Origin of the sequence: Pseudoflavonifractor sp. 60 (genome assembly GCF_009911645.1) — a bacterium.
In the GTDB taxonomy this organism is placed as follows: Bacteria; Bacillota; Clostridia; order Oscillospirales; family Oscillospiraceae; genus Lawsonibacter.
This window is the reverse complement of sequence record NZ_QWKI01000074.1, coordinates 1-43,272: the sequence shown is the minus strand read 5'-3', so window position 1 is coordinate 43,272 and position 43,272 is coordinate 1. Positions and strand designations below refer to the sequence as shown.

38 protein-coding genes, 4 tRNA genes and 1 riboswitch are annotated in these 43,272 nt (G+C 58.4%); of the genes, 22 read left to right on the top strand and 20 right to left on the bottom strand.

Annotated features, from left to right (window positions below; genetic code table 11):
* Positions 1-119 precede the first annotated feature (119 nt).
* Both D1646_RS08450 and D1646_RS08445 read right to left on the bottom strand, forming a co-directional pair.
* Positions 120-1,046 (bottom strand): SH3 domain-containing C40 family peptidase, encoded by a 927-nt coding sequence (locus D1646_RS08450; RefSeq protein WP_160636037.1) that lies wholly within the window; start codon positions 1,044-1,046, stop codon positions 120-122.
* 61 nt (positions 1,047-1,107) lie between these two features.
* Positions 1,108-1,398 (bottom strand): hypothetical protein, encoded by a 291-nt coding sequence (locus tag D1646_RS08445; protein WP_160636036.1) that lies wholly within the window; start codon positions 1,396-1,398, stop codon positions 1,108-1,110.
* Positions 1,399-2,120: 722 nt separating this feature from the next.
* Between D1646_RS08445 and rpoB the strand changes: the two genes are divergently transcribed.
* Together rpoB and rpoC are read left to right on the top strand one after the other, a co-directional pair.
* A complete protein-coding gene (rpoB, locus tag D1646_RS08440; RefSeq protein ID WP_160636035.1) occupies positions 2,121-6,095 on the top strand; it encodes a DNA-directed RNA polymerase subunit beta in 3,975 nt (1,324 codons plus the stop codon).
* A 20-nt stretch (positions 6,096-6,115) separates the two neighbouring features.
* Positions 6,116-9,823: a DNA-directed RNA polymerase subunit beta' gene (gene rpoC / locus D1646_RS08435; RefSeq protein ID WP_160636034.1), complete on the top strand. Its 3,708-nt coding sequence runs from the start codon at positions 6,116-6,118 to the stop codon at positions 9,821-9,823.
* Between the two features lie 90 nt (positions 9,824-9,913).
* Here the strand turns inward: rpoC and D1646_RS08430 are convergent, their stop codons facing one another.
* Complete coding sequence (locus tag D1646_RS08430; protein WP_160636033.1) at positions 9,914-11,041, bottom strand: DUF4317 domain-containing protein; 1,128 nt, start codon at positions 11,039-11,041, stop codon at positions 9,914-9,916.
* A gap of 265 nt (positions 11,042-11,306) precedes the next feature.
* Between D1646_RS08430 and D1646_RS08425 the strand changes: the two genes are divergently transcribed.
* From D1646_RS08425 to D1646_RS08410, 4 genes are all read left to right on the top strand, one after another.
* Complete coding sequence (locus D1646_RS08425; protein WP_160636032.1) at positions 11,307-12,584, top strand: extracellular solute-binding protein; 1,278 nt, start codon at positions 11,307-11,309, stop codon at positions 12,582-12,584.
* A 181-nt stretch (positions 12,585-12,765) separates the two neighbouring features.
* On the top strand, positions 12,766-13,782 hold the full coding sequence (locus tag D1646_RS08420; protein ID WP_160636031.1) for an ABC transporter ATP-binding protein: 1,017 nt from the start codon (positions 12,766-12,768) through the stop codon (positions 13,780-13,782).
* A gap of 13 nt (positions 13,783-13,795) precedes the next feature.
* The gene (locus D1646_RS08415) at positions 13,796-15,700 is read left to right on the top strand and encodes an iron ABC transporter permease (RefSeq protein ID WP_160636030.1); all 1,905 of its coding nucleotides are present in this window, start codon (positions 13,796-13,798) and stop codon (positions 15,698-15,700) included.
* Positions 15,697-16,350: an HAD-IA family hydrolase gene (locus tag D1646_RS08410; protein WP_160636029.1), complete on the top strand. Its 654-nt coding sequence runs from the start codon at positions 15,697-15,699 to the stop codon at positions 16,348-16,350. The genes D1646_RS08415 and D1646_RS08410 overlap by 4 nt, the downstream gene beginning before the upstream one ends.
* Before the next feature lie 44 nt (positions 16,351-16,394).
* On the opposite strand, the gene D1646_RS08405 is transcribed toward D1646_RS08410, so the two are convergent.
* Together D1646_RS08405 and D1646_RS08400 are read right to left on the bottom strand one after the other, a co-directional pair.
* Positions 16,395-16,847 carry a threonine/serine exporter family protein gene (locus D1646_RS08405; protein ID WP_160636028.1) on the bottom strand — a complete coding sequence of 151 codons (453 nt, stop codon included), beginning with the start codon at positions 16,845-16,847 and terminating at the stop codon, positions 16,395-16,397.
* Positions 16,848-16,859: 12 nt separating this feature from the next.
* Positions 16,860-17,624, bottom strand: coding sequence for a threonine/serine exporter family protein (locus D1646_RS08400; protein WP_160636027.1), 765 nt, complete (start codon positions 17,622-17,624; stop codon positions 16,860-16,862).
* A gap of 296 nt (positions 17,625-17,920) precedes the next feature.
* On the opposite strand from D1646_RS08400, the gene D1646_RS08395 reads away from it, so the two are divergent.
* The 14 genes from D1646_RS08395 (at position 17,921) to D1646_RS08330 (ending at position 27,769) form a co-directional block, all read left to right on the top strand.
* Entirely contained in the window at positions 17,921-18,700 is a 780-nt protein-coding gene (locus tag D1646_RS08395; RefSeq protein WP_160636026.1) for an alpha/beta hydrolase-fold protein, read from the top strand.
* A gap of 3 nt (positions 18,701-18,703) precedes the next feature.
* A complete protein-coding gene (locus tag D1646_RS08390) occupies positions 18,704-19,453 on the top strand; it encodes an alpha/beta hydrolase-fold protein (protein ID WP_160636025.1) in 750 nt (249 codons plus the stop codon).
* 166 nt (positions 19,454-19,619) lie between these two features.
* Complete coding sequence (locus tag D1646_RS08385) at positions 19,620-20,825, top strand: carbamoylphosphate synthase large subunit (RefSeq protein WP_160636024.1); 1,206 nt, start codon at positions 19,620-19,622, stop codon at positions 20,823-20,825.
* Between the two features lie 115 nt (positions 20,826-20,940).
* Positions 20,941-21,888, top strand: a complete 948-nt coding sequence (locus D1646_RS08380; RefSeq protein WP_160636023.1) for an L-lactate dehydrogenase — start codon at positions 20,941-20,943, stop codon at positions 21,886-21,888.
* 187 nt (positions 21,889-22,075) lie between these two features.
* A tRNA-Ala gene (locus D1646_RS08375) sits at positions 22,076-22,151 on the top strand.
* A 22-nt stretch (positions 22,152-22,173) separates the two neighbouring features.
* Positions 22,174-22,249 (top strand) — tRNA-Ala (locus D1646_RS08370).
* A gap of 22 nt (positions 22,250-22,271) precedes the next feature.
* Positions 22,272-22,347 (top strand) — tRNA-Ala (locus tag D1646_RS08365).
* 22 nt (positions 22,348-22,369) lie between these two features.
* Positions 22,370-22,445, top strand: a tRNA-Ala gene (locus D1646_RS08360).
* A gap of 483 nt (positions 22,446-22,928) precedes the next feature.
* Positions 22,929-23,270: a FliG C-terminal domain-containing protein gene (locus D1646_RS08355; RefSeq protein ID WP_160636022.1), complete on the top strand. Its 342-nt coding sequence runs from the start codon at positions 22,929-22,931 to the stop codon at positions 23,268-23,270.
* A gap of 31 nt (positions 23,271-23,301) precedes the next feature.
* The gene (locus tag D1646_RS08350) at positions 23,302-23,730 is read left to right on the top strand and encodes a hypothetical protein (RefSeq protein ID WP_160636021.1); all 429 of its coding nucleotides are present in this window, start codon (positions 23,302-23,304) and stop codon (positions 23,728-23,730) included.
* 28 nt (positions 23,731-23,758) lie between these two features.
* Positions 23,759-24,451: a metallophosphoesterase gene (locus D1646_RS08345; protein ID WP_160636020.1), complete on the top strand. Its 693-nt coding sequence runs from the start codon at positions 23,759-23,761 to the stop codon at positions 24,449-24,451.
* Positions 24,452-24,530: 79 nt separating this feature from the next.
* Positions 24,531-24,770: a hypothetical protein gene (locus D1646_RS08340; protein WP_160636019.1), complete on the top strand. Its 240-nt coding sequence runs from the start codon at positions 24,531-24,533 to the stop codon at positions 24,768-24,770.
* Positions 24,771-24,779: 9 nt separating this feature from the next.
* Positions 24,780-25,394: a hypothetical protein gene (locus D1646_RS08335; protein ID WP_160636018.1), complete on the top strand. Its 615-nt coding sequence runs from the start codon at positions 24,780-24,782 to the stop codon at positions 25,392-25,394.
* A gap of 704 nt (positions 25,395-26,098) precedes the next feature.
* Positions 26,099-27,769 carry a methyl-accepting chemotaxis protein gene (locus D1646_RS08330; RefSeq protein ID WP_160636017.1) on the top strand — a complete coding sequence of 557 codons (1,671 nt, stop codon included), beginning with the start codon at positions 26,099-26,101 and terminating at the stop codon, positions 27,767-27,769.
* 608 nt (positions 27,770-28,377) lie between these two features.
* Here the strand turns inward: D1646_RS08330 and D1646_RS08325 are convergent.
* The 10 genes from D1646_RS08325 to D1646_RS08280 all read right to left on the bottom strand — a co-directional run bounded on the left by D1646_RS08325 (position 28,378) and on the right by D1646_RS08280 (position 37,624).
* The gene (locus tag D1646_RS08325) at positions 28,378-32,592 is read right to left on the bottom strand and encodes a PolC-type DNA polymerase III (protein ID WP_160636016.1); all 4,215 of its coding nucleotides are present in this window, start codon (positions 32,590-32,592) and stop codon (positions 28,378-28,380) included.
* Positions 32,593-32,850 carry a hypothetical protein gene (locus tag D1646_RS08320; protein ID WP_160636015.1) on the bottom strand — a complete coding sequence of 86 codons (258 nt, stop codon included), beginning with the start codon at positions 32,848-32,850 and terminating at the stop codon, positions 32,593-32,595. It abuts the gene before it with no gap.
* 20 nt (positions 32,851-32,870) lie between these two features.
* Positions 32,871-33,161, bottom strand: a complete 291-nt coding sequence (locus D1646_RS08315; protein WP_201754602.1) for a hypothetical protein — start codon at positions 33,159-33,161, stop codon at positions 32,871-32,873.
* Positions 33,158-33,574, bottom strand: coding sequence for a hypothetical protein (locus D1646_RS08310; RefSeq protein ID WP_160636014.1), 417 nt, complete (start codon positions 33,572-33,574; stop codon positions 33,158-33,160). The genes D1646_RS08315 and D1646_RS08310 overlap by 4 nt, the downstream gene beginning before the upstream one ends.
* Positions 33,575-33,662: 88 nt before the next feature.
* Complete coding sequence (ispG, locus tag D1646_RS08305) at positions 33,663-34,700, bottom strand: flavodoxin-dependent (E)-4-hydroxy-3-methylbut-2-enyl-diphosphate synthase (protein WP_160636013.1); 1,038 nt, start codon at positions 34,698-34,700, stop codon at positions 33,663-33,665.
* Between the two features lie 2 nt (positions 34,701-34,702).
* On the bottom strand, positions 34,703-35,767 hold the full coding sequence (locus D1646_RS08300) for a site-2 protease family protein (protein ID WP_160636012.1): 1,065 nt from the start codon (positions 35,765-35,767) through the stop codon (positions 34,703-34,705).
* 41 nt (positions 35,768-35,808) lie between these two features.
* Positions 35,809-36,951, bottom strand: a complete 1,143-nt coding sequence (locus tag D1646_RS08295; RefSeq protein ID WP_160636011.1) for a 1-deoxy-D-xylulose-5-phosphate reductoisomerase — start codon at positions 36,949-36,951, stop codon at positions 35,809-35,811.
* Positions 36,952-36,967: 16 nt separating this feature from the next.
* Positions 36,968-37,180: a helix-turn-helix transcriptional regulator gene (locus D1646_RS08290; RefSeq protein WP_160636010.1), complete on the bottom strand. Its 213-nt coding sequence runs from the start codon at positions 37,178-37,180 to the stop codon at positions 36,968-36,970.
* 9 nt (positions 37,181-37,189) lie between these two features.
* Positions 37,190-37,402: a helix-turn-helix transcriptional regulator gene (locus tag D1646_RS08285; RefSeq protein ID WP_160636009.1), complete on the bottom strand. Its 213-nt coding sequence runs from the start codon at positions 37,400-37,402 to the stop codon at positions 37,190-37,192.
* Between the two features lie 9 nt (positions 37,403-37,411).
* Positions 37,412-37,624 carry a helix-turn-helix transcriptional regulator gene (locus D1646_RS08280; RefSeq protein WP_160636008.1) on the bottom strand — a complete coding sequence of 71 codons (213 nt, stop codon included), beginning with the start codon at positions 37,622-37,624 and terminating at the stop codon, positions 37,412-37,414.
* A gap of 83 nt (positions 37,625-37,707) precedes the next feature.
* Here D1646_RS08280 and D1646_RS08275 point away from each other — a divergent pair, with 83 nt between their 5' ends.
* A complete protein-coding gene (locus D1646_RS08275; RefSeq protein WP_160636007.1) occupies positions 37,708-37,977 on the top strand; it encodes a hypothetical protein in 270 nt (89 codons plus the stop codon).
* A 416-nt stretch (positions 37,978-38,393) separates the two neighbouring features.
* Here the strand turns inward: D1646_RS08275 and D1646_RS08270 are convergent, their stop codons facing one another.
* The 4 genes from D1646_RS08270 to pyrH all read right to left on the bottom strand — a co-directional run bounded on the left by D1646_RS08270 (position 38,394) and on the right by pyrH (position 41,320).
* Complete coding sequence (locus tag D1646_RS08270) at positions 38,394-39,212, bottom strand: phosphatidate cytidylyltransferase (protein WP_160636006.1); 819 nt, start codon at positions 39,210-39,212, stop codon at positions 38,394-38,396.
* Between the two features lies 1 nt (position 39,213).
* Positions 39,214-39,960 (bottom strand): isoprenyl transferase, encoded by a 747-nt coding sequence (locus D1646_RS08265; protein WP_160636005.1) that lies wholly within the window; start codon positions 39,958-39,960, stop codon positions 39,214-39,216.
* 72 nt (positions 39,961-40,032) lie between these two features.
* Complete coding sequence (gene frr, locus D1646_RS08260; RefSeq protein ID WP_160636004.1) at positions 40,033-40,587, bottom strand: ribosome recycling factor; 555 nt, start codon at positions 40,585-40,587, stop codon at positions 40,033-40,035.
* Between the two features lie 16 nt (positions 40,588-40,603).
* Positions 40,604-41,320, bottom strand: coding sequence for a UMP kinase (gene pyrH / locus D1646_RS08255; RefSeq protein WP_160636003.1), 717 nt, complete (start codon positions 41,318-41,320; stop codon positions 40,604-40,606).
* A gap of 167 nt (positions 41,321-41,487) precedes the next feature.
* Positions 41,488-41,612: riboswitch (FMN riboswitch) on the top strand.
* Positions 41,613-41,722: 110 nt separating this feature from the next.
* On the opposite strand from pyrH, the gene D1646_RS08250 reads away from it, so the two are divergent.
* On the top strand, positions 41,723-42,430 hold the full coding sequence (locus D1646_RS08250; protein WP_201754601.1) for an ECF transporter S component: 708 nt from the start codon (positions 41,723-41,725) through the stop codon (positions 42,428-42,430).
* A 118-nt stretch (positions 42,431-42,548) separates the two neighbouring features.
* Here the strand turns inward: D1646_RS08250 and D1646_RS08245 are convergent, their stop codons facing one another.
* Complete coding sequence (locus tag D1646_RS08245; RefSeq protein WP_160636002.1) at positions 42,549-42,968, bottom strand: YjdF family protein; 420 nt, start codon at positions 42,966-42,968, stop codon at positions 42,549-42,551.
* Positions 42,969-43,272 lie beyond the last annotated feature (304 nt).

The window sequence follows — 43,272 nt, the reverse complement described above, 5'->3', positions numbered from 1 at the left end:
TTTTCTTGTCTACATCATCGCCATAAGGCTTTTTTTGAACCACTCGCCTAGCGAGTGGTTTTCTTTATACAAAAAATTGGCGTCCCACAGCGGGACGCCAACTTTTCATTATGTATGAATCAGATAATGCGCCGACCGCCCACAAAGCCCTTGGTGTAGTAGGAATCGGACAGCTTGCTGATGATGACGCCCACCTTGGAAGTGGAGGCGTGGACAAACTGGTTGTTGCCGATGTACAGTCCCACATGGGTGGCCCGCTTGCTGGTGGTGCCCTTCTTGAAGATGACCAGATCTCCGGGCTGGAGCTCGCTCATGGAGACGGGGGTGCCGTTGTCCAGCTGGTTGGAGGCGGAGCGGTTCAGGCTGTAGCCGAAGTACTTGTACACATAGCTGGTAAAGCCGGAGCAGTCAAAGCCCTTGGGACTGCTGCCGCCGTACACATAGGGGTAGCCCACAAACTGGAGGGCGTAGTCCACAATTTCCTGGGCCTTGCCGGACGCCGCCGCCTCGGAGGGATCGGCCTGGGCCACATAGTCGGCGCAGATGTAGCCGCCCTCGATCTGATACCAGTCCTCCTCCTGGCTCAGCACCTCAACGATCCTGCCGGTGGCCAGCTGGCTCGCCTTGTCATAGTCGGTGCCGGGGCCAGTGCGGATGTTCAGGGGGCCGTTGACGACCCGCACATAGACGGGCTCCGTCTCGGTGTCGGATGTGGCGGCGGGAGTCTCGCTCAAGGGGACGACGGCCTCCTCCGGGGAGACGGACTCCTCTTCACTGGAATTCAGGGTGATATAATCGCCGGACACATAACCGGTCAGACCGCTGCAGGAGATGTGATACCAGCCCTCCAGGGTGTCCAGAATCTCCACCTGGGTTCCGTCAGCCAGCTTTTTTAGGACCGTACTGCCGGTATTGGCCTCCTCGCGCATCCGCAGAACGCTGTTATCTGTCGTTACAGTGCCGGTAAGGGCAAAGGTGGGAACAATCATAGAGCTGACCAGCAGCGCAGCGGCAGTCAGACGGACTGCGGTACCTTTAAAATTCATAGTTGCGTCCTCCTAATATCTATCACAGACGTTTTATCTCACGTGACGGTTTTGCCGGCGTTTATTTGCCCGCCAGCGCCCGCTCCAGCCACACGGCGGCCACATCCATGGCGGCATAGAGGCTGTCCTTCTCACTCTTTTTGACGACCCGGTCCCGGCTCTTCAAGTCGGGGTCGGTGAGCTGAAGCTGGACGGATACCTTATCCGCCACCGGCAGCCCGCCCTGGTTTTTAGACGAGAGGATCTGGAGCATGATGATGTATTTCTCCGCCATGGTTCCGTAGTAGATCAGGTTATCTTTCCGACGCAGGGGATGTCCCTTATAGGAAAGAGGCAGATTTTCATTTGCCATAGTGTGCCTCCTTTGAACAGCAAACGGTGTTGTTGAAGTTGTAACCGAATTGTAACACATTTGTTACCACTTGTCAAATCTTTTCCGTAAAAAAATCTTGGCGAATTTCAGTTAGGAAAAATTCAGGCGGTTCAGGTACGAAAAATGGCTTCAAATTCGTAAAGCGGACAAAATTTGCAGGGCGGCCAAGGCCATCCCGCTCTGCCTCACCGCAAAACGTCAGCTCCCTTGGGCGAAGCGGCGGGGATTGTCTGGCAGGCACTGCTTCGACTTGAAATCTGAAATAGAAGATAGTCTACCTAATAACAATCCCCCGCCCTTTGCCAAAGGGGGCAAGCGGCTTCGCCGCTTGTACGCTCCTGTGGCATTACAAGGTGGAACAACCCTGACCTGCTCTACAAATTTTCTCTACTTTACGAAATGAAAGAAAAAAATGGGATAGGTCTTGACAGCCTATCCCATATATGGTAGAATAAAATGCTTTTGTGTCCTCAGCGAACAGCAAGACACTTTCCTAATTTCACAATTGCAGTGTACCACACCCCCAGGCGAATGGCAAGAGCGGGCGGCGAAAACAAGCCCACGCGTCCAGGTGTTCGTATCCGCCCCTCCGTTTGAAAATTGTGCATACTGACGGCAATTTTTCCCTGTTTCCCCTGAAATCCCCCTCCAAAAGTGACATCCAACCGTGAATTCTGAAGAAAGCGAGTTGATTTTTTAGCATGGTCGTCAAGGACGTAATGTACGGCAAGACCCCACGAAAGAGCTTCGCCCAGTACGAGGAGATCCTGGAGATGCCCAATCTGCTGGAGGTACAAAAAACCTCCTACCAGTGGTTTTTGGACGTGGGCCTGCGCGAGGTGTTCCGGGACGTGGGCTCCATCGTGGACTACGGCGGCAACCTGGAGCTGTCCTTCGTGGACTTCTCCATGGACGAAAAGCCCAAGTACGACGTGGAGGAGTGCAAGGCCCGGGACGCCACCTATGCCGCCCCTATTAAGGTAAAGGTCCAGCTGCGCAACACCAACGCCAACAATAACCAGATCACCGAGCAGGAGATCTTCATGGGGGACTTCCCCATCATGACCAACTCGGGCACCTTTGTCATTAACGGCGCCGAGCGGGTCATTGTCTCCCAGATCGTCCGCTCCCCCGGCATGTATTACACCCGGACGGCGGACAAAGCGGAAAACCTCACCTTCACCACCACCGTTATCCCCGGGCGGGGCGCCTGGCTGGAGTATGAGACCGATCTGAGCGACATCTTCTACGTCCGCATCGACAAGAACCGTAAGTTGCCCGTCACTTGCCTCATCCGCGCCCTGGGCCCCCGCACCGACGCGGAGATCCTCGAACTCTTCGGCGAGGACGAGCGCATCAAGGCAACCCTGGAGAAGGACGCCTGCAAGACCTATGAAGAGGCCATGCTGGAGATCTACCGCAAGCTGCGCCCTGGCGAGCCCCCCACGCTGGACTCCGCCGAGACCCTTATCAACGCCACCTTCTTCGACCACCGGCGCTACGACCTGTCCACCGTGGGCCGCTACAAGTTCAACAAGAAAATGGCCCTGTGGACCCGCCTGTCCGGCCAGCGCCTGGCTCTGCCTGTGGCCGACCCCCGCACCGGCGAGATCCTGGCCGAGGCCGGTCAGTTCCTGACCCGGGAGCAGGCCCAGGAGCTGGACCGCAAAGGCGTCAACGAGGCCGTGGTGGACGTGGACGGCAAGCAGGTGAAGGTCTTTTCAAATAACATGGTCCGTCTGGAGGACTTTGTGGACTTTGACCCCGCCGAGGTGGGCATTGACGAGATGGTCTTCTTCCCTGTGCTGTGCCAGCTGCTGGACCAGTATCAGGGCGACGAGCTGAAGCAGGCCATCCGCCGCTCCAAGGAGGAGCTGATCCCCAACCACATCACTGTGGAGGACATTATGGCCTCCATCAACTACCTCAACTGCCTGGCCCACAATGTGGGTACCAAGGACGACATCGACCATCTGGGCAACCGCCGCCTGCGCTGCGTGGGTGAGCTGATCCAGAACCAGTTCCGCATCGGCTTCTCCCGCATGGAGCGGGTGATCCGCGAGCGGATGACAACCCAGGACATGGACGTGGTAACCCCTCAGAGCCTGATTAACATCCGGCCTGTCACCGCCGCCATCAAGGAATTTTTCGGGTCCAGCCCCCTGTCCCAGTTCATGGATCAGACCAATCCCCTGGCCGAGCTGACCCATAAGCGCCGTCTGTCCGCCCTGGGCCCCGGCGGCCTGAGCCGTGACCGGGCCTCCTTCGACGTGCGCGACGTCCACTACTCCCACTATGGCCGTCTGTGCCCCATCGAGACCCCCGAAGGTCCCAACATCGGCCTGATCTCCTACCTGGCCTCCTACGCCCGCATCAACAAGTACGGCTTTATTGAGGCCCCCTACCGCAAGGTGGACAAGGAGACCGGTCGCCTCACCGACGAGATCACCTATATGACCGCCGACATGGAGGACGAGTACGTCATCGCCCAGGCCACCGAGCCGCTGGATGAGGAGGGCCGCTTCCTCCATGAGCGGGTCCCCTGCCGCAAGCGCAGCGAGATCGTCTCGGTGGACCGGCACCAGGTGGACTACGTGGACGTGTCCCCCAAGATGATGGTGTCGGTGGCCACCGCCATGATCCCCTTCCTCCAGAACGATGACGCCAACCGCGCTCTGATGGGCGCCAACATGCAGCGCCAGGCCGTGCCTCTGCTCCGCCCCGAGGCCCCCGTGGTGGCCACCGGCCAGGAGCACAAGAACTGTATGGACTCCGAGGTGGCCATCCTGGCCGAGGGCCCGGGTACCGTCACCAAGGTGGACGCCCGGCGGGTCACTGTGGCCTATGACAACGGCCAGACTAAGGAGTACAAACTGACCAAATACCTGCGCTCCAACCACACCACCTGTATCAACCAGCGGCCCATTGTAGAGGTCCGCCAGCGGGTCAACTACCACGACGTGCTGGCCGACGGCCCCTCCACCGACAAGGGAGAGATCGCCTTGGGCCGGAACATCCTCATGGGCTTTATGACCTGGGAGGGCTACAACTACGAGGACGCTATCCTCCTCAACGAGCGCATTGTTCGAGACGATGTGTTCACCTCCATCCACATCGAGGAGTACGAGACCGAGGCCCGGGACACCAAGCTGGGCCCCGAGACCATCACCCGGGACATCCCCAACGTGGGCGAGGACGCCCTGAAGGACCTGGATGAGCACGGCATCATCCGGGTAGGCGCGGAGATCCGGGCCGGCGACTACCTGGTGGGTAAGGTGACTCCCAAGGGCGAGGCCGAGGCCACCGCCGAGGAGAAGCTGCTCCGGGCCATTTTCGGCGAGAAAGCCCGTGAGGTCCGCGACACCTCCCTGAAAGTTCCCCACGGCGAGGCCGGCATTGTGGTGGATGTGAAGGTCTTTACCCGGGAGGGGGGCGATGAGCTGGGCCCCGGCGTCAACCAGACCGTCCGGGTCTACATCGCCCAGAAGCGCAAAATCTCTGTGGGCGACAAGATGGCCGGCCGCCACGGCAACAAGGGTGTGGTCTCCCGCATCCTGCCTCAGGAGGATATGCCCTTCCTCCCCGACGGAACCCCCCTGGATATTGTGCTGAACCCCCTGGGCGTACCCTCCCGCATGAACATCGGTCAGGTGCTGGAGGTCCATCTGGGCTACGCCGCCCGTACTCTGGGCTGGAAGGTGGCAACCCCCATCTTCAACGGCGCCACTGAGGAGTCCATCCAGGACTGCCTGAAGCTGGCCGGTCTGGCCCGGGAGGTGGGTGCCGACGAACCCCTCATCGGCAAGCCCCTGTTCCTGACCCAGGAGGAGACCCAGCGCCGCCCCCTGTCCCAGGAGGAGGCAGAAGGCCTGTTCCAGGAGCGTGCTGACGGGCAGGTCTCCCAGATGCTGAAGGCAGGCAACGTGCGCTATTTTGACGGTCAGCCCTGGTTTGTAGACGATATCCGCCCCCTGACCCCGGAGGAGATGGCCGACGGCCAGCAGGTGGCCCAGTGGCAGAGCGAGGGCCGGCTGCGTATCTTCGACGGCAAGAACTGGCTCTATGACGGCCGCACCGGCCGGCGCTTTGACAACCCGGTGACGGTGGGCTACGTCTACTTCCTCAAGCTCCACCATCTGGTGGACGACAAGATCCACGCCCGGGCCACCGGCCCCTACTCCCTGGTCACCCAGCAGCCCCTGGGCGGCAAGGCCCAGTTCGGCGGCCAGCGCTTCGGCGAGATGGAGGTGTGGGCCCTGGAGGCCTACGGCGCCGCCTACACCCTTCAGGAGATTCTGACGGTGAAGTCCGACGATGTGACGGGCCGTGTCAAGACCTACGAGGCCATTGTCAAGGGCCTGAATGTGCCCAAGCCCGGCGTGCCCGAGTCCTTCAAGGTGCTGATTAAGGAGCTGCAGTCCCTGTGTCTGGACATGAAGGTATTGGACAAGGACGGCAACGAGATCGAGCTGAAGGACGACGATGACGACGGCTACCAGCCCGTCCGGGACGACTACTACGAGCGGGAGGACGACTTCGGCTATCAGAGCGATGCCGACTTCGCCTCTGCCGGCGGCTTCACCTTCAAGGGTGACAGCGACGACGACGATCTGGCCGTGGAAGCGGAGACGGAGGACACCGAAGACGCCCTCTTCTCCGAGGAAGACTATAACTGAAAACGGGAGGAGATCAAAACATGAGTTACGCTGAGTTTGACGCGATCCGCATCGGGATCGCCTCCCCTGAGCAGATCCGCGAGTGGTCCTTCGGCGAGGTGAAGCGCCCGGAGACCATCAACTACCGCACCCTCAAGCCTGAAAAGGACGGATTGTTCTGCGAGAAGATCTTTGGTCCCACCAAGGACTGGGAGTGCAACTGCGGTAAATACAAGAAGATCCGCTACAAGGGCAAGGTGTGCGACCGCTGCGGTGTGGAGATCACCAAGGCCAAGGTCCGCCGGGAGCGGATGGGCCACATTGAGCTGGCCGCCCCCGTCTCCCACATCTGGTATTTTAAAGGTATCCCCTCCCGTATGGGCCTGCTGCTGGATATCAGCCCCCGAATCCTGGAAAAGGTCCTCTACTTTGCCGCCTATATTGTCATTGACCCCGGCTTCTCCCCTCTGTCCAGGAACCAGATCCTCTCTGAGAAGGAGTACCGGGACATGCGGGAGAAGTATGAGGACGACTTCGATGCCGGCATGGGCGCCGAGGCGGTAAAGAAGCTCCTCCAGCAGATCGACCTGGAGAGCCTGTCTGAGCAGCTGCGCAAGGAGCTGAAGGATGCCTCCGGCCAGAAGAAGCTGAAAATCATCAAGCGGCTGGAGGTGGTGGACGCCTTCCGCCTGTCGGGCAACAAGCCCGAGTGGATGATTATTGACGTGCTGCCCGTTATTCCCCCGGAGATCCGCCCCATGGTCCCCCTGGACGGCGGACGGTACGCCTCCTCCGACCTGAACGACCTGTACCGCCGGGTCATCAACCGGAACAACCGCCTGAAGCGGCTTATCCAGCTCAACGCCCCCGATATCATCGTGCGCAACGAGAAGCGGATGCTCCAGGAGGCGGTGGACGCCCTCATCGACAACGGACGCCGGGGCCGGGCCGTCACTGGCGCCAACAACCGGGCGCTGAAATCCTTGTCTGATATGCTCAAGGGCAAGCAGGGCCGCTTCCGCCAGAACCTGCTGGGCAAGCGGGTGGACTACTCGGGCCGCTCCGTCATTGTGGTGGGCCCCTCCCTGAAAATCTACCAGTGCGGTCTGCCCAAGGAGATGGCCATTGAGCTGTTCCGCCCCTTCGTGATGAAGAAGCTGGTGGACGACGGCCTGGCCAACAATATCAAGGCCGCCAAGAAGATGGTGGAGAAGGGCGAGGCCGCCGTGTGGGACGCCCTGGAGTTCGTCATCAAGGACCACCCCGTCATGCTCAACCGCGCCCCCACCCTGCACCGTTTGGGCATCCAGGCCTTTGAGCCCGTGCTGGTGGAGGGCCGGGCCATTAAGCTCCACCCTCTGGTGTGTACCGCCTTCAACGCCGACTTCGACGGCGACCAGATGGCCGTCCACGTCCCCCTGTCCGCCGAGGCCCAGACCGAAGCCCGGGTGCTGATGCTCTCGGCCAACAACCTGCTGCGCCCCCAGGACGGCGGCCCTGTCACCATCCCCTCTCAGGATATGATCCTGGGCGCCTACTACCTGACCTACACCCGGGATGAGGGCAATGTCAACCACGCCTTTGCCGACCGGGACGAGGCGATGATGGCCTATGACAACGGCCTTATAACCCTCCACACCCCCATCCAGGTTCGTATGTACCGGGAGGTGGACGGCGTGGAGCAGCACAAGCTGGTCACCACCACCATGGGCCGTCTGATTTACAACGAGGCCATTCCCCAGGACCTGGGCTTTGTGGACCGCACTGATCCCGAGACCATGTTTGATCCGGAGATCAACTTTGTGGTGGGCAAGAAGCAGCTGGGCAAAATTATCGACCGCTGCATCACCAAGCATGGCTTCACCACCTCCGCCGGTATGCTGGACGCCATTAAGGACCTGGGCTATCACTACTCCACCCAGGGCTCCCTCACGGTGGCCATTGCCGACATGACCGTCCCCTCCAAGAAGTACGAGCTCATCGGCGCCACCGAGAAGGAGATTGTCCGCATTGACCGGCAGTACCGCCGCGGTCTCATCACCAACGAGGAGCGCTACCGCCTCACCGTGGCCGCCTGGGAGAAGACCACCAAGGACGTCACCGACGCCCTCCAGGAGTCCATGGACCAGTACAACCCCATCTTTATGATGGCCGACTCGGGCGCCCGCGGTTCCATGGCTCAGATCCGTCAGCTGGCCGGTATGCGCGGCCTGATGGCCGATACCGCCGGCCGCACCATCGAGATTCCCATCAAGGCCAACTTCCGTGAGGGCCTGTCCGTGCTGGAGTACTTTATCTCCTCCCGAGGCGCCCGAAAGGGCATGGCCGACACCGCCCTGCGTACCGCCGACTCGGGCTACCTGACCCGACGCCTGGTGGACGTGTCCCAGCAGGTCATTATTCGTGAGGAGGACTGCGGAACCCGGGACGGCATTGAGGTCAGTGAGATTGAGGAGAACGGTCAGGTCATCGAACCCTTCGCCGAGCGTATTCATGGCCGCTACCCTGTGGAGGATATTACCGACCCGGCCACCGGCGAGGTTCTCTTCTCCCGGGATACCATGCTCCGCAAGGACGACGCGGCACTTCTGGAGGGCCGCGGCATCCAAGCGGTCAAGATTCGTTCTGTCCTCACCTGCCGCGCCCGCAGCGGCGTGTGCGCCAAGTGCTACGGCATCAACCTGGCCATCGGCGAGCCCGTGGGCGCCGGTGAGGCGGTGGGCATTATCGCCGCCCAGTCCATCGGTGAGCCGGGCACTCAGCTGACCATGCGTACCTTCCACACCGGCGGCGTGGCCGGCGGCGACATCACCCAGGGTCTGCCCCGTGTTGAGGAGCTGTTTGAGGCCCGCAAGCCCAAGAAGATGGCCCTGCTGGCCGAGATTGGCGGGCGGGTATCCATTGAGAGCATTAAGCGCAAAGACGGCGCTGACATTGGTATGCTCAACATCACCATCACCGCTGACGACGGCGAGGTGGCCACCTACACCTCCCTCCCCGCCTCCAGCGTCCGGGTTGTAAACGGCGGCGTCGCCGCCAAGGGCGACCAGCTTACAGACGGCGTTCTGTCTCCCCACGAGGTCCTGCGTATCCGGGGTCTGTCCGCCTGCCACAACTACCTGATCCGCGAGGTGCAGAAGGTCTACCGCCAGCAGGGCGTGGACACCAACGACAAGCACATCGAGGTGATTGTCAGCCAGATGATGCGCAAGGTGCGGGTTGAGGAGGCCGGCAGCTCTGACTTGCTGTCCGGCTCTACCATCGACATTGTGGACTTCCTGGACGCCGAGGAGGCCGTCAAGGCCCGCATTGCCGCCGGTGAGAAGGACGAGATGGGCCAGGAGCTGGTCGTCCCCACCTGTACCCGGCTGCTCATGGGCATTACCAAGGCCTCGCTGGCCACCGAGTCCTTCCTGTCCGCCGCCTCCTTCCAGGAGACTACCAAGGTGCTCACCGAGGCCGCTATCAAGGGCAAGGTGGACCACCTGCTGGGTCTGAAGGAAAATGTCATCATCGGTAAGCTGATCCCCGCCGGCTCCGGCCTGGCTCAGTACCGCCAGGAGGACGTCATCGACGACGAGGGCAACCTGGTTGCACAGTCCCGCCGCCGACCTGAGCGGGAGGTCGACCTGGACTTCAGCCGGGACGAAGACGAAGGCGAGGACGCCGCCGAGGAGGGGGAGGACCTCTTCGGTGACGCCGAGTTCGGCGCGCTGGAGCTGGAGCCCGCCGCCGCTCCCCAGGAGTGATCCCTCTTGATCTGAAGAAACTGCCGCCTCCGGGCGGCAGTTTTTGATACGGAAAAACCGCGTCCGCCAGAACGGCGGACGCGGTTTCATTTATTCGACGGGGATCCCGTTGACCTCCAGCCCCTCCCCCACGGGAACGAGGAGGTATTTCCGGCCATCAATGACCCGGGTCTCCACCAGACAGCTGCGCTGGGCGGGCAGCGTAATGGTCACGTCGGTGGTCTTAACCTCAAAGCGCCTGCTGTCGATGAGGTTGGTGGGGCTGAGAGCCGCCCCCTCCCCAAACTGCTGGCCGCAGTTCTCACAGAAGGCGTACACCCGGGCCTCCTCCACGCCGCACTCCCGCAGAATGCTCCCCACCTCCCCCGGGGTCACCGACAGGGGTTCCGGGTCGCGGCTCTCCTTGTGCTGCTCGATGCGCTCGGCCAGCTGCTCATGGACGGCCTGGACCACCTCCAGACTGCACACCCCCTCCAGGGCCTCCTCCAGGGCGCTCTGAAAGGCCTCCTTCTGCTCCCCCGCCGACATGGGCGGCTCGGTGTGAAAGATTACGTCCAGAAACTCCTGGTGCAGCTCGTCCGGCTTGCGGGCATAGGCCAGGGCATTGTAGAGGTTGGCGGCCCGGTCGTCGAAGGCCGGAAAGAGAAATCCCAGATCCGGCGGACACACCAGCTGCCTGGGCAGGCTGTTGTGGAACTCATTCTCCCCGGGGCAGTAGCTCAGCTCCAGCCGGCCATCCTTCACTGGGCAGATACAGCATACAAAGTAGGAGAACACCGTCTCTGATTCCTCCTCCCGGTCCTCCCCGTCCTTCCCCCGGCGGGGTACGTCGTAGGCGTCGTGGGCCAGCAGGATCAGGTAGTTGCTCCCGTCCATATCCAGACAGTCAATCACCTTCTGGAAAAACTCCCGCCGCACCTCCTCGTCCTTCAGTTGGGAGTCCCGCAGGGCCATGAGCAGCCGGTGCTCGTCGCTGTCTACCACCTGCTGGGTCGCAAATACAATATCAATGAGGTTCTTCCCCAGGGTACCGGACAGAGCCTTTTTCAGCAGTCCCAGATACTGCTCCGCCTCCTCCTGGGGCATCATGCCCAGGGACTCGTCAATGTAGGAGATGACCTCCTTGTTGCAGTTGACATAACAGCCGTACACCCGACTGATGGCGCTCCTGTCCCCCCGGAACCGGCGGCGCAGCTCGCTGATTTCCTTCTGATTCATATGTACCTCACTTTTTGAATATAGAATACAGTGGTCTCTATTGTACCCAAAATCCACTGGAAATGCAATCCTAACCGCCATTCCCTTCGAAAAAATCCGCTCCCGCCCGGCAGAAGCTCCCGTCGCTTTTTTCCCTTATCCTGTCAAAACTGCGCAAACGCCTTGGAAATTTTTCACAATCTCCTTGACATTTTTGACAAACAGACTATAATATATGGGGAAGCAATCTATCGCAATATCCAAATTTATCAAAGGAGTCCTAGATATGAAAAAGATCCTTGCACTTGCGCTGGCTATGTCTATGGCACTGTCTCTGGCCGCCTGCGGCGGCGGGAATCAGGGGCAGCAGGACGCGCCCCCTCCCTCCTCCGGCGGCGGAAGCAGTGCCGCCCAGAATGACCCCCAGGAGATTGAGCCGGACTACGACTACACCATCCGCATCTACTCCAACTCCAACTCCACAGAGCGCACCACCTGGCTCATCAACGAGGCCAGAGACGCCGGCTTCAACATCTCTATCGACGACAACTCTGTCATCTCCGGCGACACCGCCGCCATCCAGGCCGCCAACGAGAACAAGGACGGCGACCTGATCTTCGGTCTGAACGAGACCCGCTGGAGCCAGCTGGTGGACGGCACCTATGAGAATCTGAAGATCATGGACTGGACCCCCTCCTGGGCCGGCGATGTGGGCGAGTATGTCTACCCCGGCAAGGCCTATGGTCTGGTGATTCAGAACGTGCTGATGCTCTACCGCAACGATGAACTGGGCACCAACGGCCAGGAGCTCCACTTTGACCACTGGGCGGACATTGTGGACTGCGGCTACTCCTGGTACCGCCAGGGCAAGGTGGGCGGCACCACCAACGCCAATATCAACTCCGCCATGCTCTATGCCTTTGTGGACCCCTCCTCCCCCGCCGGCGGCATCTCTCTGGACGGCTGGAAGACTTTGTGGAAATACTGTGAAAACGGCAATTTCACCGGCGACAGCTATGGCTTTGATCCCCTGAACCGGGGCGACGTACAGGTCTCCACCTTCTACTCCTCCTCCCTCTACGGCAAGATCGACGCCGCGGGTGAGGACTCCCAGAATCCTCTGAAGGGTGCGCTGGAGCCCGAGAACTGGTCCCTGGTGGACATCGCCGACGGCACCTATTACATCGCCGAGTACATCGGCATTCTGGACAAGGCCGGCCGCACCCCCGAGCAGACCGCCGCTGTGGAGGAGTTTGCCGAGTGGTTCGGCTCCGCCGAGATCCAGGCCGCCTGGGGCGAGGAGTTCGACTCCTACCCCTGCAACACCGCCGCCACTGGGATTCTGTATCCCGACGGCGTACCTGAGATCTACACCCTGAAGAACTTTGCTCTGGCCAAGGTAAACGGCGACCAGACCTATGCGGAGTATGTGGGCGAGCACTCCAGTGAGTGGACCAACATTATGACCAACCTGGGCTTCTACTGGGCCGACGCCAGCAGCGCCGTCTCTGAGCCCAACTGGGACAGCCTGGACTGGGCTACCCTGACCCAGAGCGCCGGCTAACTCCTAATATTCCATCTGCGGCGGGCCGGGGGACCGGCCCGCCACAAATTTTAAAGGCTGGACAGGCCGCCGCGCCCTGCACTTGGACCGCCGTTTTTAAGTGCGGGGCGGGACGACTCGGCCCGCCAAACTAACGCTGCTGTAAGCGGCAGGAATCTGAGAAAGAGAGGGAGCTTTGCCTATGATCCGCCTCAACGATATTGTCGTCAAATTTGGCGACTTCACCGCTCTGCACAACATCAATGTCCACGTGGAGGAGGGGGAATTTTTCACCTTCCTTGGCCCCTCTGGCTGCGGAAAAACCACCACTCTGCGCACCATCACCGGTTTCATTGCGCCGGAGTCGGGCACGGTGGTGGTCAAGGGGAAGGACATCACCCACGAGCCCATTGAGGAGCGGAACATCGGCATCGTCTTCCAGTCCTACGCCCTGTTCCCCACCATGACGGTGTACGACAACATCGCCTTCGGCCTGAAGCTGAAGAAGCTGAAAAAGGCGGAGATTGCCCAGAAGGTGAACGAAATCGCCAGGAAAGTGGACCTGAGCGACGAGCAGCTGAAAAAGGCGGTGAGTCAGCTGTCCGGCGGGCAGCAGCAGCGGGTTGCCATTGCCCGGGCTCTGGTCACCGAACCCTCCATCATCTGTATGGACGAGCCCCTGTCCAATCTGGACGCCAAGCTCCGGGTCCAGCTGCGCAACGAGCTGAAACAGATGCAGAAGGACTTCGGCATCACCACCATCTACGTAACCCACGACCAGGAGGAGGCACTAACCCTCTCCGACCATATCGCCGTGTTCAACAAGGGGGTCATCGAGCAGATTGGGACTCCCAACGAGGTGTACAACCACTCGGCCACCGAGTTTGTATGCAACTTCATCGGCGATATCAATCTGCTGGGGGACCAGGCGGTGGCGGCGCTGAATCAGGCCGGCGGCCAGGTGGACCCCGCCCGGAAAAACTACATCCGCCTGGAGCGCATCCACGTGAACATCGACCCCAAGCCGGGCTGCGCCGCGCTGGAGGGGGTTGTGGACAGCCGGGAGTACTACGGGCTGTACATCAAGTACTACATCCGCGCCGCCGGTCAGACCATCAAGGTCATTGAGAAAAACGACGGCGTTAACATCTACGAGGCGGGCCAAGCCGTGAAGGTGGTCATGGACCCCAGAGACGTGATGGCCTACCCCGGCACATAAAGGGGGCGGGACCATGACTAAAAAACGCCCTGTCCAAATGGGTCCGGCCCTGCTGGTCAAGCTCTTCGGAATCGCCTTCTTCGCCTATCTGTTTTTAGGGTTTATGCTCCTGCCCTGCCTGAACACCCTGGCCAGCATCTTCAACACGCAAAACGCCTCCGGCGAGACCGACCCCCTGGCGGTGATCCGCTTCTTCTTCGCTGGCAATATGGGCTCCTTTGTGTGGAACTCCCTAAAGCTGGCCGTCTGCCTGGTGGTAACGGTGAACATCGTGGGCGTGTCCATTGTGCTGCTCACCGAGTACTTCGACATCAAGGGGGCCAGAATCCTCCGCCTGGGCTACATGACAACCCTGATCTACTCCGGCGTGGCCTTGGTCACCGGCTACCTGTTTCTCTATGACAGCAACGGCATCCTCACAACTCTGCTGGTGGAGACCTTCCCCAGCATGAACCCCAACTGGTTCTCCGGCTTCAACGCGGTGCTGTTCACCATGACCTTCGCCTGCACCAGCAACCACGCCCTGTTCCTGCGCAACGCCATCCGGGGCATCGACTACAACACAGTGGAGGCCGCCCGAAACATGGGGGCCCGGCCCTTCAAGGTGCTGTGGAAGGTGGTCTTCCCAACCCTGATTCCCACCATGTTCTCTCTAACCGTGATGACCTTCATCACCGGCCTGTGCGCCATGTCCGCCCCAACCCTGCTGGGCTACGACTCCATCAATCCGGAGATTGTCCGCCTGGCCGGCTCCTCCAGCGCGGACGAGGCCTTTCCCCAGGCCCGGGCGGCCCTGCTGTCTATCATCCTGGCCCTGTTCACCATTGTGCTGCTCACTGTTCTGTCCTCCTACGAGCGCAAGGGCCACTACCTGTCCGTCTCCAAGACCAAGGCCAAGCTGCAAAAGCAGAAAATCGACAACCCGCTGGCCAACGTCCTGGCCCACATCTATGCCTACATCCTCTTCATCATCTACATGATCCCCGTGGTGATGATTATCCTCTTCTCCTTCCAGACCTACGGGGCCATCCGCATGAAGAAGCTGGACGTGACCCAGTGGACCCTCATCAACTTCTTTGGCTCTCAGGACTACGAGTATCTCACCAGCCGGGGCACCTACAAGACCCGGAAGGGCTCCATCTCCGGCCTCTTCGCCAATGAGGCAACCCTGGGGGGCATTAAGCTCAGCTTTATCCTGTCCGCCATTGCCGCCGCCCTGGCCTGCGTCATTGTGGTGGTGGCCTGCAACTACATCTTCAAAAACCGGAAGAAGAAGTCGGGCACCGTACTGGAGTACTGCCTCCTCTTCCCCTGGCTGCTGCCCACCATTTTGATCTGCTACTCCTACCGGGTATATTTCAACAGCAACGACGTGTGGTATGTGGGGGGCGCCAACCTGTACTACGCCAACCACGTGCGCCTGTTGATTATCCTGGCCTACACAGTGGTAAAGCTGCCCTTCTCCCTGCGCATGATAAAGGCGGCTTTCTACGCCATTGATGAGGAGCTGGAGGACGCCGCCCGCAACCTGGGCTCCAGCCCCCTGGTCACCTTCCTCAAGGTGAAGCTGCCCATTATCCTGCCCTCGGTGCTGGCGGTGTTCGCCCTGAACTTCAACGCCCTGTTCACCGAGTACGACATGTCCGCCACCTTCGCCAGCAGCTATGGCACCACCTACGCTATGGTTATCCAGTCCATGTGCGCAGAGGAGGGCCTGTACGGCTACAATGTCAACGCCTCGGGCCGGCGGTGCGCCTCTACTGTGTTCATTATGATTGTATCCGGCCTCATTCTCTACCTGGTCTACGGCGTGGGCGCCCGGGACCTGGGGGAGCGGCTGGAGCTCAAGGACCGGCGGCGCAAACGGCTGGAGAAATGGAAAAGCTTCGGCAAACCGTCCAAGGAGGCCAAAGCATGATTCGAACGATCGTCTTTGACATGGGCAACGTGCTCATCCACTGGCGGCCCCAGCTTTTTGTGGACCAGCTGGGGGTTGCGGAGGAGGACCGGCCTCTGCTGCTGAGGGAGGTCTTCGGCCAGGATGTGCCGGTCTCCCCGGACCGCCTGTATGAGTGGTTCCGGCTGGACCAGGGGACCCTCTCCTTTGAGGATGCTGTGTCAGCTATGCAGAGCCGCCTGCCGGAGCGGCTCCACAGCGCGGCCCACACCTTGGTCTTTGACTGGTGGAAGCGGCCCCTCCTGCCTGTAGAGGGTATGGGGGAGCTGATTCGGGAGCTCAAGGCCCTGGGCTGCGGCATCTACCTCCTGTCCAACGCCAATGTGGACCTGCCCAAATACTTCGACCGCATTCCGGGCAGCGAGTGCTTCAACGGGCGGATCGTCTCCGCCGAGTGGAAGCTGCTTAAGCCCCAGCCGGAGATCTACCGGGTCCTGCTCCGGGAGTACGCTTTAAAGGCGGAGGAGTGCTTTTTTGTGGACGACCTGCCTCAGAATGTGGAGGCGGCGGTGCGGGAAGGCATATCCGGCGCCGTGTTCCAGGGGACGGACCAGCTGCGCCAGGCGCTGATCCAGGCGGGCCTCCCCCTCCAACCGCTCTGCGGAACATAAAAGCCCGCGCCTGCCCCATGGGGCAGGCGCGGGCTTTTATCTATTCAGCGGTGACGTTTCAGATGGTACAGATGTATGTAGACTGTGCGGAACATGGAGGCGGTCATCATCGCCCCCACCGCCAGGGCCGCCGCCATTCCAAAGGTGTGGAGCAGGGTAGCCAAAAACATTTGAACATCTCCGGCCACACAGTAACTCATGGCGTAATAGATGCCGCCTCCGGGGACCAGGGGCAGCAGGGACACCAGCAGATAGCCCGTCACCGGACAGCGGCGAATGCGGGCCATGATTTCAGAAAAAATCCCGATGACCGCAGCAGACAGAAAGGCGGCAAAGATGGTGCTCCCCGCCAGCAGGTAGACCAACCAGCAGATGGCGCCCCCCAAGCAGGCAATGAGCTTGCCCGCTCCGTGGATATTAAACACCAGAGTAAAGCCCGCACAGGCCAAGAAAGCACACAGACAGGGCACAATATACTCAGACCAGATCACACTCATCCCAATCTCCTCCTATGGCAGCATCCGGACCAGGGTCAGCCCCACCGCTGAGCCAATAGCAATGGCCGCCGCTGTCAGAATGGATTCGGCAGCCCGGCTCAGACCTGAGATCATATCACCAGCCATAATCTCCCGCATGGCGTTGGTCAGGGCAACCCCGGGCACCAGCACCATCAAAACGCTGATGGTCACCGTATCCACACTCTGACCCAGTCCCCAGCGCACCAGCATCAGCGACACCAGCGAGGCCACTGTGCTGCAAATGACAGTGCGGAAAAAGCCGTTGGAGGCGATAATTTTTTTTGCGTACAGCAGACAAAAGCCTACCGCCAGCCCCCCTACCATAGCGCACACCGAATCGGCAAAGCCGCCGCCGAACAGGGGGGAAAAGAAGGCGGGGGCAATGCCATAGCCCAGCAGCACCTTCCAATGGGCGTACTGAGGAACGTTGCCGGAGAGGGCCTCCAGTCTGGCCTGCGCCTCCTCCACAGGGGGTCTCTGGACGCACAGATGGCGGCACAGGTCATTACAGCGCTCCAGCTTCTCAATATCTGTGCCGTGGGCGCCAATCCGACGCATCCGGGTTATGGGGTGGCCCTCCGGAGTTGTCACGCTGACGATGACACAGCTGGGGATGGCAAATACCTCGGGGGAGTCCAACCCGTAGGCCTGGAGCAGACGCTGCATCGACTCCTCCACCCGGTAGATCTCCGCCCCGCTGGACATGAGCTGGCACCCCAGCTCCACCGACACGTTCAGCAGCTTATCATAATCCATGCCATTTCCTCCCTGTGACCAAGGTCTGCGTTTCGTCAGTATATCACACTCCGGCCCGTAAGTCGAGAGGGAACACGGCCTCTTTTCTATCGGATAAACGTCCTTTTCCAGCTGAAATTTCACCTCCTCTTCTGTTCATCCTGACGAAAATCCTTGAAATTCCTTGCAGAACAGGGGCTGTCAGTCAATCCGGGTTTGCATTTTCCGCAGAATGGTGCTATAATTTTGAAAACCGCACAGGCCCTTCCGGCTGATTTCACGGCACGCGGGCTCAATGTTGGAAGGAGGCTTTTTGGATGATCCACAAGTGGGAACTGACCATTCCAGAGCTCACCGGAGATACTCCCCGCCGGGCCTACGTCTATCTGCCCGGCTGGTGGACGGAGGACTCGGATGAGCGCTTCCCGGTGCTTTATATGTTTGATGGGCACAACGTATTTTACGATGAGGACGCCACCTATGGCAAGTCCTGGGGACTGGGCGAGTACCTGGAGTACACAGACACCCCCCTTATCGTGGCGGCGGTGGAGTGCAACCGCGACCCCAACAATGGCCGGCTGTCGGAGTACTCCCCCTACACCTTCCGCTACAACTCACGGCAGCGTATCCCGGGCCGGGGCAAGCTGACAATGGACTGGCTGACCCAGGTCTTCAAGCCGGAGATCGACCGGGAATTCCCGACCCTCCCCGACCGGGACAATACCTTCATTGCCGGCAGCTCCATGGGCGGACTGATGAGCCTGTATGCCCTGCTGGAGTACAACACCATCTTCTCCCGGGCGGCGGCCCTGTCCCCCTCCCTGTGGGTTGCTCCAGGCAAGGTGGAGGGACTGATCCGCTCCTCCTGTCTGGCCCCCGGCACAACACTGTACATGGACTACGGCTCCCAGGAGCTGGCCAACCACGACCAAATGCTCCGAAACCTGGGCAAGGCAGCCCGGCTGCTGCTGGAAAAGGGCATCTTCCTGGATTTCCGCATCGTCCCCAACGGCGACCACAGCGAGGCCAGCTGGGAACGGCAGATCCCCTTCTTTATCAACACCCTGCTCTATGGGCGGGAGCAATTGGAGGAATGACCAATGGAGATACAGTATTTTAAAAATTACAGCCCTGCGCTGGGGCGGGACATGGAGTGCAAGGTCTACGGTCACGCCGGCCGCCCCGTGCTCTTCATCCCCTGTCAGGACGGCCGGTTTTTCGACTTTGAGGGCTTCCACCTCACCGACAACTTCGCCCCCTGGATCAATGCGGGCAAGGCTATGGTGTTCAGCATCGACACCATAGACAAGGAGACCTGGTCCGCTCAGGGCGACCCCTACTGGCGGGTCCGCCGCCACGAGCAGTGGATGAGCTATATCACCGACGAGATGGTCCCCTTTATGCGGGCGATGGTCAACGACCGCAACGGATGGACCGGGGAGCCGGGAGTTATGACCTTCGGGTGCAGTCTGGGGGCAACCCACGCCGCCAACCTGTTCTTCCGCCGGCCCGACCTCTTCGACCGGGTACTGGCCCTCAGCGGTCTGTACACCGGCACCTACGGCTTTGGAGACTACTCCGATGAGCGGGTTTACCTCAACTCGCTGGTGGATTGTATGGCCAATATGCCCGCCGACCACCCCTATATCAATCTGTACAATCAGAAAAAGGGGGTCATCTGCGTGGGTCAGGGGGCCTGGGAGCAGCCTGAAACAACACGCCGGCTGAAGCAGATCTTTGAGGAGAAGGGCATCAACATCTGGGTTGACCTGTGGGGCTGGGATGTGAACCACGACTGGCCCTGGTGGTACAAACAGACGGATTACTTCCTGCCCTATCTGCTGGACTGATTTTCCCCATTGAGAATTGGGCCGCTCTGGCGGTGGTCCATCTCTTTTTGCCTCAATTACATCAACGAGTTAAAGCAATACAGTATCCCTCTCCCCTGCTCTGTCAGGCGGGAAAACCCAAAGCCTTTCACTTGGGAGTACAAAAGAAAACAGGAGTGTGTGTATTATGAAAAACTGCATCTTCATTTCCCCGAATTTCCCCACCAACTACTGGAAGTTCTGCCGGGAGCTGAGAAACAACGGCCTCAACGTACTGGGCGTGGGCGACCAGCCCTATGACGAGCTGACCCAGGACCTGAAGGACAGCCTTACCGAGTACTACAAGGTGGGCAGCCTGGAGAACTATGATGAGGTCTACCAGGCAGTGGCCTTCTTCGCTTTCAAGTACGGCAAAATTGACTGGCTGGAATCCAACAATGAGTACTGGCTGGAGCAGGACGCCAAGCTGCGCACCGATTTCCATATCACCAGCGGCTTCCAGGAGGAGGATATGCCCCGGGCAAAATATAAATCCAAGATGAAGGAGTATTACCAGGCCGTGGGCATCCCCACCGCCCGCTACCATATGGTGGACGACGAGGCCGGGTGTATGAAGTTTATCAAAAAGGTGGGCTGGCCTGTCATTGTCAAACCGGACAACGGCGTGGGCGCCTCTCACACCTACAAGCTCTCCAGTAAGGAGGAGCTTCAGACCTTCCTGGCTGAGCACGACCGTCAGCTCCCCTACATCATGGAGGAGTTCCTCCACGCAACTGTCAACTCCTACGACGCCATTATTGACTCCAACGGCGAGCCCCTCTTCGAGACGGGCAACATAACCCCCATGTCCATCATGGATATTGTCAATGATATGGACAACTCCATCTACTATATCCTGAAAACCCTCCCCGCCGACACCCGGAAAGCCGGCCGCGCGGCGGTAAAGAGCTTTGGCGTAAAGAGCCGGTTCATCCACTTTGAGTTCTTCCGCCTGGACCAGGACCAGGAGGGCATGGGCAAGAAGGGCGATGTGGTAGCCCTGGAGGTCAATATGCGGCCCTGCGGCGGCTTTACTCCCGATATGATTAACTTTGCCCACTCCACCAATGTATATAAAATTTGGGCGGATATGATCGCCTTTGACCAGTCCACCGTCCCTGTGGGGGAGCACAGTTTCTGTGCCTTTGCCGGTCGCCGGGATGGAAAGAACTTTGTGATGGACCACCAGGCCATTATGGAAAAATACGGCGACAATATGCGCATGGTGGAGCGCATCCCCGACGCCCTCTCTGACGCTATGGGCAACCAGATGTACATGGCCGTTTTCCCGACCCAAAAGAAGCTGGACACCTTCTATCAGGACGTGCTGCGCTGTGCTGAGCCCGAGGAATAACTCATTATTCACAGAAAATGGAACAGGCCGCCGGCCTGTTCCATTTTGATTTCCTCCGCATAGTTTTCCAAATTAGGAGTATCCTAAAAGAAATTACGGAAAACAGGAGGATTCTATGGACATTAATCATAGAAAAGCTGCCATTGTGGGCTGCGGATCGGTGGGCGCCTCCATCGCCTTCCGATTTTTGCAGCAGGGCCTATTCACACAGCTGGTGCTGCTGGATATGAACCGGGACAAGGCGGAGGGCGAGGCTATGGACCTGCGGGACGGTCTGCCCTATGGCGCGGCAATGGAAATTACTGCCGGAACCTACGATGATATCGCCGACTGTGCCCTGATCGTTATCACCGCCGGAGTCAATCAAAAACCGGGGGAAAGCCGTCTGGACCTGATTGGCAAAAATGCTAAAATTCTTCAGGAAATCGTACTTGAGATCACCGCCCGGAACTTTGGCGGAATCTTGCTGGTTGTCTCCAATCCGGTGGATGTGCTGACCTATACGGCCTGGAAGGTGTCCGGCTATCCCAGACAGCGGGTGTTGGGTTCCGGGACTGTTCTGGACACCGGACGCCTCAAGCAGCTGCTGGGGGCAGAGTTTGGTGTGGACAGCCGGAATGTCCATGCCTTTATTATTGGCGAACATGGGGATAGCGAACTGGCAGTGTGGAGCGAGGCCAATGTGTCTGGCTTGGATCTGGAGCACTTTTGCCGCATCCGCGGCAGGGCACTTGACCGGAATAACATGGACCGGCTGTACCACGAGGTACGGGACAGCGCCTATCAAATTATCCAGCGTAAAGGAGTCACCTGCTATGGTATCGCTATGGCTGTGGGACGTATTGCTCAGTGCATCGTCAAGGATGAACACGCCGTTTTGCCAGTTTCAGTGGTACCCGATGGACAATACGGTTTGTCCGGCCTGGCTTTGAGTATCCCCTCTATCGTAGGTCGAAACGGTCTGGAGGAAATTCTAGAGATCCCCCTGAGTCCCTCCGAACAGCAGGATTTGGAACGCTCTGTGAAGCAAATGGAAGAAGCAATTGCCTCTTTGCATCTGTAATCAAAGCAGGACGAAAATAAATCTGCACAAGGCGCTGGCTGTTCCTCCTCTCCGCCGGCGCCTCCTTCTGCCTGTCAGACATCAGAAAAATTTTTTAAAAATTTGTATTTTGACGTTGACAAATCGCGGGACTTCTGGTAAGATATCACTTGCGCTGAACGAGATGAATGTTTGACGCAGTGTATTTGGGGGTATAGCTCAGCTGGGAGAGCGCTTGAATGGCATTCAAGAGGTCAGCGGTTCGATCCCGCTTATCTCCACCATTTTACAACTGAATATTGACGTGGGGGTATAGCTCAGCTGGGAGAGCGCTTGAATGGCATTCAAGAGGTCAGCGGTTCGATCCCGCTTATCTCCACCATTTTACAACTGAATATTGACGTGGGGGTATAGCTCAGCTGGGAGAGCGCTTGAATGGCATTCAAGAGGTCAGCGGTTCGATCCCGCTTATCTCCACCATTTTACAACTGAATATTGACGTGGGGGTATAGCTCAGCTGGGAGAGCGCTTGAATGGCATTCAAGAGGTCAGCGGTTCGATCCCGCTTATCTCCACCATCACGAGAGTGACGCAAGAACCTCGTTTCTTCGGAAACGAGGTTCTTGCTTTATGCGGCAATCGTGGTAAGGCCCAGGACAAACTGCTCCAGGTCGATGTTGAAGTCGATGTGCAGCTTGTAGTCCCGGTAGACCTCCACCTCCTTCTTCTTCTCTTTTTTCTACTCCCTTGAGGAAAAGGTGTCAACTTTTTTATACCACATCAATTGGAGGTGATCGGACGGAACATGATCCCAATCCTTTTTTCCGTGCATGTCTCCTCGACACCATCGAATTGATTGGCTCAGAGGATGAGCCGCTACTTGAGGAATTGTTCGCTCAATACTTGATTGCCGGGGATTACACCGGTGGGTCGTTTCTGCAAAATGTGGTGATTGCCGAGGGGATCCTGGCATATTTAAAGTTTCTTCATGGGCATGAGGACGGAGGGAGCTTCCAGCAATGGGGAGACCGGCAGTCTGTGGCCGTGGGGGATACTTCGGTGTGGAATACCGGGAAAAGCTCCGTAAAACCATCCGCTGGGAGATTCGGAAGCGGGAACGGGAGGTCAAAAAGACTTCCTTCCTGCCGGAATTTGACGCCCTCACGGAGCTTCCCCTCCCACTGTGCGAAAAGCTGTTCCGCAATGGGTTTGATCATGATCGTACTGTTGCGCTTGCCCTGAAATATGCCAGCGGAACGGTGCAGGATCATATCTTATCTGTTCTCTCCCCGGAAGAACGGGATACAATGGAAGAGGAGATGGACGATTGTATCCTGGTTCGGCAGTCAGATGTGGAACGCGCCCAGCGGGGGGGGGGGGGGAAAAGTCGCAAGCTATCATGAATGAATCGCCCGAACGATAAGGAGGATGAATATGTCCATTTATAAAAAAGAGGCGTCCCTGGAGGAAATAAAGCAGGAGGCCATCCACCGCATGGAGCTTCTGAAGCTGGATACCCAAACAATTTGGGATTTTGAACAGGACGGATCGGTTAGCCTGTCCCAGCAGATCGGAGATCAGGTCCTTCTCCAGCCCTCCGACGATGAGATCGACAAACGGGTCAAACGGTTTGAACTGGAGTATGAGTGTCTGGTTTACCACGTCCTCTGGGCAGACAGTCCCATGGTCGGGGAATGCTGGAGCCTGCTGTTCGTGTCCCCCACATCGTCAAACTGGAACGATGAGCGGAAGTACATCGAACACTCCGGACTGGTCTATGCCTATGTGGAGTCAGAGATGGAGGACGGTGTCAGCGAGATCATGACGGAGCCGCGGGACGGCAGTCTGATCCGGCTGGGATAAAGAACCCCCCCGATAAGGAGACGGTACTATGTATTATGCAATATCTGATATCCACGGCCGCTTTGACAAATACCAGGAAATGCTGGAGCTGATTGAATTCGCCCTCAGGGATACCCTCTATGTGCTGGGGGATGTGATCGACCGGGGACCGGATGGAATCAGAATTTTGCAGGACATGATGCTCCAGCCCAATGTGTTCCCCCTGCTGGGAAACCACGAGTTTACTGCCGCCGTCTGCCTCCCCTGGCTCATGGAGGAGATTACCGACCAGAGCTTGGACGCCCTGGATCAGACGCAGATTGCCGCCTTCAGCGAGTGGATCGCCAATGGTGGCGGGTCTACCCTTCGGAGCTTGAAGCAGCTGAGCCAGGAGGAGCGGGAGGATATTCTGGAGTACATCCGGGAGATGGATCTTTTTGCCCAATTGGAGGCTGGGGGCCGGTCCTTCGTGTTGACCCACTCCGGTTTGGACCACTTCTCCCCTGACCGCCCGCTGCCGGAGTACCAGCTGGAGGACTTCCTCTTCTGCCGCCCCGGACCAGACACAGTCTATTTTCCGGATAAGCTCCTGGTCTTCGGCCACACACCCACCCGGTATCTTACCAAGCAGGACAAAATTTTACGGCGGGAGACCTGGATTGACATTGACTGCGGCTGCGCAGCTCCCAGCGGGCGGCTGGGCTGTCTGTGCCTGGACACGATGGAGGAATTTTATGTGTGAGCGGATCGATTCTGTTTTTCAAGAAATTTTCCCCTCGTTTGAGATGTCCTCTTAACTGGCAGAGTGCGCACTGACAAGGATGAAACTGCGGGATGCGGTTGCGTATGCACCTGTTCCGCTGGAGCGGAAGCGGGATTTGTTTTTGGGCTTGGCGTTTGGAAAGAACACGGCCTATTTCCGCCGCCAAGCCGGCGCAATCGAGAGGACCATTCGAGAGATGCAGGCAAAGCCCGGAGAATTCTTTTATCTGAAGTGCTGCCGCTATTCTGATGAATCTATTTTTCCCGAGGAAAAGGGATTGGAGCCATATCTCACCTAGGAACACATCTTGGAACGTATCCAGGAATATCATGGCTACTTGGAGGACGATGAAAAAGAGCTGACCTGGTTTGAAGTTGAGAAGTGGTTGCCTGACGGGACGGGAAAATTGAAGAATGATCTTGATTACACCATTTTCGGCACTGAGGTCTGCTATGTTGTGTATAACAATTCCCACCGCTGGGACGGGCCCGGTTTTTCAACAGACCGTGATTTGAATCTGCCCGTTCCCTTTCACTCGGGCGATATCGTGACTATTGACTGCCGCCCTTCCGCACCGGTGAGCCATGCTGTCATCTTGGACGTCGGAGATAATCGGGATTGCTGCTGTCTTCAGGCTCTGTACCGCAATGATGACGGCACTTGGGATATAGGAGCGGTCAAGCATGGGTATGTCCTCCCGAACCATCACTTGCCGAAGATTTCCCCGCTCTATCGTCTGGCCTCTTTCCATGGGCAGCTTCCAGAGGAAGAACGCCTGCTGGAAAGGGTAAGCTGGTACGTAAACGGAGACGAAGAACACGGTTCTGCCCTATGGCAGTACATTTTTGGCCTCTGTGATTCCAGAAAAAAATGGACTGTAACCGAGGAACAGATCCTGTCGTACATGGAGAATGGCAATTGAACTGGAACAACTGCATGGTATTGGCATCGATACATGGAAGGGCAAGGTAACGGACAAGCAATGGCTCGTATATACCGACCCATACTTGTTTGTGGCTGACCATCCCCAAGCCCCTGTAAGGAGCGGCACAACGTGCCGCTCCTTTTAAACCGCCTCCGGCGTCTGATGCCCCTTGGGGGTGAGTCTACTGAAAAACCCGATTTGGAAACCAGTGGAATCCATGTAAAAAATACTTCCATTTACAGGCAGTCTGTGGTATACTAATCGCAAAGTCAATCGTCTACCAAATCCGGCGCAGAGCCAAGCGCCTGACCAGTGTGATGAGCGGCTTTTTCTCCTGCCTATTGACCAAAAATCATCAGCAAAAGGAGCGATAGGATCGAGATGGGGAAATGAACAAACGTTCCATACCAGCCAGGAGGCGAGGTGAAGTCCAAGTGGGAGGACCTTGAGACATACCACGCCCTATATCCTCATGCTGGTGGTTGTATGCTGTGTTATTATGGCCGCCTCCATGCGGTCACTTGCCACAGCATTTTATTGGACAGCCTTCACAGGCCCGGTAGTCGGTCAAGACGGAGAAAGGCAGACAGGAGAATTTCAGCATTATGATTGTGGATATGGCAAATTGAAATTACAAAAGATCGTCCTTAAACAGAAACCGTGTGGGACGCAGATATAAAAATAAATCGGGAGTGAAACATATGGCACCCATCACACACAGCGGAAACGGGAAACAGAATACCAAACGCATTGGCCGCAAGGTTGGAAACCTGGTTGCGGTAATATTGGGCATAAGCATCGCCCTGGTTGTACTACAGTGTGTGCTGATGTTTTGTCAGCTCATTATGTCTATGCTGGAAAACGAATGTGTAAGCGGCACCAATGTGCTGGCTTACGAGCTGTCCGCCTATTCCGCTGAGGAGGATAAGACGGCACTTTTAGACGCACTCAAGGCGGAGATGGGATGTGAGTTTACCATTTTCCACGGAGACGAACGGGCTTACACCACAATTCAGCAGAATGGGCAGCGAGCTGTGGGCACCCGCCTTTCCAGCAAGCTTGCCAAGGTAGTGCTGGAGCAGGGCCAAAGCTATGTGGGGCAGGCCTCCATTTTGGGGGAAAACCATCTGTGCTCATATGTCCCCACCCATGACGCCAACGGCCAAATCGACGGCCTGATCTTTGCCGGGATCTCTATGTCATCCGCCATAAAGCAGATCAGCTTGACCATCGTGCTGGCCTGCTCAGCCGGCCTTATGCTAACCGTGATCGGAATCCTAATCGTTGGCGCCTACATAAAAAGGACGGTCTCCACCCCTCTGTTCCGTCTGACTGTACTGGCGCAGACCCTGGAACAGGGCGATTTGGGATTAAACCAGCATCAGACAATGATGGTCGGGATCAATTCCAACGATGAGATTGGAACCCTGTCCCAATGTTTTGACGGCACCATCAGCCGCCTGAGAAATTACATCGGAGAGATATCCCATACGCTGGAAGCAGTCGCCGGCGGTGATCTGACAGCACAGATCACCCAGGAATATGTGGGGGATTTTGCCTCCATCCGAACCTCCTTGAACGATATCCTTCACAAGCTCAACAATACCATGGGGCAGATTGTCACCAGTGCTGAGTATGTTTCTGGCGGGGCGGAGCAGATGTCCACCGCCTCCCAGGCCCTGAGCCAAGGCTCCATGGAGCAGAGCGGCGCAGTGGAGGCATTGGAGGAGACCATCCGCGCTGTGACGCTAAGCGTCAGGCAAACTGCGGACAATGCCCGGCGGGCACAAGAGCAGGTTGATGGAATGAGCCTTCAGCTTGCCGAGGGCAATCAAAAGATGCAGGAAATGGTAACCGCAATGGAGGAAATTACCGACAGCTCCACTGAAATTGAAAAAATCATCAAGACGATTGAGGATATTGCGTTCCAGACCAATATCCTTGCTCTGAACGCCGCCGTGGAGGCCGCCCGCGCCGGCACCGCAGGCAAAGGATTTGCAGTGGTCGCAGATGAAGTCCGCAACCTGGCGGCCAAGAGCGCAGAGGCGTCCCAGTCTACCTCGGCCCTGATTGGGCGTTCCATTGCCGCAGTGAATCAAGGCACACAGATCGCGGACGCCACCGCTGAGCAGTTAAAAAATGTGGTGGAGGGTACCCATACGATTGAGGAGACCGTCAGCGGGATTGCCGCCGATGCACAGACCCAAGCAGAAGCGGTGGAACAGATTCAAGATCAGATTGAGCAGATCTCCAGTGTCGTGCAAACCAATTCCTCCACAGCGGAGGAGAGCGCGGCTACCAGTCAGGAGCTCAATGCCCAGGCCAATGTACTGAAGCAACTGGTCAAGACCTTCCGTCTTCGCCGGGTGTAGCAGCGAGAAAACAAGATCATAAGATGCAGATGGCATGGCGCGGAGAAAACGAACGCTCCAGCGCTGCGAGGCGATTCTGAACCACCGCTATGGGCAGGACACCGTCTCTATCTTTTGCAGAGGGCTATCATAATATTAAGACTATATTGGCCCGGCATCCGTATTTAATCACCAAAGCTCAGAACGCCTGTATCTTAGCGAGGGTCACACCAAAAACATCTATAACTCGCGGCGGAACCCGCAGCACTCGATTGAGCTTTCGCGGCCTGCCCTGCCCACACCTGGGAATCGGCGGCTGGGCCTACCACAGCCCCCAGGAACATATTACCATCGAAGCTATGAACCAGGGCAGCAAAGTGTTAGAGGCGCTGATTTATCAGTTTTCTACAACAGAAGCAGAATAGTCACTCTAGGGTAGACAATCAGAATGGGTTCAGACCCATTTCGAATTTCTCTACAGAGCAATCCCATCCAAATCTCTGCAAACTCTACCTGTATCATGCAATCGTGTTCTTCTAAAAACAGACCATTTCATCACAAGCCGCCGTCACCGAAGGTGACGGCGGCAATATAACGTCTATGCTCAGCCTATTCTGTTCTGCCGGCCCCTATCCAAACATGGAAAACAGATCCATCTGGCTGGTCTCGGGCAGATTTCCGAAGGCCCCCGCATCCTTCAGCAACTCGATATGGGTCTTGGACACCTTGGGACAGGCGGCGGACACCTCCTCGATGGAGATAAACTCCTTCCCCGCGCTCTGCTCCTCCAGAGAGATGGCCGCGGTCTCCCCCAGGCCCGCTACCGAGACAAATGGCGGGCGCAGGGTCCCCCGCTCCTCGTCCATGGTGAAGTGAATGGCCTTGGACCGGTAGATATCCATCCGTTCAAACTGATAGCCCCTCAAATAGAACTCATAACACACCTCCAGGGTGGTGAGCATGTCCTTCTCCACCTGGGAGGCATCCTTGTCCTTGGCCACAATCTCCCGCATCTTCTTCCGGCACACCTCCATACCCCGGCACATAAAGGCCTCGTCAAAGGCTTTGGCGCGGATGGAGAAATAGGCGGCGTAGAAGGCCAGGGGCCGGTGGACCTTAAACCAGGCAATGCGGAAGGCCATCATCACGTAGGCCACGGCATGGGCCTTGGGGAAGAGATAGGCAATCTTCTTGCAGGAGCCGATATACCAGTCCGGCACACCGGCGGCCTTCATCTCGTCCTCCGCCCCCTCGGGCAGACCCCGCCCCTTTCGCACCGCCTCCATGATCTTGAAGGACCGCTTGGGGTCCATCCCCTTGGAGATCAGGAAGAGCATAATATCGTCCCGACAGCCGATGGCCTGGTTGACCTTGGCGGTGCCGGACAAAATCAGGTCCCGGGCGTTGCCCAGCCACACGTCGGTGCCGTGGGAGAAGCCGGACAACCGCACCAGAATATCAAACTGGTTGGGCTGGGTCTCCTCCAGCATCCCCCGGACAAAGGAGGTGCCGAACTCGGGGATGGCGGTGCCGCCGGTGGGGCCCAACACCTTGTCATCCTCATAGCCCAGCGCCTTGGAGGAGGAGAACAGGGACATGGTGTCCGGGTCGTCCAGGGGGATCTCCCGGGCGTTGACACCGGTCAGATCCTCCAGCATCCGGATCATGGTGGGGTCATCGTGTCCCAGCATATCCAGCTTCAGCAGGTTGGACTCCATGGAGTGGTATTCAAAGTGAGTGGTGATAATGTCGCTGTCCGGGTCGTCGGCGGGGTGCTGGACAGGGCAAAAATCGTAAATCTCCTTGTCCTGAGGGATGACCACCATGCCTCCGGGGTGCTGGCCGGTGGTCCGCTTCACGCCGGTACAGCCAATGGCCAGCCGGTTTTCCTCCGCCTTGGAGGCGGTGAGCCCCCGCTCCGCCAGATACTTTTTCACATAGCCAAAGGCGGTCTTCTCTGCCACTGTGCCGATGGTCCCCGCCCGGAAGACGTGGGTCTGGCCGAAGAGCTCAAAGGTATACCTGTGGGCGCTGGACTGGTACTCCCCGGAGAAGTTCAGGTCGATATCGGGCACCTTGTCGCCGCCGAAGCCCAGGAAGGTCTCAAAGGGGATGTTGAAGCCGTCCTTCACATACCTGGTCCCACACACCGGGCAGACCGCATCGGGCATATCCGCGCCGCAGCCATAGGGGTGTTCCGGGTCCTGGGCATAGTCGAAGTCGGTGTGCTTGCAGTTTGGACAGCGGTAGTGGGCGGGCAGGGAGTTCACCTCGGTGATCCCCGACATGAAGGCCACCAGCGACGACCCCACCGACCCCCGGGAGCCCACCAGATAACCGTGCTCCAGGGAGTTCTGCACCAACTTCTGGGCGGACATATAAATCACGTCGTATTTGCAGCGGATAATGTCCCCCAGCTCCGCCTCGATGCGGTCCACCACAATCTGGGGCGGATTCTCCCCATAGAGCTCATGGGCCTTTCCCCACACCAGCCGCTTTAGCTCCCCGTCGGAGTCCTCCAGCTTGGGCGCAAACAGCCCCTTGGGCAGAGGCTCGATCGGGTCGCACCAACTGGCAATCAGGTTGGTATTCTTCACCACCACCTCGTGGGCCTTCTCTTTGCCCAGGTAGGAAAATTCCTTGAGCATTTCGTCCGTGGTCTTGAAGTAGATGGGCAGGGGCTCGTCCGCGTCCTCAAAGCCCTTGGAGGCCAGAAGGATGTGCCGGTAAATCTCGTCCTCCGGGTCCAGGAAATGGACGTCCCCGGTGGCGCACACCGGCTTGCCCAGCTCCTCCCCCAGGCGGACAATAGCCCGGTTGAAGTCCCGCAGGTCGGATTCCGTCTTGGCTTTCTCCCCCTTGCGCACCATAAACATATTGTTGCAGATGGGCTGGATCTCCAGGTAGTCATACCAGGAGGCGATACGCTTCAGCTCCTCCCAGCTCCGGCCGTCCGCCAGAGCCTGAAACAGCTCTCCCGCCTCGCAGGCGGAGCCGATAATCAGCCCCTCCCGGTTCTCGTTAATCAGGGACTTTGGCATGATGGGATAGCGCTTGAAGTGCTCCAGATGGGCCAGGGACACCAACTTGTACAGATTGCGCAGGCCGGTCTGATTCTTGGCCAGCACAATCAGGTGCTTGGGCCGCCGCTTCACCTTCCCCTTCCCCCTCAGCTGAAGCATATAGGGGTTGATCTGTGAGAGCTTCTCCAGTCCGGCAGACTCCAGCTCCTGGAAGAAGTGGGGCAGCATATAGGCCACGGTGGCGGCGTCGTCGCTGGCCCGGTGGTGGTTGAAGGCGGGCAGGTGCAGGTACTCCGCCACAATATCCAGCTTGTACCGGCCCAGCTCGGGCAGCAGGTTCTGGGCCAGGATCAGGCTGTCCACCGAGGGATTGTGGAAGGGGAGCTTATATTTCTCGCAGCCGGCGGCTATAAAGCCCATATCAAAATCGGCGTTGTGGGCGGCCAGAGGGCGATCCCCCGCGAACTCTAAAAACGCGCGCAGCGCCTCCTTTTGAGAGGGTGCTCCCTCCAGCATCTGGTCAGTAATGCCGGTGAGCTGGGTGATTTGGGGGCTGAGCATCCGCCCAGGAGAGACAAAGGTGTTGAACCGGTCGGTGATTTCCCCGTTTTTCAGCACCACCGCGCCTATCTCGATAATGACCTCATACTTTCGGTTCAGGCCGGTGGTTTCAATGTCGAAGCAGACAATCTCATCCGAGAAATTGGCCTCCGATTCGCCGTGGACTGCCACTCGGTCGTCCAGGTCGTTGATGAAATAGGCCTCCACGCCGTAGAGGATTTTAATATTTTTGGCGGAGTGCCACGCCTCCGGGAAAGCCTGGGCTACGCCGTGGTCGGTGATGGCAATGGCCGGGTGGCCCCAGGCCTCCGCTCGCTTGACCACGTTCCGGTCCGGCCCCAGCTTGGGTCCCACAGCGGTGAGAGCGTCCATGGTGGACAGACTGGTGTGCAGGTGGAGCTCAACCCGTTTCTCCGGTGCGGTGTCCTGGCGCATTTTCTTCTCGCCTAGGGTCACGGCCACCGGCTCCAGCACCATGTCACCGTAGAAGCGGTCCATGTTCAGCCGGCCCTGGACCTTGACGTGCAGCCCCTTCTTAATGCCGTCCACCAGCGGCTTGCCCTCGTCCCCGGCGAAAAAGCGGTTGATTCGGATGGAGCCGGTGTAGTCGGTCATATCAAAGGCCACCACCCAGGCGCCCCGTTTTTTCAACTCCCTGTTGTCTACGGCGAAGACGTCCCCCTCCACCACCACGGTACCCATATCCAGCTCCAGTTCCCCAATGGGGACAGCGGCCTTGGTGATGAGCTTGCCGAAGATGGCCTTGCCCTGGGGCTTTTTCTCCGCCTTGACGGAGGGGGCCGCCCGTTTGACGCTCTGAAGCCGCTTTGCCCGGAGGGCCTCGGTGCGAGCAAAGGCATCGTCAACCGATTCCGGTTTCGAGTTTTCATTTTCTCTCTTCGGTACAGTATCCCCGCAGGCCTTGTCCTCCAGGGGTTTCCCGGGTTCAGCAGCAAAATTATCAACCGAGTCGTCAACCGAATTTTTATCTTCGTTTACCTTCTTGGGCTCCTCCTGCGCGGTGGGCTCCGCCGCCTCAATCCAGACGCTTTTCAGCTGGTAGACCAGACACAGGGCCTCCTCCGCCTGGGCGATCAGGTTGGGCCCCGCCCCTGCCGCCCCCTCCACCACAATTTTGGCGCTGCGGCTGGACCTGTCAACGGCGGCGGATACAATCACCCACCGCTCTACGCCGTTGGTCAGCTCGGTCCATTGGCGCAGAGCGGAAAACATCTGTAAAAATGGTATTTTTTGGGACATTCAGTCAATCTCCTTTGTCCAAGTGTGGTCTCCCAGCCAGATAATCAAGTCCGAATGCTTCTCTGTCCAGGCCGGGTTCCAATCCCGAAAGTGCCAGTGGGACATACTGTCCAGCTCTCCCCCCGCGGACTCCGCCCGCACTCCCTGCAAAAATTCGATGAGCAGGTCCAGTTCCTCCCGGGAACAGTCCAGGCTCACTTCCCGCAGGGTCTGGGGCAGCTGGTTCTGGCTGTCCCAGTCATGGCCGTACGCAAGCATACACTCACCTCCCTCCTGTCTCAGGGCCGGCGCAACCAATCGTCGTTAAAACGCCGGCGAAAATCTTCCAGTACGTCCTCCAACCGGGGCATCTGCTCCGCCTTGAGTAATTCGGCAAACGCAAAGGCATTCTCCGACTGGCACACCGCGGACCAGTAATACTGACGCATCCTCGCCGCATCCAGACGGCTCATCCGGGCTATCGTCAGCCTGACCCCCTTCTTCACCTTTTCGGACGCCTTTGGTGAGGCCAGAATCGGATCAAAAACATTGCGGTGCAAATAATCCATAATCTCCTGTTCCTTGGTCACCGCTCACACTCCCCTTTTGTCAGTTCCAGTGGCTGTGCTTCATCCTGCTCGTAGCGGGTGGCTGTCTTCAGCGTGTTGATCACACAAGACACGCTCTCCTGCCGCGGGTAGTGAAACACCTCTTTGAACAGAAAGCCGTAGGCCGCCCCAAGTTCCTGTTTCTCCCGGACGTTCAGCTTCCGGCTGGCCGCCGCCCCACCCCGGGATTTGGAAATCATCAGGTGGGTGCGCACTGGAGGAATCTGCATCACGTCGTTGCAAAACAGAATGTGTGACAGCAGCTCTCTGTTCCCTAACACCTGACAAAATTCCTCCCAGAGCGGACCGGAATCCATAAATCCTCCAAAGCGACGGTACTTTTTGGCAAAATCCTGGCGGAATGCCTGTTCCAGACCCTGAATCGAAATCCGCATAATATCAGCCCCTTTCTAAGATAGGAGTATCTTACCACATATATTGTAATCTTGCCAAGTATAATATTGTATTTTACTTGATAATAATTTATAATGTCTCAATTAGAGTGAACAGCTCGTCCACCAGCCGCTCCTGGGGGACCTTCTTGATGATCTCCCCCTTCTGGAACAGCAGGCCCTCGCCGATTCCCCCCGCAATTCCACAGTCAGCTGCGGCGGCCTCCCCGGGGCCGTTGACGGCGCAGCCCATGACCGCCACGGTGATGGGCTTATCCACCTGCTTCAAGCGCTCCTCCACCTCATTGGCCAGGGCAATCAGGTCGATGCGGGTCCGGCCGCAGGTGGGGCAGGATACCAGCTCAGGCCCCTCCCGGTGAATGCCGGCGGCCTTTAAAATCTCCCGGGCGGCGTAAATCTCCTCCACCGGGTCGGCGGACAGGGACACCCGCATGGTATCCCCAATGCCCAGCGCCAGCAGACCGCCCACTCCCACGGCGGATTTCAGCGTCCCCATACGCAGGGTGCCCGCCTCAGTGACCCCAATATGTAAGGGGTAGTCCCCCCGCTGGGCCATCAGCTGGCAGGCCCGCATGGTAATGGGTACGCTGGAGGATTTGAGGGAGACGCAGATATCTGTAAAATCGAACTTCTCCAGCAGGCGGATATGGCCGAAGGCGGACTCCACCATGGCCTCGGGGCACACCGCTCCGTATTTGGCCAAAATAGATTTTTCCAGGGAGCCGCCGTTGACCCCAATGCGGATGGGGATATTTTTCTGACGGCAGGCGTCCGCCACCGCCTTCACCCGGTCCTCCCCTCCGATATTCCCCGGGTTGATGCGCACCTTGTCCGCCCCGGCAGCGACAGCCTCCAGGGCCAGCTTGTAATCAAAATGGATATCCACCACCACGGGAATGGGGCTGTTTTCCTTGATTTTCCCCACCGCCCGGGCAGCCTCCATGTGGGGCACCGCAACCCGGACAATCTGGCACCCGGCGGCGGCCAGCTTCCGGATCTGCTCCAGAGTGGCCGCCGTATCCTGGGTGGGGGTGTTGGTCATGGACTGAATGGTAATGGGCGCGCCCCCGCCAATGAGGACGCCGCCCACCTTGATCTGTCTTGTCATACCTACCTCCCAAACAGCTTGCCCACATCGCTGAGGGTCACCACCACCATCAGGCACATGAGGGCGGCCAGACCAGCCAGATGGACATAGCCCTCATACTCGGGATCGATCTCCTTCCGGAGCAGGCCGTAAAGCAGGGCGTTGATGATTAGAAAGAAGATCCGTCCGCCGTCCAGAGCAGGCAGAGGCAGCAGATTCATCACCGCCAAATTGACCGCAATGATGGCCGACAGATAGCTCAGGTTCCAGGCCGCATCCGCCAGAGTGGGGGAATGGCTACCCACCTCGCCCATGATATTGACGATGCCCACCGGACCGGACAAGTCCCGCAGCCCCACCGCCCCGGTGACCAGGTCGCCCAGGCTGATCCAAGTTGTACGGACGAAATCAATGGCCGTCCGCCAGGTGTAGGCCAGCTTATTAAAGAGGGTTGCTTTGTCCGCCGCAGCCCCCAGGCTGATCCCCCGCAGACGGGTGAAGTTGCCCTCCTCGTCTGTGCGCTCCTGATAGGGCAGGTGGACATCCTTCAGCACGACCCGCTGCCCGTCCCGTTCCACCACAAAGTCCAGGGTCTCCCCCGCCCGGTTCAGAAAGAAGCGGGCATTGCCGTAGACCAGGACCCTGTGTCCATCCACCGACAAAAAACGGTCCCCAGGCAGCAGGCCGCAGTCCTCGGTTTGGTAGCCCTCAATGGGGCCGCCGTAGACGTCGACCCGAAAGCCGGCGGCGGGGGTATAGAGGACGCCGATGATGATAAGACCGGTGAGGAAGTTCATGCCGGCCCCCGCCACCAGAATGATAATCTTCTTCCACCAGGCCGCCTGCCCGAAGGCTCGAGGATCGTCGGAGTACTCATCCTCCCCCTCCATGGCGCAGTAGCCGCCGATGGGCAGCAGGCGCAGACTGTAATAGGTCTCCTTGCCCTTGCGCTGAAACAGGGCCGGACCCATTCCCACGGAAAATTCCTCCACCTTGACCCCCAACAGCTTAGCGGCGGCAAAGTGACCCAGCTCGTGGGTCGCCACCAAAATTCCAAAAATCAGAATCGCAACGATAATATAGAGCATAGCGTGCCTCCAAACAGATTCCTATGGGCGTCCGCCCAGTTTTAAATTGACCCTACAAGCTCCCGGGCGGCCTGATCCGCCTCCAAAATGTCGGTAAGGGAGGGCTCCTGGACCACCTTCACCTGGGACAGAGCCCGCTCCACCTTGCCGGCAATTTCCAGGAAACCCAGTTTCCCCCTCAGGAACTGGCTCACCGCCACCTCGTTGGCTCCGTTGAGGATGGCCCCTGCAGTCCCGCCGGTTTTGGCGGCCTCCAAGGCCAGGGCCAGACAGGGGAACGCCTCCAAATCGGGCGCGCCAAAGGTGAGAGGGCCGCAGTTCCACAGATCCAGCGGACTGGAAGGTCCTGGAACCCGCTTGGGGTACGTCAGGGCGTACTGGATAGGCAGGCGCATATCGGGGGCGCCCAGCTGGGCAATCATGGCATTATCACAGTATTCCACCAGGGAGTGAATGATACTCTCCCGATGGACTACCACGGAAATTTTCTCCGCCGGCATATGGTATAGGTGCATGGCCTCAATCACCTCCAGCCCCTTGTTCATCAGGGTCGCGGAGTCCACGGTGATTTTGGCCCCCATGGACCAGTTGGGGTGGCGCAGAGCGTCCTCCACAGTGACGCCGGCCAGCCCCTCCCGTTTTCTGCCATAGAAGGGACCACCGGAGCAGGTGAGGATCAGCCGCTTGACCTCCCCCCGGTCCCGGTTGGCCTCCAGACACTGGAAGAGGGCGGAGTGCTCCGAGTCCACGGGGTAGATCTTCGCGCCGTAGTCCTTGGCCTCCTCCAAAACAAGGGGCCCGGCGCACACCAGAGTCTCCTTGTTGGCCAGACAGACCCGCTTGCCCTCCCGGATGGAGGCCAGCGTGGGCCGCAGCCCCGCCATGCCCACCAGCGCGGCAATGGCGGTGTCCGCGTCGGGGATGACGGCCACCTCCAGCACGCCCTCCAGGCCGCTGAGCACCTGAACGTTGGTGTCCGCCAGCCGGACCCGCAGATCGGCGGCGGCCTTTTCATCTGCCAGCGCCGCAATGGCAGGCTTAAACCGCCGGGCCTGCTCCTCCATCAGCTTTACGCTGGAATTGGCCGCCAGCGCAGCTGCCTCCATGCCGCAGGCGGCAATCACCTCTAATGACTGCCGCCCAATGGAACCGGTAGAACCCAATATTGTAACCCTTTGACTCATAACGCGCTTCCTCTCATTATTCCCGCTCGTCTTTGCGGCCCATCAGATAGTCCAGACTGACCCCGAAGTAGTCCGCCAGGAAGACCAGACCGGGAACTTCGGGATAGCCATCTCCATGTTCATAATATTGATAACTGCGTACTTTCAAACCACAGATTTCCGCCATCTCTGTCTGTTTCAAGCCTCGTTCCAGACGCAGTTCTCTTACACGTTCAGCAAAAGTTGCCATTGTTTCCTCTTACTCCTGTTCGTCCTTGCGGCCCATCAGATAGTCCAAGCTGACCCCGAAGTAGTCCGCCAGGAAGACCAGACCGGGGACCGTTGGATAGTTCTCAGCATATTCATATTGCTGATAGCTTCTCACCTTTAATCCGCAGATTTCTGCCATTTCTCGCTGTTTCAGCCCGCGTTCTTTCCGAAGTTCTTTCATCCGCTCTCCAAAAGTTGCCATTGTTCCCTTTTACTCCCGTTCGTCCTTGCGGCCCATCAGATAGTCCAGACTGACCCCGAAGTAGTCCGCCAGGAAGACCAGACCAGGGACCTCGGGGTAGCTATCTCCGTGTTCATAGCGTTGATAGCTACGTACTTTGACACCACAAATTTCCGCCATCTCAGTCTGTTTTAAACCGCGCGCTTCCCGCAATGCTCGGACCCTCTCAGAAAAATTTGCCATAATTACCTCCAGGCACTTGACATGACACAAAATTACACCTATAATAGAGGTGACACTAAATGACACGTGAAAGGTGGACCACTATGAAAGATATTCTCAAAATATTATTCGTGGACAATCCCTATCTCCCAGAAGAGGTCTGCAAATTCTGCAAACAGCTGCCCGAGTTCCAAGAGGCAGAACAGGCATACGAAGCAGCAGCAGAACAGCTTCGGGCTCAGTTGGGTCCCGCACAATTCGACGCCTTCGACGAAACTCTCACCTGGTACCTCGCTCTCTATGCCAATGCCTATTATCGCTTCGGATTGAGTCTGCGTCAAGAGGTACTTTCCGCTTGGGGACTGGAGGGTTGAAATTGCTTCGCCAATTTAACGTGCTCATGTCCTGCGAAGCGGTGACGATTAATTTGCAGACACTGCTTCTACTTAAAATTGGGAGTAGAAGATGACGCTCTTAGGGACAATCCCCCGCCCTCGCTTCGCTCGGGCACCCCCTTTCCAAAGGGGGCAAGCGGCTTCGCCGCTTGTGAGGCCCTGCTTCGCAGGGCCCATCCCTCGTCCCGCCCGCAGGCAGCCTGGCCCCTTTGAAAAGGGGCGGAGGCGAAGCCGGTGGGGATTGACTGGCTGGCACTAATTCTACTTAAAATTGTGGGTAGAAGATGGCGCTCCCAGGGCCAATCCCCCGCCCACAGGGAAAAGTTTCTTTTGCTTCTTTTCTTTACAAAGAAAAGAAGGCCCGTCCGGCGAGGACAAAAACAGAAGTGGTATAGTTAGAAGGCCGGAAGCAGCTCCACCAGCAGCAGCAGCATAGGGGCGGCGAAGGTGGTGGAGTCGAAGCGGTCCATCATGCCGCCGTGGCCGGGCAGGAGATTGCCGTAATCTTTCACGCCGCACTGGCGCTTAATCAGGGAGAAGGACAAATCGCCCAGCTCGGTAATGGCGCTGCCCAGCAATCCATAGAGGGCCATCACGGGCAGCTGCACCGCAATACCGCCCAGTTCCCGCACCAGCACGCCGTATACCAGCATAAACAGGCACCCGGACAGAATGCCGCCCAGGTAGCCCTCCAGGGACTTATTGGGGCTGACCTGAGTGATGCCCCGATGTTTCCCCAGAAACACGCCGAAAAAATAGGCTCCAATATCGGTGGTAAAGGCGCAGACCACGGGCAGAAGCACGTAGAACTGCCCGTTTTCAAACCGCTTCAGCTGGACCAGAGCGGACAAAAACAGAGAAATCCCAATACCGCCGAAAAGACACACAATAATATGCTCAAACCGAATCTCGCTCGGGGTACCGTATCGGCCCAGAGCGGGAATGAACAGCGCAGCCATCAGCAGAATCGCCGCCGCCCGGGCGGTCCAGCTGCCATAGCCCAGGCCGTGGCCCAGAGGGATCAGGACGGCGGCCAGGGCGGTAAAAATGTACATACCATTATGGTGGGCCACCTTGGTCGCCCGCAGCAGCTCGTAAGAGGCCGCCGCCGCAATCACGGCCACCAGCGCCGCCAGAGCCATGGGCGGCAGAAAAAACAGCGCCGCCAGGAAAGCCGGTCCCAAGGCAAGGCCCACAATAATTCTTGTTGCCAACTCACACACCTCCAAACCGGCGGTTACGGCTTTGATAGGCTGCAATGGCCCGGTGCAGCTCCTCCTTGGAGAAGTCAGGCCACAGCACATCGGTGAAATAAAACTCCGCATAGGCGCTCTGCCACAGCAGGAAATTGGACAGCCGCAGCTCTCCGCTGGGCCGGATGACCAGGTCCGGATCGGGGACCCCCCTGGAGAACAAATAGCCGCCGAACTGCTCCTGACTCAGGTGGTTGGGGTCGGTTCTGCCCTCCACGCAGTCCAGGGCAAAGGCCCGGGCCGCCCGGACCAGCTCATCCCGGCCCCCGTAATTCAGGCAGATATTCACCTGACAGCCTTCGTAGTGCCGGGAAATCTCCCGGGTGCGCTCACACAGCTCCCGCAGCTCTGAGGTCAGCGGGGACAGGTCGCCGAAAAACTCCATCTTCACCCGGTCCCGCTCCATCTGCCCAATGGCCTCTAGCAGGTACTTTTTCAAAAGCCCCATAATAGCGGACACCTCCACCTCCGGCCGCTTCCAGTTCTCGGTGGAAAAGGCGTAGACGGTGAGATAGTCGATGCCAATCTCCTTGCAGTAGGTAGCGATGGTGCGGAAGGTCTCCGCCCCTGCGGCGTGGCCGGCGGTGCGGGGCAGGCCGCGCTTTTTTGCCCAGCGTCCGTTGCCATCCATGATAATGGCGATGTGTTTGGGCAGGCGGGTAAAGTCCACCTCGGTCTGCACTGCCGGTTTTTTTGAGAAGAGGGCCATCACGGTCGCTCCTTTTTGATGTTTCTATGCCGGGAAACGGGCCGGTGAGAACACCGGCCCGCTGTTCTGTGGTTACACTGCCATAAGCTCCTTTTCCTTCTTAGCGGTGAGCTCGTCAATGTCCTTGCACCGCTTGTCGGTCATGTCCTGGAGCTCCTTCTCCAGCTTCTTCTGGTCGTCCTCGGTGAGCTCAGACTTTTTGGTCTTCTTCTTGATATCGTCCATGGCGTCCCGGCGGATGTTGCGCAGGGCCACCTTGCCCTCCTCGCCGTACTTGCGCACCTGTTTGGTCAGGTCCTTGCGGCGCTCCTCGGTGAGCTGGGGGAAAGCCAGACGGATCACCCGGCCGTCGTTCTGGGGATTGATGCCCAGGTCGGAGGTCTGGATAGCCTTCTCAATGGCTTTCAGCAGAGACATATCGTAGGGCTGAATGGTCAGGGTGCGGGGGTCGGGGGAGCCGATGTTGGCCACCTGATTCAAAGGGGTGGGGGCGCCGTAGTACTCCACAGTGATCCGGTCCAGCACGCCGGCGTTGGCCCGGCCCGCCCGGACAGCAGCAAAGTTAGACTTGACCACCTCGATGGTCTTCAGCATTTTCTCGTCATAGCTCTTAATCTCGGGGCTCATATCAATTCTTCCTTTCTCAAAAATCTACTATGGTGCCAATCTCCTCGCCCATGACGACCCGGTAAATGTTCTCCGGATCCTTCAGGGCAAAGAGAAGGACAGGGATCTTGTTGTCCATGGACAGAGAGGTGGCGGTGGTATCCATCACAGCCAGATGCTGGGCCAGCACCTCGTCATAGGAGATCTTGCTGTATTTCTTGGCGTTGGGGTCCTTCTTGGGGTCGGCGGAGTAGACCCCGTCGATGTTCTTGGCCAGCAGGATCACGTCGGCGTCAATCTCCGCAGCCCGCAGCACAGCGGCGGTATCAGTGGAGAAGAAGGGATTGCCTGTGCCGCAGCCAAAGATGACCACACGGCCCTTCTCCAGATGGCGGATGGCCTTGGACCGGATGTAGGGCTCGGCCATTGCCTGCATCACAATGGCGGTCTGGACCCGGACCTCGACCCCCTTCTGCTCCAGCACGTCGGCCACGGCCAGGGCGTTGATGGCGGTGGCCAGCATCCCCATGTGGTCGGCCCGGACCCGCTCCATGGCGTCTCCGCCGTCCTTCAGGCCGCGCCAGAAGTTGCCGCCGCCCACCACAACGCCCACCTGGACGCCCTGAGCCACACACCGCTTGATAACGTCGCACACACTTCCAATCACCTGAAAGTCCAGCCCCCGGGACGCCTCTCCCGCCAGGGCCTCGCCGCTGATCTTTAACAGTACCCGCTTATATTTTGGCTGTTCCAATGAAACCACTCCCGTCCTTTTTCTTGTTCCCTATTTTAATATATTTTTTACCGTTTGCATAGAGGGTAAGTCAAATTTTTTCAAATTGTCCACAATCTGCCCAGAGACGAAAATTGGGGGTTGCATTTTCCCTCCAACTGTCGTATAATAGGGCAGACAACTGGATACGATGTCTTCAGGGCGGGGCGAAATTCCCCACTGGCGGTACAGTCCGCGACCAAACGCGCAAATGTTTGCTGATTCGGTGAAACTCCGAGACCAACGGTTACAGTCCGGATGGAAGAAGATGTGTGTAAAACATACACGCGCCGTTTTTGCGCGCGCAAGCACAGCTCCTTGTTTGTTTTGACACCTGGAAGACATGGTCTTTCAGCGGTCAAATTCAAAAAAGGAGTGTTTTTTATGTCCTCACCCACCGTAACCGCAACCCCCGCCCGTTCCAAGATGGACACCAAGACCATCACCAGCTTGGCTATGCTCACCGGCGTCTCGGTGATCATCGCCTGGATGTCCAAGCTGATGCCCCCCGTCATGTTCCTGGACTTTGACTTCAAACACGTAGTCGTGTGCATTGGCGGCTTCACCTTCGGGCCCATGGCCGCCGCCATCATCGCCGTGATGTCCTCCTTCATCGAGATGCTCACCTTCAGCCACACCGGCCCCTGGGGCTTTTTGATGAACGCCCTGGGCACCGCCTCCTTCTGCTGCACCGCCTCCTGGTTCTACCAGAGAAAGCGCACCAAGCAGGGGGCCGTCATTGGCCTGGGGCTGGGTCTGGTGGTCATGGTGGTAGTAATGCTGCTGTGGAACTACCTCATCACCCCCCTGTACATGACCGGCACCTCCGGCGAGCTGATCCCCAGGTCCACCGTGGCCGCAATGCTGCCCACCCTGTTCTTCCCCTTCAACCTGGCCAAGGGCGGCATGAATATGGCCGCTACCCTGCTGCTGTACAAGCCCGTGGTCACCGCCCTGCGGGCCTCCGGACTGGTGCCCCCCTCCCAGAGCGGGACAGAGGGCAAAAAGTTCAGCCTGGGCTTCCTGCTCTTCTCTCTGGCCCTGCTGGCCACTTTCGTCACCTTCGCCCTGGTGCTGGCCGGGGTCATCTAAACAGCTTTCCCCCGGCAGTCCGCCCCTCCGTCCGGTCGCGGAGGAGTCCTCCGGGATGTGCGGACTGCTCTGGGGAGGCATTTTGCAGCCGCTCCTTAAACCACAGCGGGACAGGTTTTTACCTGCCCCGCTTTTTGTCGCGCTTTTTCTGTTGGCGCAAGAGAAACTTCCGCTCTGCCTCCTCCAACTTGGCCTGGCGGCTTTTGATTTTGCGCGCCTGCCCCTCCTGCTCCCGCTGGAGACTGAGCGCCTGCTGAGCCTTGGTGCTGACGCCGCTGGGCCGGGTTGCGGCACGGTTCTCCCGCCGCTCCCGCTTGGGATTCTTCCGCTGGACGGCGAGACGCTCCCCCTCCTGCGCCGGACTGAACTTTAGCCTGTGCCACTCCTTCTCCAGCCACTCGTAGAGCTGAGGCTCTGTGGGCTGGGCGCCAAAGACGACCCTGGCCGCCGAGTAGCCCGTCTCGTCCCACCGCTCGGCAATTCCAACCCAGAAGGGCTCCTGGAAGAGCAGGGTTAAGCTGCTAAAATTCCGATCCATATTCAATTTCCTCCCTGATTTGGCGTCAGAGAAGGGACGACCCGGGAGGGAAGGCTACTGACGGGAGCGCGGCCCGCGGGCGGACTACCAACCGCCCTGTGTTTTTATCTCTGCAATGAGATTATAGCAGACTTTTCCTTGCGATTCAACAGCTCAATGATGAACCGGCAAAAACTGAGCTGCCCTTTATGCGCAATCAACAATCCCCCGCTTCGGTGTGCGCACTGGTCTTTCCTGCTTACCACTTTCGTAAAGTAGAGAAAATTTGTAGAGCGAACCGGGGCAGTTCCACCTTGTGATGCCA

Coding starts and splice junctions, on each gene's coding strand:
- D1646_RS08250 (WP_201754601.1), top strand. CDS start 41,723: ATGTCCTCACCCACCGTAACCGCAACCCCCGCCCGTTCCAAGATGGAC.
- D1646_RS08425 (WP_160636032.1), top strand. CDS start 11,307: ATGAAAAAGATCCTTGCACTTGCGCTGGCTATGTCTATGGCACTGTCT.
- D1646_RS08290 (WP_160636010.1), bottom strand. CDS start 37,180: ATGGCAACTTTTGCTGAACGTGTAAGAGAACTGCGTCTGGAACGAGGC.
- D1646_RS08280 (WP_160636008.1), bottom strand. CDS start 37,624: ATGGCAAATTTTTCTGAGAGGGTCCGAGCATTGCGGGAAGCGCGCGGT.
- D1646_RS08385 (WP_160636024.1), top strand. CDS start 19,620: ATGAAAAACTGCATCTTCATTTCCCCGAATTTCCCCACCAACTACTGG.
- D1646_RS08265 (WP_160636005.1), bottom strand. CDS start 39,960: ATGGCCCTCTTCTCAAAAAAACCGGCAGTGCAGACCGAGGTGGACTTT.
- D1646_RS08285 (WP_160636009.1), bottom strand. CDS start 37,402: ATGGCAACTTTTGGAGAGCGGATGAAAGAACTTCGGAAAGAACGCGGG.
- D1646_RS08410 (WP_160636029.1), top strand. CDS start 15,697: ATGATTCGAACGATCGTCTTTGACATGGGCAACGTGCTCATCCACTGG.
- D1646_RS08445 (WP_160636036.1), bottom strand. CDS start 1,398: ATGGCAAATGAAAATCTGCCTCTTTCCTATAAGGGACATCCCCTGCGT.
- D1646_RS08320 (WP_160636015.1), bottom strand. CDS start 32,850: ATGCTTGCGTACGGCCATGACTGGGACAGCCAGAACCAGCTGCCCCAG.
- rpoB (WP_160636035.1), top strand. CDS start 2,121: ATGGTCGTCAAGGACGTAATGTACGGCAAGACCCCACGAAAGAGCTTC.
- D1646_RS08405 (WP_160636028.1), bottom strand. CDS start 16,847: ATGAGTGTGATCTGGTCTGAGTATATTGTGCCCTGTCTGTGTGCTTTC.
- D1646_RS08380 (WP_160636023.1), top strand. CDS start 20,941: ATGGACATTAATCATAGAAAAGCTGCCATTGTGGGCTGCGGATCGGTG.
- rpoC (WP_160636034.1), top strand. CDS start 6,116: ATGAGTTACGCTGAGTTTGACGCGATCCGCATCGGGATCGCCTCCCCT.
- frr (WP_160636004.1), bottom strand. CDS start 40,587: ATGAGCCCCGAGATTAAGAGCTATGACGAGAAAATGCTGAAGACCATC.
- D1646_RS08430 (WP_160636033.1), bottom strand. CDS start 11,041: ATGAATCAGAAGGAAATCAGCGAGCTGCGCCGCCGGTTCCGGGGGGAC.
- D1646_RS08420 (WP_160636031.1), top strand. CDS start 12,766: ATGATCCGCCTCAACGATATTGTCGTCAAATTTGGCGACTTCACCGCT.
- D1646_RS08350 (WP_160636021.1), top strand. CDS start 23,302: ATGTCCATTTATAAAAAAGAGGCGTCCCTGGAGGAAATAAAGCAGGAG.
- D1646_RS08325 (WP_160636016.1), bottom strand. CDS start 32,592: ATGTCCCAAAAAATACCATTTTTACAGATGTTTTCCGCTCTGCGCCAA.
- D1646_RS08345 (WP_160636020.1), top strand. CDS start 23,759: ATGTATTATGCAATATCTGATATCCACGGCCGCTTTGACAAATACCAG.
- D1646_RS08295 (WP_160636011.1), bottom strand. CDS start 36,951: ATGAGTCAAAGGGTTACAATATTGGGTTCTACCGGTTCCATTGGGCGG.
- D1646_RS08310 (WP_160636014.1), bottom strand. CDS start 33,574: ATGCGGATTTCGATTCAGGGTCTGGAACAGGCATTCCGCCAGGATTTT.
- D1646_RS08395 (WP_160636026.1), top strand. CDS start 17,921: ATGATCCACAAGTGGGAACTGACCATTCCAGAGCTCACCGGAGATACT.
- D1646_RS08300 (WP_160636012.1), bottom strand. CDS start 35,767: ATGCTCTATATTATCGTTGCGATTCTGATTTTTGGAATTTTGGTGGCG.
- D1646_RS08340 (WP_160636019.1), top strand. CDS start 24,531: ATGAAACTGCGGGATGCGGTTGCGTATGCACCTGTTCCGCTGGAGCGG.
- ispG (WP_160636013.1), bottom strand. CDS start 34,700: ATGACAAGACAGATCAAGGTGGGCGGCGTCCTCATTGGCGGGGGCGCG.
- D1646_RS08330 (WP_160636017.1), top strand. CDS start 26,099: ATGGCACCCATCACACACAGCGGAAACGGGAAACAGAATACCAAACGC.
- D1646_RS08415 (WP_160636030.1), top strand. CDS start 13,796: ATGACTAAAAAACGCCCTGTCCAAATGGGTCCGGCCCTGCTGGTCAAG.
- D1646_RS08245 (WP_160636002.1), bottom strand. CDS start 42,968: ATGGATCGGAATTTTAGCAGCTTAACCCTGCTCTTCCAGGAGCCCTTC.
- D1646_RS08275 (WP_160636007.1), top strand. CDS start 37,708: ATGAAAGATATTCTCAAAATATTATTCGTGGACAATCCCTATCTCCCA.
- D1646_RS08400 (WP_160636027.1), bottom strand. CDS start 17,624: ATGGATTATGATAAGCTGCTGAACGTGTCGGTGGAGCTGGGGTGCCAG.
- D1646_RS08390 (WP_160636025.1), top strand. CDS start 18,704: ATGGAGATACAGTATTTTAAAAATTACAGCCCTGCGCTGGGGCGGGAC.
- D1646_RS08450 (WP_160636037.1), bottom strand. CDS start 1,046: ATGAATTTTAAAGGTACCGCAGTCCGTCTGACTGCCGCTGCGCTGCTG.